The sequence below is a fragment of the Kitasatospora xanthocidica genome (assembly GCF_014656195.1).
GTDB lineage: Bacteria > Actinomycetota > Actinomycetes > Streptomycetales > Streptomycetaceae > Kitasatospora > Kitasatospora xanthocidica.
On record NZ_BNBY01000001.1, the window covers coordinates 726,766 to 769,452 of the forward strand.

A 42,687-nucleotide genomic window follows, 5' to 3' on the forward strand; every position below is an offset into this window, starting at 1 on the left:
CGCCCTTGCTGGCGGCGTACGCGGCGATGCCGGGGACGGGCCGGACGGTGTTCGCGGTCGAGATGTTGACGATCCGTCCGCCGTCGCGCATCCGGCGGGCGGCGTAGCGGACGGTGGTGAAGACGGAGCGGGTGTTGACCGCGAGGACGCCGTCGAGGGCCGCGTCGTCGAGCTCGGCGAGCGGGGTGGGGACGAAGGACTTGGCGGCGTTGTTCACCAGGACGTCCAGCCCGCCGAGCCGTTCCTCCGCCTCGGCCATCAGCCGTTCGGCGGCGCCCGGTTCGCCGAGGTCGGCCCGCAGGGCCCAGGCGCGGCCGCCCTCGGCCGCCACGGCGCGGACCGTCTCCTCGGCGGCCTCCTCGTCGCGGGCGTAGGCGAGGACGACGTCCGCGCCGTCGCGCGCCAGTCGGCGGACGACGGCCCGCCCGATGCCCCGCGAGCCGCCGGTGACGACCGCCGCCTTCCCCTCCAGCGGCCTCGACCCGTTCGACCCGTTCGGCGGGCTCGACGGATACGACGGGTTCGACGCTTCCACCATGTTTCCTCCACGTGTTGTTCGCCGTAGTTTCCCGGGCCGCTGTCGGACCCGCACGCTACGGTGCCGCCCATGGCGAACTTTGTACTGGTGGCGGGCGCGTGGCTCGGCTCCTGGGCTTGGGACGAGGTCGTGTCGGAGCTGCGCGCGGCCGGGCACGGAGCGTACCCGCTGACGCTCTCCGGGCTCGCGGAGAAGGGCTCGGCACCCGCCGGGCAGCAGACGCACGTCGCGGACGTGGTGGCCGAGGTGGTGGAGCGCGACCTGCGGGACGTCGTGCTGGTGGGGCACAGCTACTCGGGCATCCCGGTCGGCCAGGCCGCCGAGCGGATCGGCGACCGGCTGGCCGGGCTGGTCCTGGTGGACGCCAACGTGCCGGTGGCGGGGGAGTCCTTCGCCGACCAGATACCGGAGCCGGCCGGGCTGCGGGCGGACCTCGCCGCCCACGGGGGCTGGTGGCAGCCGCTGCCGCCCGCCGACTTCGCCGGGCAGGGGCTGTCGGCCGGGCAGATCGCCCGGATCGCCGAGCGGGCCACCCCGCACCCGGGCGCCTCGCTGACCGAACCGGCTGTCCTGGCGGGCCCGTTGAGCGCGCTCCCGACGGTGTACGTGAAGTGCCTGCTGGACTGGCCGGAGCCGCCGCCCGGGGTCGCCCGGCTGGTCGCGGACGGGCACTGGCGGCTGGTGGAGCTGGACACCGGGCACTGGCCGATGTTCTCCCGTCCGGCCGAACTCGCCCGCGTCCTGAGCGAGTTCCAGGGCGCCGTGCCGGCCCGGACCGACAGGGCCGAGACCGACGAGGCTCAGACCGACGAGGCTCAGACCGACAGGTAGACCGCGCTGCCGACGCCGGCCAGGAAGCAGTAGACCGCGAACGGCGTCAGGCTGCGGGTCTCGAAGTACTTGGTGAGGAACCGCACCGAGACGTACCCGGCGGCGAAGGCGGCGACGCTGCCCGCGGCCACCGGGCCGAGCACGGCGGAGTTCTCCGGCTTGAACAGCTCGGGGACCTTCAGCGCCGAGGCGGCCAGGATGACCGGGGTGGCGAGCAGGAAGGAGAACCGGGCGGCGTCCTCGTGGTGGAGTCCGCGCAGGATGCCGGCGCTCATGGTGACGCCGGAGCGGCTGATGCCCGGGAACAGGGCGAGGATCTGCGCGGCGCCGATCCAGGCGCCCTGGACGAAGCTCAGCCTGGTGAGCCGCTGGTCGGAGGCGATCGCCGGGTCCAGGCCCGGCTCGTCGACGGGCGCGGCGTGTCCGTGCCCGGCCCGGCGGCGGCCGCTGCCGCCGCGCTTGAGCCGTTCGGCGCCGAGCAGCACCAGCCCGTTGAGGGCGAGGAAGACGGCGGCGGGGACGGGCTTGCCGAGCGCGTTGCGCAGGGCCTTCTCCAGGACCAGGCCGGCCACGCCGACCGGGATGGTGGAGAGGATGAGCAGCCAGGTGAGCCGCTCGTTGCGGGTCTCCACCCGGCGGTGGCGGATCGAGCTGACCAGGCCCTCGGCGACCCGGACCCAGTCCTTCCGGAAGTAGACGACCAGCGCGAGCGCGGTGGCCAGGTGCAGGGCGACCAGGGCGGCGAGGTAGGAGGAGCCCTCGGCGGTCATGTCGAGGTCGTGCTGGATCTTCCCGCCGATCAGGGCGGGCAGCAGGATGCTGTGGCCGAGGCTGGAGACCGGGAAGAGTTCCGTCACTCCCTGCAGCAGGCCGACGCCTATCGCTTCCGGGTAGGTCAGGGTGGACATCGCGCACCTTCGCTCGGGGGTCGCCGGCCGGTCCGATCCGGGGGCCCTCGCGAAGCTACTACGGGCATGTAGACGCCCGGCAGCCCCGCCGCCAGAAGTTCACCGACCGTACGTCCGGCCGACATCGAGGCCGAGGTGGTGGACCAGCGCCCCGGCCACGGCGGCCGGCACGGTGACGGACGGGACGGCCCGGTGCGCGGCGTCGCCGAGCAGGACGGCGGCGGTCACCGCGAGCGGGGTGCCCACCAGCGGCAGGGCGACGGTCAGGACGGCGGGCAGACGGTGCACGGTGGCTCCCGGGGCTCGGGTTCGGGTTCGGCGGGGACTTCTGGTCCGGCGCACGCCACGATGCCGCCTCCCGCAGCGTCAGGCTCAAGTCCTTTTCCGCCGCCCGGTTCCGTGGCGCCCAGCGCCCGAGCCCGGCTCAGCCCGTCGCCACCCGCCGCCAGCCCGATCCGTCCGCCGCCACCGGAGCGGCCGCGAAGTCGTACCGCAGCCGGTCCGGCCCGAGCGCGAGCAGCGAGATCGAGGAGGAGCCCCAGATCCGTCCGTCGCCGAAGTCCCGCCGCTGGACCAGCGCCGCGTCCGCGTCCGGCGCCAGCCCGTCCCCGGCGACGATCGGCAGCCAGGCGCCCCAGGCCCGGGCGGTCGGGGCGTCGCCGGTCGGTTCGGGCCGGGGCGCGGCGGTGAAGCGGGCCCGGAAGTGGTCGGCGCGGGCGGCCATCAGCGCGCTGACCCGCTCGGAGGCGGAGCGGTTGGCGGCCTGGCCCTCCAGCCCGTCGTTGAGCACCACGCTGAGGCCGGCGGGCAGTTCGCGCCGCTCCAGGCGCCCGCCGTCCCAGCTGCTGACGGTGGCGCCGTCCGGCCGGGCCAGGACGAGGTGGAAGGGGTCGTACGGGGTGAGGTCGAGGTGGTCGATCCCGCCCGCGGTGACGGCGGTGAGCGGCAGGTGGCCGCGGGTGCGCCGGGTGCCGGCGGGGGCGGGCGGGCCGAAGCCGTTCAGCAGGCAGGCGGCGGTGCGCCGGGCGGGGTCGACGGCCAGCCAGGTGCCGCCGGCCGCGAGGTCCAGTCCGCCGAGCAGCCCGGGCCGGTCCGGCCAGTGGTGGTCCGGCGGCAGCCAGGCGCGTCCGAGGTACTCGTCCCGGACGGACAGCAGCAGCACCGGTACCGCCGCCCCGGGTTCGATGCTGACGAACGCCGTGCACACGACCTGGGCCCCCTGACCTCGTCCTCCCGGTGATCCTCGCACGGCTGTTCGCACACCGGAAGTGGCCCAAGGAACCCGGTGCCGAATGCACCAGGACGGCGGGCCACCGCCCTCCTAGGCTGGCGCTCATGACGACGAACGAGACCGTGCCGGCCACCGACGCGGCGAACCGCGCGCCCGTACCCGCCCCGGCCCAGCGCATCGTGCTGCCGAAGCTCGCCCCGGCCTTCTACCGGGCGATGGCCGCCACCGACGAGGCCGCCAGGAACGGCCTCGACCCGGTGGTCGTCGAGCTGGTCAAGCTGCACGCCTCGATGATCAACGGCTGCGCCTACTGCATCGACATGCACTCCACCGACGCGATCGCGCAGGGCGAGCGGGAGCACCGGCTGCTCTCCCTCCCGGCCTGGCGCGAGACCTCCTGGTTCACCGCCCGGGAGCGCGCCGCGCTCGCCCTCACCGAGTCGGTGACCCTGCTGACCCAGGGCCACGTGCCGGACGCGGTGTGGGCGGAGGCCGCCGAGCAGTTCGACGAGACCGAGCTGGCCCAGCTGGTGGCGCTGATCGCCACCATCAACGCCTGGAACCGGATCGGTGTCAGCACCCGCATGAGCCCGGCCGCGAAGTGAGGGCCGCGGACGTGACCTCGCTGCGGGAGAAGGCCCTGCTGCTCCGGGAACTGCACCGCCCGGGCGATCCGCTGGTGCTCGCCAACGTGTGGGACGCGGCGAGCGCCCGTCTGGTGGCGGCCGCCGGGGCGCGGGCGGTGGCCACGGCCAGCGCGAGCGTCTGCTGGTCGCTCGGCAGTCCGGACGGCGGCGGCGTCGACCGCGAGGAGGTGCTGGCCCGGACCGCCGGGGTGGTCCGGTCGGTGGACCTGCCGGTCACCGCCGATCTGGAGGACGGCTACGCGGCGACCGCGGCCGGGGTCGGCGAGACCGTCACCGCGCTGCTCGCCACCGGTGCCGTCGGGGTGAACCTGGAGGACGGCGGACGCCCCGTGGCGGAGGCCGCCGAGCGGATCGCGGCGGCGCGGTCGGCGGCGGACGCGGCCGGTGTCCCGCTCTTCGTCAACGGGCGCACCGACGTGTTCCTGCTGGGCACCGGCGCCCCGGAGGGCCGACTGGACGACGCGGTCGAGCGGCTGCGGGCGTACGTCGAGGCGGGTGCGGACGGCGTGTTCGTCCCCGGCGTGGCCGACCCGGAGACCGTCGCCGCCCTGGTCGCGGCCGTCCCGGCGCCGCTGAACGTGCTGGCCGGCCCGGGCTCGCTGTCGGTCGCCGAACTGGCGAAGCTCGGCGTGGGCCGGATCAGCCTCGGCCCCGGCCTGGCCAAGGCCGCGTACGCGGCGGTCCGCCGGGCCGCCGAGGAGGTCTACGCGAGCGGCACGTACACCGCCCTCGACGGCGGGCTGACCTACCCGGAGCTCAACGGGCTCTTCACGGACTGAGCGGCACCGGCGCACCGGCGCACGGGCGGCCGGCCGTACGGGGGTCGGCCGGCCGCCCGGGCGCTCAGCCGAGGGCGCGGTCGATGGCGTTGGTCCTGCCGCAGTCGTCCACGTGGTCGCCGAGCGAGCCGCCGAGCACCGGCACCACCGCCACCTCCTGGAAGCAGACGGCGGCGGCGGTGAGGCCCCAGCCGCGGGCCGGGGCGGTCCCGTCGGCGACCGCGGGCGCGGCCGACGCGGCCGACGCCACCAGGGCCAGGGCGAGGGCGAGCGGCGTGCGCATCCCGGTCAGCCGATCTGCCCGCTGAGCCCCGGGTGGCTCATCTGGTTGGTGCCGACGGCCTCGATCTCGTTGGCGGTGTGCCCGACCACCGGGAGCTTGCCCGCGGTCTGCAGGGCGAGGTCGGCGGGGGAGAGGTTGAGCCCGTCGGTCAGGCCGCCGGTGGCGTCCGGCGAGGCCGCCGTCTGGGTGGTGGCGGAGGCGGCCGGGGCGGCGAGGGCGAGGCCCGCCATGGTGAGGGCGGCCAGGGTGGCGAGCTTCTTCATGCCGTGGTTCTTCATGCCGTGGCTCCTCGCGCCTTCGTTCGTGCGGTGCGTGCCGTGCGTGCCACGCGTGCCGTGGTTCGTCATGCACTGCCGAACGACCCGGCCGCCCTCAGGTCACCGGCCGGGTCCTACGGTCACCCTCAGGTCACCGGCCGGGTCCGACGGCCGCCCTCAGGTCACCGGCCGGGCCCGACGGTCACCCACAGGGTCCGCACGCTGTTGCTGACGAAGGACGCGATCGGCTCGTTCGTCCGCCCCTCGGCGAGGGCCAGCCCTGGGAAGCGCGTGAACAGGTGCCGCAGCGCCGTCTCGGCCTCCAGCCGGGCGAGCCCGGAGCCGAGGCAGAAGTGCGGGCCGTGGCCGAGCGACAGGTGCCGGTTGGGCTGCCGGGTGAGGTTGAAGCGGTCGGCGTCGGGGTGGTGTCCGCCGTCGCGGCCGGCCGCCGCGTACGAGGCCAGCAGGGCCTCGCCGCGCCGGATCACCACGTCGCCGACCTCGATGTCCTCGATCGCGTAGCGCAGCGGGAACTGGCCGACCGGTGAGTCGTAGCGCAGCGTCTCCTCGACCACCGCCGACCACGGCTGCGCGCCGTCCAGGACGAGCCGCAGCTGGTCCGGGTGGGCGAGCAGGGCGCGGACGGCGTTGGTGATCAGGTTGAGCGTGGTCTCGTGGCCGGCGACCAGCATCAGCAGCAGGGTGCCGACCAGCTCGGCGTCGCTGAGCCGCTGCTGGCCGGGGTCGTGGCCGGACTCCTGGGCGGCGATCAGCGCGGTGGTCAGGTCGTCGCCGGGCCGGGCCCGCTTGGCGGCCACCACCGAGGCCAGCAGCGCGTTCAGGTCCCGCTGCGCGGCGACGGCCGCGGCCGGGGTGGCCGAACTGGAGACCAGGGTGTCGGAGAGCGCGTGCAGCTCGTCCTGCTGTTCCAGGGCGAGGCCGAGCAGTTCGCCGATCACCTGCATCGGCAGCGGGTAGGCGAAGTGCTCGCGGAGGTCGAACTCGCCGTCGAGCTCGGCGACCTCGTCGAGCAGCGCGACGGCCCTGGCCTCGATCGCGGGGGCCAGGTCGGCGATCCGGCGCGGGGTGAAGGCCTGGGAGACCAGTCCGCGCAGCCGCCGGTGGTCCTCGCCGTCGGCGGTGACCATGCCGGGGACGGCGATGAAGTTGGTCAGCGGCCAGCCCTCCGGGAGCCGCCCCTCCCGGAAGGTCGTCCACAGCCGGGCGTTCTTGCCGACGCGGGGGTCGGCCAGCAGCGCCTGGAGGGTGTCGTGGTGGGTTATCGCCCAGACCACCACCCCGCCAGGGAGCTCCACCAGGACCGCGGGGCCGGCCGCTCGGAGCCGGGCGTTCTCTCCGTGCTGGTCGCCTCCGAAGGGGTCGAGTCTGACGGGTTCGGGGCGGGCTCCTGCGGAGTCGACGGCGGTGTCCATGCGGGCCTCTCGGGGGCTGGCGGGCGGGGCGGGGTGAAGGCGCTGTAGAGCACCGGCAGGGCGGTCAGGGCCCGTGACCACGGGGACGGCCGCCAGGTCAGTTCGCCCGGCGGGACGGCGAGTTGGAGGTCCGGCAGGCGGTGCAGCAGGGTCTCGACGGCGGTCTCGACGATGATCCGGGCCGGCTGCTGGGCCGGGCAGACGTGCCGGCCCGCGCCCCAGGCGAGGTGGGCCCGGTTGCCGCCGAGCGAGCCCTGGGCGGCGGCCGAGACGCCCTGGGCGGCCGGGTCGGCGTTGGCCGCGGCCAGGCCGAGGACCAGCATGTCGCCGGCGCTGATGTACTGGCCGCCGAGCACGGTGTCGCCGGTGGCCCAGCGGCCGGGGAAGTTCTGCGTCGGCGGGTCGCGCCAGAGCACTTCCTCCAGCGCGTCCGAGACGGTGAGCCGGCCGCCGGTGAGGGTGGCCCGGAAGCGCCGGTCGGTGAGCAGCAGCCGCAGGGTGTTGCCGGTCCAGTTGATCGAGGTCTCGTTGCCCGCGACCAGCAGCACCACCAGGTGGTGCACCGCCTCCTCGTCGGTCAGCCCGGCCGGGTGGGCGAGCAGCCAGGAGGTGAGGTCGGCGCTGGGCGCGGTCCGGCGGCGCCGGACCAGGTCGACCAGGATCCCCTGGAACTCGGCGCCGGCCCGCTGGGACTCCGCGCTGCTGTCCACGAAGTGGCTGATCAGCTGGACCAGCCGGGGCCCGGCCTCGACGGGGAGGCCGACCAGCTGGGTGAAGACCAGCAGGGGCAGCTGCCGGGCGTACCGGGCGATCAGGTCGGCGGTGCCGTCCGGCCCCCAGCTGTCGATCAGGCCGTTGGCGGCGGCCTCGGTGGTCTCGCGCAGCTGGTGGTGGTCGATCTGGGCGAGGGTGTCCGAGACGGCGGAGCGCAGCCGCTGGTGCTCGGCCCCGTCCAGGTTGAGCAGGGTCGGCCGCCAGGAGGTCATCGTGAGCAGCCGGGACTCGGCGGACAGCCGGCCCTCGGCGGGCACCCGCCAGCGGCGCGAGTCCTTGGAGAACAGGGCCTCGTTGCGGGTGAGTTCGAGCATCTCGGCGTAGCCGAGGACGAGCCAGGCCTCGACCCCGGGCTCCAGCTCGATCGGCGCGACCGGGCCGTGGCGTTCGCGCAGCCGGGCGTACAGGCCGTGCGGGTCCTCGGCGACGGCCGGTCCGTACAGCGGGGTCAGCGGTACGCCCACGGGCAGGCCGCCCGGCAGGCCGCCCGGCAGGCCGCCGGTCAGGCCGGCGCCGTGCGCGACCGGGCAGCCGGGGGCGGCGCCGGGTTCGGGGGCGGTCATCCCTGCAGCTCCAGGATCGAGTTGCGGTGCAGGTGGTCGACGAAGTCGATCAGCAGGTCGTACGACTGCCGCCGGTCGCGCGCGTCGCAGAACAGGATCGGTACGTCCGGCAGCAGGTCCAGCGCCGAGCGCAACTCCTCCTCCGGGTAACTCGGGGTGTCCGGGAAGGTGTTGACCGCCACCGCGAACGGGATGCGCTGCTCCTCCAGGCGGCCGAGGACGTCGAAGCTCTCGTCCGGGCGGCGCAGGTCGACCATGGCGATGGCGCCGAGCGCGCCGCGCGACAGGTCGTCCCAGAGCGGCCAGAACCGCTGCTGCCCGGGCGTGCCGAACAGGTACAGCGCGAGCCGGGAGTTGAGCGTGATCCGGCCGAAGTCCAGCGCGACCGTGGTGGTCGTCTTGTCGCCGCGCCCGGTGAGGTCGTCGACGCCGCTGCTCGCGGCCGTCATGGTCTCCTCGGTGCGCAGCGGGGTGATCTCGCTCAACGACCCGACCAGGGTGGTCTTGCCGACCCCGAACGGTCCGGTGACCAGGATCTTGACCGCGCCCTGCACCGAGGACGGCAGGTACTGCGGCCCGGCGGCGGAACCGGCGGCCCCGGGGGCCTCGGCGGGGGCTTCAGCGGAGTTGGCGGAGGCCAACGAGCACCTCTTCCAGGAGGGTTGCGGGCAGGCGTTCGGCCTGCGGGACGGGCGGGAGCACCTGCACGGCGCCGAGGTCCCACAGGTCCCCGACCAGCACCTTGACGACGCCGAGCGGCAGCCCCAGGTGGGCCGCCACCTCGGCGATGGACAGCAGGCTGTGGCAGAGCCCGAGGATGCGCCGGTGTTCCCGGTTCAGCAGGTCGTGCTCGGGCAGCTGCGGCGGGCCGGGTAACGCGCTGACCAGGCTCTCGACGGCCAGCTCGGTCCGGGTGGAGCGGCTGCGGCCACCCGTGATGACGTACGGCCGGACCGGCCCGCTCACCGGTGGCCCCCCGCCGCGTGATCGACGCGCGGCGGGCTGGTGAGGTGGGTTCCGATCCGCTCGACGAGGACCTGCATCTGGTAGGCGACCAGGCCGGCGTCCACCGCCTCGCCGGTCACCACCGCCAGGTGCGCCCCGGCGCCGGCGGCGACGATGAAGAGGTAGCCGCCGCCGTACTCGATGATGATCTGGCGGGTGGCACTGCCCGGTCCGCCGAAGCCCGTCGCGACGCCGCGGGCCAGCGACTGCAGACCGGAGCAGGCGGCGGCGAGCCGTTCGGCGTCCTCGCGCGGGATGCCGGTGCTGCGGCCGATCTCCAGGCCGTCGTTGGAGACGACGACGGCGTGCTGCACCTGCGGGACGGCGATGATGTCGGCGAGCAGCCAGCCGAGATCAGGGGTGGTGGTCATGGAACTCTCCGGAGCGCTGGGGAAGTCGGGGGAGACGGGGGAGGCGAGGGGGAGGCGTCAAGGGGTGCCGGGCGGCGTCTGGGTGCGGGCCCGGGCGGCCGACCGGCCACTGGCGGTCCCGGCCTGGAACATCGCCATGAACGCCTGCGCGTCCTGGGCCGAGCGGTACGGCGGGACGGGCTGCGGCGGGGGAGCGGCGTGCTGGGCGGGGCGGTCGGCGCGGTCGCGCCGGTGGCTGCGGCGGGGCAGCGGCGGCGGGGTGGTGCCGCTGACCGGGGCCGGGCCGGGTGGCGGGGTCTCCACCAGGGGGTGACCGGCGGGGGAGACCGGCCGGGGATCGGGGGTGAACGCCCGGTCGTCGGGCCCGAGGCCGGGGACGGTGGGCGGCAGCGGCTCGGTGAGCAGCGCGTTCGGCAGCAGGACGACCACGCGCACACCGCCGTACGGTGAGGGCGCCGAGCTGAGGGTGACCCGGAAGCCGTACTGCTCGGCGAGCCGGCCGACGGCGGCCAGGCCCAGCTGCGGGACCTCGCCCAGCCGGGAGACCTCCAGGCTGCTGCCGCCGGCGAGTGCGGAGGCGGCCTTGGCGACGGCCTGCTCGGGCATGCCGACGCCGCCGTCGTCGATCTCGATGACGGCGCCGTTGTGCACCGGCATCAGGGTGACGAAGACCTGGGTGCTGGGCGGGGAGTAGCGGGTGGCGTTGTCCAGCAGTTCGGCGATCGCGTGGATCAGCGCCTCGGCGGCGGCGCCGACCACCGCGGTCTCGATCCGGCTGCGGACGACCACCCGCTGGAACGGCAGGATGCGCGACTGGGCGCCGCGGACGACGTCCTCCAGGGTGACCGGCTCCGGCCAGTGCCTCCCGGCCCGCGCGCCGCACAGCACGGCCAGGGTCTGGGCCAGCCGGGCCTGTTGGGCCGCCGCGTGGTCGGCCTTGAGCAGGCCTTCCAGCAGCGCCGGGTCGTCGTGGGTGCGTTCCATCTCGTCCAGCAGCGCCTGCTGGTCGTGGGCCATCACCAGGATCCGGCGGGCGACGCTGAGGAAGGCCCGCTGGGTGGAGGCGGTGAGCTCCTGTTCCTGCTGGACGGCGGCGAGTTCGGCGCCGCGGCGGCTCTGTTCGTGCAGGATCCGCTCGCCCGCGAGGTGCAGCTCGCGCTGGAGGCCGTCGGCCCGGCGGCGTTGGGTGACGGACACGGCGCGGTACCGCGCGGCGGCCACGAGGGCGAGGACGGCGAGTACGCCGGTTGCCGTTACGGACCACTGAGTCATCGTCACGCCGCGAATTCTAGGGTGATGATCCTACGAAGGTGTGAACGGATCTCGCCAGGTGACCGGATCTCGTCAATATCCAGTCAATCCGGCCTCAATCCGGACTCGTTCGCCCTCGATCACCGCACCTGGCAGGGGTTCGGATCGCCGTCGCCCGGCCGGTGGTTCCAGGGTTCGGGCACACCTGATGGCCGGATCCCACCTCGACATGTGTGAGACGTGTGCGCAAGGTGTTACGGAAGTGGCGACATCCGGTGCAGGAGCAGCAGCGCCACGTCGTCCGGCCGCGACCGCCGCTCGGTCACGTTCAGGGTCAGCAGGTCCGCCAGCCGCTCCAGCGCGGGCGCCGGCCCGATCTGCCCCGGCCCGGTCTGCCGGGCCCACAGCTCCAGCCCGCCGAGCATCCGCTGCACCGACTCGTCGTAGTCCTCCTCGCGGTCCTCGACCAGCCCGTCGGTGTAGGCCAGCAGCGTCTCGTCGACCGCCAGCCGGTCCACCGCCAGCGGGTACGGCTGCTCCGGGTCCACGCCCAGCGGCGGCCCGCCCGGCAGGTCCAGCTCCACCGCCCGGGCGCCCGCCGTGATCCGCACCGGCGCCGGGTGCCCCGCCCGGGCCGCCGTCAGCACGCCCTCGGCCGGGTCCAGGGTCAGGTAGAGGCAGGTCGCGAACAGCTCGGTGTCCAGCTCGGCCAGCAGCCGGCTGGTGCGGGTCAGCGTCGCGGCCGGGTCGTGCCCGTCCGTCGCGTACGCCCGCAGCCCGCTGCGCAGCTGGCCCATCACCGCGGTCGCCTCGGCGTTGTGGCCCTGGACGTCACCGATCACCAGCCCGATCCGGCCGTCCGGCAGCCGCAGCAGGTCGTACCAGTCACCGCCGATCTGCATGCCCTCGGTGCTCGGCAGGTAGCGGGCCGCGCTCGCGATCCCCGGCAGCCGCGGCAGGGTGCGCGGCAGCATCGCCCGCTGCAGCTCCGTCGCCCGGTGGTGGTGGGTGTCGTACAGCCGGGCCCGCTCCAGGGACTGCGCCAGGATCCCGGCGAACGCCGAGTACAGGGTGCGGTCCTCACGGCTGAACGCCCGCTCGGCCGTGAAGGTGATCAGGCAGGAGCCGACCTGCTGCCCGGAGGCGACCAGCGGCAGCACCGCCCAGGCCGCCGGGGCGAGCGGATCGCGCCGGGCCCGGGCGGCGGACGGCTCGCTGAACAGCGGGGCCGAACGCGTCAGCGACCGCTGCATCACGTCCTCGGACAGGTCCGCCAGCCGGGTGAGCTCGGTGCGGCGCGGCCCCCCGTACACGGTGTGCGAGACGGGCAGCAGCCGGCCCTCCTCCACCAGGTCCAGGACGATGCCGGCCGCGCCGAGGGCCGGGCGGACGACATCGGTGACCGCGGTCGTGACGTCCCGGACGGTCACCGCCCGCGACAGCGCCCGGGTGAGCGCCAGCAGCAGCGCCGTCCGGGCGGTGGCGGGCGTACGACCCCCGTCCCCCGGCGGGCTCCCCGCACCGTCCGGCCGCCGCGCCCGGTGGCCGGCGTCCGCGAGCAGCCCCGCGATCCGCACCGGCCGCCCGTGCACGTCCAGCATCACCTCGCCGGACTCCTCCACCCGCGCGACCCCGCCGCCGTGGCGCAGCACCCGGTAGCCGATCCGGTAGCGCCCGCCGGCGGCCAGCGCCTCGGCCAGCGCCGCCTGCACGTCCGGCAGGTCCTCGGGGTGGACCAGCCGGTCCAGCTCGGGGGCGGCGCCGTCCGGGGCGACCGGCCGCCCGGCCACCCGGAACGCCTCGGCGTCCCAGTAGCTCTCCCCGGTGACCAGGTCCCGCTCGAAGGCCCCGTGCCCGGCGGCCCGCACCGCGAGCGAGAGCAGCGGGTGCGCCAGCCCGGCGGGCCGGCCGTCCACGCCCTCCGACGCCGGGCCACCGGCCGTCCGGACGCCGTACGGCGACCGGGCGTCCCGCGGCAGCCGGGCGTCCGCGTGGTCCAGCAGGTGGGCGAGCCGGTGCGCGCAGGCGTCGGCGACCGTCTCCAGGACGTCCAGGTCCCGCCGCGGCACGGTCCCCCGGTGGGCCAGCGCCAGCGCGAGCACCCCCACCGGCCGCCCGTCCACGACCATCGGCAGGGTGATCACGGCGACCATCCCGGTGCCCATGCCGGCGTTCCGGTTCGGGTAGTCGAGGCTGGTGTGCTCCGGGCTCAGCAGGTACGGGCGGCGCAGCCGCAGCGCCATCGCGGCGGGCAGCTCACCGGCCGGATCGACCACGCCGTAGCGCTCGTGCGCCCAGTCCGGCAGCCCGTGCGAGGCGGTCAGCCGGAGCATCCCGGCGGAATCCAGCAGGTAGAGCGCCGAACCCTCGCCGGTGATCCAGCTCGGCCCCTCGGCCAGGACGGTGCCCAGCAGCTCGGCGGCGCTGGTGCAGCCGAGCAGCAGGCGCACGCAGCGCATCGCACCGCGGGTGGTCGGACTGCTGAGCGGTGTCCGGCTCTGGTCCGGTGTCCGGTCGTGGTCCGGTGTCCGGTTCTCGTCCTCGGAGGGGGGCACTGATTCTTAATACCCCATTTCCCCGGACGGTGACTGCGGACCGAACCGCCCCACCGGCACCACCGTCACCCCCGGCCGCACCCCGCGGCGGGGCCGGCTCCCGCTGCCGGGCCCGTCAGACGGGCCAGCTGCGGAGGCCGGTGGTGAGGGTGGTGATGAGGCGGTCCTGGGTGGTGGTGAGGTCCTCGGCGAGCTGGAAGGCGCCGGCGGTGGTGAGGGAGGCGAAGCCGTGCGCGAGGGAGCGGACCAGGCGGGCGGCGTGGACGGCCTCGGAGCCGTCGAGTCCGTACTCCCGCAGGACGGCGATGATCACGCCGACGAGCCGGGTGGCGGCCCGGGCCAGGTCGTCGTCGGGCTGCGGGGCCTGGGGGAGGGCGTTGTAGCGGTGCGGGCGTTCGGTGGCGTACGCGTGGTAGCCGCGCAGCACGGCGGCGACGGCGTCGTCCCCGCTGCGGCCGACCGCGGCGTCCGCGAGGCGGTCGGCGAGCTCCTCGGTGACCCGGACGGCGATGAGCCGCCGCAGTTCGGCGAGGCCGCCGCTGACGTGCTTGTAGAGGGAGGGGGTGGCGACTCCGGCCCGGGCGGCGACGGCGGCCAGGGTGAGGGCTTCGGCGCCCTGTTCGTCGATGAGGGCGAGGGCGTGGTCGACGACCTGGTCGGGGGTCAGTCCTACGCGGGGCATGGTTCGGTCTCCGTACGGAAGCGGGCGGGGCCGGGCGCGCGGCGCGGGGCCGGGCGGCGGTCAGGCGAGTTCGGCGAGGAAGGGCAGCAGGGCGTCCGCGGTGGCCTGCGGGTTGTCGGCCATCGGGTAGTGCCCGGACCCTTCGATCATCGCCTTCCGCGCGCCCAGTGCCGCGACCTGCCGGTCGGCGACGAGTTCGGGCTTCGGGAAGTCGGGGTCCTTGCTGCCCATGACGACGAGCGCCGGGCAGCGGACGGCGGCGGTCCAGCCGGCGGGCGAGGAGTCCCCGGTGGCGTAGCCGCGGGTGGCGGTCTTGCGGCCGGGGGTGCGCAGGGCGGCGACGAGCCCGTTCACGTACGCGTCGAAGTCGGCGGGCTTGGCGCCGGGGAAGGCCATCCGGCGCAGGTAGAAGCCCCAGAAGGCGGGCCAGTGGACGAGTGCCACGCCCATCAGGCCGAGCACGCCGCGCATCAGGGCGCCGGGCGGCGGGTTCTCGACGAAGGCGTCGATGAGGACGATCCCGGCGACCCGGTCGGGTGCGTCCCCGGCGACCTTGACGACGGTGGCGCCGGTGTACGAGTTCCCGGCGAGGACGGCGCGCCGGATGCCGAGGTGGTCGAGCAGGGCGAGGACGTCGTCGGCGAGGGCGGCGGGGCCGTAGTCGTCCCAGGCGATGGAGGACTCGCCGAAGCCGCGCAGGTCCATGGTGATGACGCGGTGGCCGGCGGCGACGAGCAGCGGGCGCAGGTGCCGGTACGCGGTGCGGCTGTCGAGCATTCCGGGGAGCAGGACGACGGGGGTGCCGTCGCCGGCGACGTCCTCGCCCTGCCGGGTGTCGTCGTAGGCGATGCGGCCGCCGGGGACGGTCAGGTACTGGGTGTCCGGGGTGCTGGTGGCGTTCATGGTGGGCCTCCTCGGTCCGCCGCTGCGGGGTCTCGGCGGTGCTGCCGATAGCCATAAAGCTAAGGCTAATAGCCTTAGCCGTCAAGGGCCCGGGCGGAGACGGGGTGGAAGCGGGGAGGGGGTTCAGGTGCCCTCGACCCGGAACGGGTCGTGCTCGGCGAGCAGCTTCTCCAGCCGGGCCTGGTCGACCCGGCTGACGATCTCGTTCGACTCGTGCCGGTCCCGGATCACCTTCGCCAGGGTGAACGCGGAGGTGACGGTGTAGAGGAGGCCGATCCCGAGGAACGCCCGGGTCCACCCGCCGACCGGCAGGTAGGCGATCCCGACGGCGAGGGAGACGCCCGACAGGGCGAAGGAGAGGACGGCCTGGATGTAGTAGGCGGCCGTCGTGCGGTTCTGCATCGGTGCGCTCATGGCGTCAGGATGCGGCCGCCGGGTCGGGCCGCACATGAGTAGGAGTACTCAGATGGGGTGCTCGGATGAGGGGTCGTTCGTTGACGTCCGATCACCTGCTCCGGGGTGGTCGAGGACGGATGGCTTGGAATCGGAGCGTCCTAGGATTAACGTTTGATAACGCAGCGCGGTCGTCAACGCCGTACCCAGACGGCACCGTGCGCCGTCGCCTAATCCCGCCGGCCGGCCTCCGGGCAGGTCAGGGAGCCGGGGAACCACGTTCCTTGGGGTGAATCGGCGGGGCTCCGGCCCGGCCGTAGGAGACCTTCCTGCTCCGAACCCGTCAGCTAACCCGGTAGGCGCGAAGGAAGGAAAGGAGCGCGCCTCCGTGGCGTCGACGCACACCCCGGCACACCCGGCCGGCCCCGCAGCCGGTACCCGGCTCCTCGACCACCCCGGTGCGGACGGGCTTGAGGCCTTCGGCCCCGAGGCCGACACCAACCGCCACCGGATGCCGCGTCAGACGCGCGGAGCCTCCCCGCTGCTCGGCGTCACCGCCGTCGCCGCCACCCTGGGCGCCACCGGTTTCGCCTCGGCCACCCCGGCCGCCGCCCCCGCCATCGAGGCCCCGGACGACGCTCCGGTCGCCCTCGCCGCCGACCCCGGCCTCGCGCTCGCCGCCCGCATCCAGCAGCAGGCCGACAGCCAGCGCACCGCCGCCGAGGAGGGCGCCCGGGTGCAGGCCGCGCAGGAGGCCGAGGCCAAGGCCGCCGCCAAGGAGGCGGAGGCCAAGCGCGCCGCCGAGGAGGCCGAGGCCAAGCGCGCCGCCGCGCTCACCCTCCCGGTGCAGGACTACCGGCTCTCCGCCCACTACGGCCAGAGCGCCCGCTACTGGGCCAACCTGCACACCGGCCTGGACTTCGCCGCCGACACCGGCACCCCGGTGCTCGCGCTCGGCCAGGGCACCATCACCTCGGCCGGCTGGTCCGGCTCGTACGGCTACCGGATCGTCGAGACCCTGCCCGACGGCACCGAGATCTGGTACTGCCACCTCTCCTCGATCATCAAGGGCTCCGGCAAGGTCACCTCCGGCCAGCAGATCGGCAAGGTCGGGGCGACCGGCAACGTCACCGGCCCGCACCTGCACCTGGAGGTCCGCCCCGGCGGCGGCGCCCCGGTCGACCCGGAGCCCTGGCTCCAGCAGCGCGGCCTCAACCCGTAACGGACACCCGAGAACCCGTAACGGACACCCGAAGAGCCCCCGGCCACCGCGAGCCAGTCGATGCGGCGGCCGGGGGCTCTTCGCGGTCGTCCTCAGCCCTCCGCGGGCGGTTCCGTCCCGTCGTCCTCCGCGGCCGGCGCCGTCCCGTCGTCCTCCGCGGGCAGCTGCGCCAGGTACGCCTCGATCTCCTCCGGGCCCGGCTCCGGCGCCAGCCCCGGGAACTCCTCGACCAGCAGCCGCGGCAGCCCCGGCACCGTCCACTCGCCGAACAGGTCGAGCGCCGCGTCGACCGCCGCCTCCTCGAACTGCCCGAAGTCCCCGGCCAGTTCGTCCGGCATCGGCCGCCCGAGCGCGGTCAGCTCGGCCAGGTTGCGGTAGCTGCGCCGCATCAGCCCCTGCTCCAGCAGCCGGCGCGCGCCGTCCGTGGCCATGCCGACCGACAGCACCCGGCCGGGGCCCCAGCCCAGCTCGTCGGGCTCGTCCAGCCAGCCGGCCGGTGCCAGCGCCTCGAAGGCGGCCAGCCGGTCCTCCTCGGCGAGTCCGGCGAAGCCGGCCAGCCAGTCCCGCACCGCCGCCGCGTCCGCGACGTCCACCCCGTGCGCGTGCAGCAGCACCGCGTAAAGCCGGGGCCAGGTGATCAGGTCGGCGCGGCGCAGCAGCCCGGCCGCGAGCTCGCCCTGCCACTCGGCCTCCGCGTGCAGCCGCTCCTGGCGCTTGGCGTTGAGCCGGCGGGCCGCCCGCTGGTGGTCGACCAGCAGCCGGACGGCGTCGCCGTACGCGAGCGGGTCCTCTTCGGGCGCGGGTTGGACGTACAGGTGGAGCCGTTCGTACAGCAGGTGCTCCACCGCGCCGGAGGTCAGTTCGGGCCAGCCGTCGTGCATCCTGCCCTCGCCCAGCTCCAGCAGCGCCAGCACCGCGCGCAGCGGCTCCTGGGCCACCGGCGTGCGGCCCTGCTCGGCCGCCCAGGCGAGCAGGTCGGCGGCCCTGGTGCGCGGGGCGAGCCGCAGGTCTTCGTCGTTCATGGTCCGAACGGTAGTCGCCAGGGGCCGGTAGGGTCGGCAGCCATGGTCCCCGTACGACTCACCGGCCCCCGGCTGGCCATGCGCGAGTACCACCACACCGAGGGCGACGTGGACGCGCTGCACGCGCTGTTCGGCGACCCGGAGGTCACCCGCTACCTGCCGTTCGGGCCGCGCGACCGCGAGTCCTGCGCCGACCAGATCGAGCTCTACCTGGAGCAGGCGATGGCCGAGGAGCGGGACACCTACCGGCTCGCCGTGACCAGGCTCGACGACGCGCGGGACCCGCAGGACGCGCCGCCGATCGGGCTCGCCTCGCTCACCCTCGGCACGCACCGAGCCGCCGACCTCGGCTACGTCCTCGCCCGCGACCACTGGGGCCACGGCTACGCGGGCGAGATCACCGCCCTGCTCTGCGACTTCGCCTTCCGCACCCTGGACCTGCACCGGCTGGCGGCCCGGGTCGACGTGGACAACGCCGCCTCCGCCAGGGTGCTGGCCAAGCTGGGGTTCCGGCTGGAGGGGCGGGCGCGGCACGACCAGTTCAAGGACGGCGTCTGGTCCGACTCGTACCACTACGCGCTGCTCGCCGACGAGTGGCCGGGCCCGGACGGCCGGTGGCACGGGAACGGGCACGGGGACGGCGGCCGAGGGCGGGAGCCGGGGAGCGGGGGTTAACCCCACCCCCGATCCGCCAGGCCTCCGGATCCCCCGCAACCTGCGGTTCGACCAGACTGGACGTCGTCAGGGAACGCGCACGACAGTCGGAACGAAGGGCCGGGGGCCGGGACATGAGCAGCAGCCGAAGCACGCTGGACCAGGAGTGGGACGTCCTGGGCGGTCACGGCGACGACCCGCACCGCGACCGGGCGCACCGCACCGAGCAGCCGCCGGCCTTCTGGCGGGCACCGTTCTCCGCGCACTACTACCGCGAGATCGGCTACGTGCTCAGCGGCCTGCCGGTGGCGATCGCCGGCTTCACCGTGGCGATCACCCTGTTCTGCCTGGGCCTCGGCACCTTCGTCACCGTCCTGGGCCTGCCCGTGCTGGCCGGCCTGACCACCGCCGGCCGCGGCTTCGGCCGGCTGGAGCGGGCCCGGGCGCGCGGCATGCTGGCCCTGGACGTCCCCGGCCCGAAGCCGGTGCGCCAGGTCCGTCCGGGCAGCTGGGGCGCGATCACCGCGCGGCTGGCGGACGGGGCGGGCTGGAAGGCCGCGCTGCACCAGGTGGTGATGTTCCCCTGGGCGATCTTCAGCTTCACCATGACGCTGGTGTTCCTGGTGCTCGGCTGGGCGATGGTGTTCTACCCGGCCTACCACTGGGTCTTCCCGACCTACACCGACTGGCACGGGTACCGGGTGTTCGACTACACCGACAGCCACCACGTCCGGCACGTCTACGACATCGAGGGCGCGTGGCAGATCGCCGGGTTCTCGCTGCTCGGGGTGGTGCTGGTGTTCGTCAGCGCGCAGCTGGTCCGGGGCCTGACCAACGTCAACCGGGCCGCCGCCCAGGGCCTGCTCGGCCGCTGAACCGACCCCACCGGCCCGACCGACTCCGCCGGTCCCACCGGCACTCCCATCGGCCCCGTCCGCGCTCCGAGTGCGGACGGGGCCGACCCGTGTTCGGATGACCGGGTGGCCGCCACCGGCATTCCCCCCGATCCCCCGGACGTCCTGGTCACCTCCCGTCCGCTGGACGAGTACTGCGCCCTGTTCGACCTCACCCGGGCCCGGCTCGCCGCCCTGCCCGGACCGCTGCTGGACTGCCCCGGCGGCGCGGCCGGCCTGGCCGCCGAGGCGCGGGAGCTGGGCTGCCGGGTGGTCGCCGCCGACCCGGCGTACGCGCTGCCGTTGCCGGTGGTCGCGGACCGCGCCCGGGCCGCCCGGGCGGCGATGGCCGCCGCGATGGCCGCCCGCCCGCACCTCTACCCCGCCCCCCGCGTCGACCGGCCCGACCGGCCCGGGCGCTACCTGCGCAGCTGGGACCGCGCCCGCGAGCTGTTCGCCGCCGACTCGGCCGCGCACCCGCAGCGGTACGTGGCGGCGGCGCTGCCCCGGCTGCCCTTCGCGGACGGCGCCTTCGCCCTCACCCTGAGCGGCTACCTGCTCTTCGCCTACCCAGAACTCTTCGGCCCGGAGCACCAGTTGGCCGCCCTGGCCGAGCTGGTCCGGGTCACCGCCCCGGACGGGGAGGTCCGCGTCCAGCCGCTGTGCGACGGCTGGGGGCGCCGCTGCGACCACCTCGACCGGCTGCGGTACGCGCTCGGCGAGCGCCGGATAGCCAGCGAGGTCCACCGCTTCCACCGGGCCGGGGACGGCCGCACCCGCCGGGTCCTGGTACTGCGGGCCGCCGACCGCCGCCGACGGGCGGAGGCTCATTTTATGTAATGGTCAGTATCGGGTTTCACTCCTATACTCACCGCATGACCGAGACGACGATCCGGCGTGCCGAAGCGGCCGACGCCGACCGGCTCACCGAGCTGATCCAGGCCTCCGGCGCCTACCGCGGCGCGTACTCCGCGATGATCGACGGCTACCGGGTGAGACCCGACTACCTCGCGCGGCACGAGGTCCGGATGGCCGTGGCCGAGGCCGACGACCGTCTGCTCGGCTTCTACGCGCTGATCCGCGAACCGGCCGAGCTGGACCTGATGTTCGTCGCCGACGATGCCCAGGGGCTGGGCATCGGACGGCGGTTGATCGACGACATGCTCGACCGCGCCCGGGCGGCCGGGATCGCCTCGGTCAAGGTCGTGTCGCACCCGCCCGCCGAGCGCTTCTACCTGCGGGTGGGCGCCGAACGCACCGGAACCCGGCCACCGCAGCCCAAGACCCCCTGGGAGCAGCCCGAACTGCGCTTCACCGTCTAGGAGTCACCGTCGGCCGTGGACGGAGTGCTCGCGGCCGGTGCGGCCGGTGCGGCCGGAGAGCCAGCCGCGGCGGACTGCGCCGGCACGAAGGCCGTCACCTGCAGCCGGGACAGGATCTTCTCGGCCAGCCAGGCGCGGTCCGACCCGTACGGGATGCCGCGCGGATCGACCAGCTGGGTCGCCACCGCGTCCCGCAGCCGCTGCGCCCCGGCGGCCGGCAGCCGGGAGAGCAGCCCCCGGGCGGCCAGCAGCGCGTGGTACTGCTCGAAGCCCGAGCGCGGCTGCGTGATCGCGTCCAGCACGCTGTCCAGGTCCGCCAGCGACGGGTCGCCCTGCATCAGCGCGAGCGCCTGGATCCGCCGGCCCTCGGAGCCGTCCGCGAAGAGGTCCCGCACCTGGTCGGCGGTCAGTGCCGAGCGCCGCGCGGTCGAGCGGACCTCGGCCACCACGCCCTCCGGCCCGGCCGGGGAGCCCGAGGCGGGCGGCAGCTGCCCGGCCAGCGCGGCGGGGTGCTCGGCGCTGCCGCCCAGCAGGCCGAGTTGCTGCATGGCGCGGACCCGCAGGTCGTCGGCGCCCACCTTGTCGCCGTGCCGGTCGCGGTCCTGCCCGGCGAGGAACAGGTCCAGGGCCCGGTCGGCGTCGTTCAGCGCCCGGGGCAGCGCGAGCCTGGTCACCAGCCAGCCGGCCAGGAAGCCGAGGACCAGGAAGTAGAGGACCAGGGCCGCCGCGAACGGCACCGCCGCGTCGCCCCCGCCGAGCACGGGCGCGAGCGCCGCCCCGAGGTCGTGCAGCCGTGTGCCGAGTGAGCCGAGCTGGGTGAGCCCGACGCCCAGCAGCACCTTGGTGAGCCAGTCCGAGACCTGCTCCAGGTTGGTGTTGGGCGCGTACGAGCCCTGCGGCTCGTCCGAGCCGCCGCGCACCCGGGGCACCCCGAACAGGAAGCCCAGGCCGCCGCCGAGCACCGTCGAGGCCCCGGCCACCACCAGGCCGCCGCCGAGCGCCTGCCAGGTCTCGTCCCGGCCGAGCGCGAACAGCAGCAGTCCGGTCAGTCCCGTCCCGGCCAGTACGCCGGTGGCACCCCACTGCGCCGTCCGCAGCGTCGAACCGCCGCCCGGCCGCCGCGCCTTCGCCATCGCCTACCCCCTGTGCCCGCGCCGCTCCGCTCCGGAACCCGCGCCGACTCTAGCGCCGCGGCCCCGCCTCGGAAACGTTCCGGGCCCGCCCCGGCTACGACACGGGGGCGCCCGTCACAGGAACAGCCCGTCACACGAGCGGCCCGTCACACGAGCGGCCCGTCACGCGAGCGGCCCGTCCCGGAAAACGCAGACGGCCCGCGGGCTGCTCCTCCGCGCCGGCCCGTGCACTGGCCAGGCGCCGAGGCACCGGGGATGATCCGGTGAGCCCGCGGGCCGGGTGACTGCTGTGGATTTCGCCTGCCGGAGGCCAAGGGCCTCACCCTGCGCAGGCAGGGGCGCTCTAGCGAGCAGCCACCTCACACATCCTGATGGAACTCAACTCAGGATCACCTCCTTTCAGTGTGCTGCCACTGTAGGCAGCCCACCGGAGGGAGGGCAACGGATTATTCGCGGCCCCCGTCGGAGGCCGGCGGAGCCGCTCAGGCGGTCTTGAACTGGTCCTTGAACTTGGTGAAGTCGATGACGTTGTCGGCCGAGGGGGCCTGGATGGTCAGCGGCTTGTCGAAGTCGGAGAAGTCGATCTGGCCGTCGCTGCCCTTGGCGCCGGCGTGCTCGATCCGGACCGGGTAGGGCTTGCCCTCGGTGGCGACGTGGATGGTCGACACCTCGCCCTTGGAGTCGGTGGCCTTGAGGCTGAAGGTCTTCACACCGTTGACGTTGCCGGCGGAGCCCTTCTCGACCTTGCCGTCCTTGCCGTCGTCCTCGGTGATCTTCTTGCTGAACTCGGCCAGGTTGCAGACGCTGGAGAGGGACTTCATCTCCGGGTCGCTGTCGAAGCCGGTCAGGTAGCGGCCCTTGAACAGCTCGGCCGCCTTGGCGCCGTTCGGGCCGCCGAGGTTGGTCCAGAAGTCCTTGTCCGGCTTGACGTACGAGGTCTTGCCGTCGCTGATGATCTCGAACTTGCCCATGCCGGGCATCGCCATCGTGCCGGTGCACTGGCTCTTGTTGTCCAGGGCCAGGTTGATCTCCATCTTGCCGTCCTCGTCGGCCATGTTGCCGCTGATCTTGAGGGCGGTGGCGCCGGCCAGGGCGTCCTTGGCCTGCTTCTCGATGTCCTGCGCGCTCAGCTTGTCGGTGTCGAGCTTCTGCGGCGCGGCGGCCTTGGTGGCGCCGCCCTTGGCGTCGCTCTTGTTGTCACCGCAAGCGGCGGTGCCGGCTGCCAGGAGGAGGCAGATCGCGGCGGTGCTGACCAGGCGCTTCGAGAGCATGTGGTGCTTCCTGTCCCGGGGGAGGCCACGGGCCGCCCCCACATGGATGAATTTTTCCTCAGGAAGTATCGGTCAGGCTTCGGACACCGGATCTCCCGATCGGCCGCCGTTACAGCTTCGTGGCAGGACCGTGCTCTCCGCGTTCCCGGAAATGCGAAAGGCCCGGAGGACGAATCCTCCGGGCCTTTCGGCTACTGAGTAGCGGGGACAGGATTTGAACCTGCGACCTCTGGGTTATGAGCCCAGCGAGCTACCGAGCTGCTCCACCCCGCGTCGGTGAACACAACAATACGTGGAAGTCGCCGAGATGGGAAATCGGTTCTCCAGGGGCCCCTGCCGGGCTGCCCTGCCGAGCGCTTTTCCGAGCGTTTCAGGCCGCCCCGGCGGAGTGCCCGGCGGCGCCCCGGCCGCCCCGGACCCGGTGCCGGGCCGAACGGGCTCTCGCCCAGGCCGCGAAGCAGACCAGCGCGACGAAGCAGGGCACCATCAGCACCCCGTACACCACCAGGAAGCCGTCCGTGCCGAGGTCGGCGGCGGCGTTCCAGGTGCCGTGCAGCACCATCGCCAGCAGCAGTCCGGCCGGTGCGGCCAGCCGGGCCAGCCAGCGCCGCCCGGTGGTCAGGGTGACGGCCAGGCCGATGCCGGTGAGCGCGGTGAACAGCGGGTGGGCGAAGGGCGAGAGCAGGGCGCGCAGCACGAAGGTCTGCACGGTGCTGTCGAAGTCGCGCAGGCTGGGCGGGTCGCCGAGGCCGATGCTGTCCAGCCGCTGCCGCTGGTCGCTGGTGAAGGCCCGGCCCAGGTAGAGGGCGTTCTCGGTGAAGGCGAAGCCGCACGCGGTCATCCCGCCCAGCACCACCCCGGCGGCCAGGGTGCGCGGCCGGGAGCGGCGGTGCGGCCCGCCGCCGGACGGCGGGGCCGGGCAGAGGTAGGGCAGCGGCCGCAGGTAGGGGCGCAGCCGCAGCCGGCCCCGGGCGTGCGGCCCGACCGGGCGGCGCTGGTACGGGCGGGGGCGCCGGGGCGCGGGCGCCCGGTGCAGCAGCGGCGCGCAGGGGCGCCCGGTGCGGCGGCCGTGGCAGCGCAGCCGTTGGCCGAACGGCAGCAGCAGCACCAGCAGGGCGGTGGCTTTGGCGAGTTCCTCGATCGCCGGGGTGGCGATCCCGGTGCCCAGCAGGCCGCCGAACGGGCCCCGGTGCCTGGTCAGGTAACTGGTCGTCCAGTTGTTGGCGACGATGGCGATGCTGGTGGCCGCGCAGGCGCCCCAGGTGAGGCAGAACAGGGTGTGCCGCAGCGGCACCCGGGCGGTGAGGTTGAGCCAGGCCAGGGCGCCGAGCACGAACGGCAGCGGCACCATCGCCAGGCCCAGGCCGACCAGCAGCCCGGCGGTGCCGGTCTGCCGCTGGACCAGGTGCAGGATCAGCGTCCCGCAGCCGATCAGGGTCAGGACGACGGTCGCGGTGACCGAGGAGAGCGCCATCGAGCGGCCCCGGCCCCGGCCCGGCGGGGCACCTGCTGGCACCGGGACGGCGGGGGAGCCGGTGGCGGACGGCCGTGACGGACCGCCCGGCCGGGGCAGCAGGCGGTGGATCCGGCGCTTCCGGGGCCCCGGGATGGTCCGGGTGTCGCCGGTGCGCGGGACCGTCTCCGGTGCGTCGGCGGCGGCCTGAGGAACCGTCCGAACAGTCGTCCGAGCGGTCGGCCGGGGCCCGCCGCCGGACGGGCTGCCCATGCGGCACAGGGTAGGCCACAGCGGCCGTCCACCGGGAGGACTCGGGACGAACCGGCCGTTCGGGGCGCACCGGGACGGTCACCGCGCGGCCGCCGTTCGAACGGCGGCCGGTGGGTCAGCGGCGGCGGAACAGCAGGTCGTGGACGACGTGGCCCTTGGCGATCCCGGCCCGTTCGAACTTGGTCACCGGCCGCCAGTCCGGTCGCGGGGCGTAACCGGGGACGCTGCCGTCCGGGTGGTCCGCGGGCTCCAGCCAGCCGGTCCCGTCACCCTCGGGGTGCAGGTTCTCCAGCTCCGGAGCGGCGGACAGCACCTCCAGCATCTGCTCCGCGTACGGCTCCCAGTCGGTGGCGCAGTGCACCAGCGCGCCGGGGGCGAGCCGGGGCAGCACCAGGTCGAGGAAGGAGGACTGGACCAGCCGGCGCTTGTGGTGCTTGGGCTTGGGCCACGGGTCGGCGAAGTAGACCCGCAGTCCGGCCAGCGAGGCGTCCGGCAGCATGTCGCGCAGCAGGATGATCGCGTCACCGGCCGCCGTCCGGACGTTGCCGGAGCCGTCCCGCTCCAGCAGGCCGAGCAGGTTGCCGTGGCCCGGGGTGTGCACGTCGGCGGCGAGGATGCCCATGGCCGGGTCGGCGGCGGCCATCGCGGCGGTGGTCTCGCCCATGCCGAAGCCGATCTCCAGGGTCACCGGCAGCCCGTCGAACAGCTCCCCGAGGTCGAGCGGGGTGCCGTCGATGGGGATCCCGTACGTCTCCCAGCTCCGGTCCAGCGCGCTCGCCTGGGCGTTGGTCATCCGGCCCCGGCGCGGCTGGAAGCTGCGGATCCGGCGCTCCCGGTGCTGGGCCTCGGTGGCCTTGTGCGGGTACATCGGCGCGGGGTAGGCGGCCGGCGCGGCGGACAGCCGGGCGGACGGCGAAGGCTGGGGGATCGGGGCGGTGGCAGTCACAATCACCCGAGTCTACGGGGCCGCGCGGGGCGCCTGCGGGGGTGTGTGACGGGGCTCATCCAGGGCCCCGCGGGCGCGACCGGCCGCGTCCGTCGCCCCACCCGCGCCGCGTCCGTCGCCCCACCCGCGTCGCGTCCTGGGCGGCCGGTCACCCGCCCGCCTCCAGCGCGGCCAGGGCCCGGCGGGCCACCTCCCGGCCGATCGGCAACGAGGCCGTCGCGGCGGGGGAGGGGGCGTTCAGCACGTGCACCGCGCGGCGCGGGGAGCGCGGGTCCTCCGGGTCGAAGCCGGCGAAGGCGAAGTCGTCCAGCAGCGAGCCGTCCCGGGCCACCGCCTGGGCCCGCACCCCGGCGGTGGCCGGCACCAGGTCCTCGGCGGAGACGGCGGGCAGCAGTCGCCGTACGGCCGTGGTGAACGCCCGCTTGGAGAGCGAGCGGTGCAGCTCGCCCAGCTCGTACCGCCAGTGCCGGCGGGCGATCCGCCAGGTGCCGGGGAAGGCCAGCGTCCCGGCCAGGTCGCGCGGGCGCACGGTGCGCCAGTCGTACCCCTCGCGGGCCAGCGCGGGCACCGCGTTCGGGCCGACGTGGACGTCGCCGTGGATGCCCCGGGTGAGGTGCACGCCGAGGAAGGGGAAGGCCGGGTCGGGCACCGGGTAGACCAGGCCGCGCACCAAGTCCCGTCGCTTCTCGGTCAGTTCGTAGTACTCGCCGCGGAACGGCACGATCCGCACCCCGGTCTCGTCCCCGGCCAGCCGGGCGATCCGGTCGCTGTGCAGCCCGGCGCAGTTCACCAGCACCCGGCAGCGCAGCTCGCCGGCGGCGGTGCCCACCGTCACCCCGTCCCGGCGCCGTGCCACCGTCCGTACCTCGCTGCCGGTCCGCAGCTCGGCGCCGGCCTCCCGGGCCAGCCGGGCGTAGGTCGCGGCGACGGCGGGGAAGTCGCAGATGCCGGTGGTGCCGACGTGCAGGCCGGCCAGACCGGTCACCTCCGGCTCGTACTCGGCGATCCCGGCCCGGTTCAGCTCGGTCACCGGGATGCCGTTCGCCCGCCCCCGCTCCGCCAGCGCCGCCAGCCGGGGCAGCTCGGCCGCGCCGGTGGCCACGATCAGCTTGCCGGTCACCTCGTACGGGACGCCGTGCTCGCGGCAGAACTCCACCAGCTCGGCGGCGCCCGCGACGGCGTACCGGGCCTTGTACGAACCGGGGCGGTAGTAGACGCCGCTGTGGATCACCCCGCTGTTGCGCCCGGTCTGGTGCGCCGCGAAGCCGGCCTCCTTCTCCAGCAGCGCGACCCGCACCCCGGGCCGGGCCCGGGTCAGCGCGTACGCCGTGGCCAGCCCGACGATCCCGCCGCCCACCACCAGCACGTCGAACTCGTCCGCCACCGCCCGCTCCTCGCCTCGCCCGGCCGTGCCCGTCCTCGCTCCCGCCGATGCTGCCACGGCCTCCCGGCCGGGTCGAGAGTGCGTGCCGCCGGCCCCGGAACGGCGGAACGGCCGGGAAGGGACCACCCCCGTGGACCCCTTCCCGACCGCTCGCCCGCCCCCGGAGCTCCCTACTCCTCCCAGGGCCAGCGGGCGTCCGCCCCGGCCTCCAGGAGGGGGACGAGGCGGAAGGCCGCGTCGCTCAGGCCGCCGAAGGTGTGGCGGTGGGCACCGCCGCTGGGGCCGTGCGCCGGGGCGTAGCCGGCCAGGTTCCAGGTGTAGACCGGGACCTGGGCCGGGACGGTGGCGAGCGGGTCGCCGCCCCAGCGGTTCGGGCCGGTCTGCTCGTCGGTGACGATCACCACCCGGTCGTGGCCGCGGTAGTGGGTGCGGACCGCGTCGGCGGTGTTGGTGCCGCCGAGGCTGGAGTAGCGCTCCAGCACCCGCAGCACCGACTCGCCCCGGCCGACCTCGATCACCCGGCTGGTGGTGCCGAACTCGACCAGGTCCGCCCGGGCGGCGCGGACCTTCAGCGCGGTGCCGAAGATCGCCGCCGAGTCGGCCCGGTTGAGCTCGGTCGGGCCGCCGGCGCGGTCGAACATCGAGCCGGAGCGGTCCACCAGGATCAGCGTGCGCCCGGGCAGTTCCGGCACGTTGGCCAGCGAGTGGCCGAGCGCGGTCTCCAGGGCGTGGCCCCAGCGCAGCGAGGGCGCGTGCCGGTACGCGGACAGGTAGCGGAACGGGAACTGGCGCGAGCGCCGTACCTCGACCGGGTCGGAGATCCGCCGGGCCACCTCGGCCGCGACCCGGTCGCCGACCCCGGCCCGGTCGAAGTTGCGGAGGTTGCGCACCAGCGCCATCGGCCCCATCGACGGGATGACCGCCTCCCAGACCGGCGCGTCCAGCGGGCCCTGCAGCCAGCCGGCCAGCGCCTCCCAGGTCAGCCCGGCGGCGGCCAGCCGCTCGGCGCCGCCCTCGGCGGTCACGGCCGCCCGGCGGTCCTCGACGGGCAGCGCGAGCAGCTCGCGGTTGGCGGTCAGCAGCCGGTCCGCCGCGGGCGGGACGGCCTCCTCCGGCCGGTGCCGGCGGTCCAGCGCGTACGCGAACAGCGCGCCCTGCCACGGCTTGTCCGGGTCCGGCGAGGGGTGCGTCAGCTCGATCACGTCGCCGAAGCGGTAGCCCTTGCTCGCGGTGTCGTACTTGAGCAGCGAGCGGGCGTCGTAGAGGCGGCGGACGGCATCGGCGACACCCCGCTTGAGCGGCTTGGGCAGCGCCCGGCCGTAGCGCGAGGTCCAGTAGGCGAGGAGCTCGCCGGGCTCGTCGGCGCGCCGCAGCACCGCCGCGACGGCCTGCCGGGAGTGGCCGTGGACCCCCGCGTCCAGCCGGGCGCGGGTGAACTCGGCGGCGCCGACCAGGGCCGCGGTGCGCATCTGGGCGTCGTGGCGCAGCCAGCGCAGCAGACCGAGGGTCCACTCGGGCTCGGTGACGGCGAGTCCGCGCACCAGCGCGGTGTAGCGGTCGTCGCGGTCGCCGCCGCGCTCGTAGAAGGTGTCCTTGCCGACCATGTTGGCCACGGCGAGCAGGAACAGCTCGGACTTGGCGTCCCGGACGTGGCCGACGCCACCGTTGTGGTTGCGGGTGAGCTGCCCGGTCGTGGTCACCGGCGAACTCGGACCCGTCTTGGCCTTGCGGACGTTGAACCTGGACATGCGACAGCCCCCCTCGGCCTGTTGGTGTCAGTGGGAGGGAGGCGTGCCGCGGTGAGGGGTGCCCGAGATCGTGCCGGCCGTGGGACGGCCGACGTCGGCGGAGGTATATGCCTTGTGCTCTACCGGATTGAGCTACCGGCCGCACTCGCGTGCGTCCGTCCGGGATTTGAACCCGGAACCCCAAGATCCGAAGTAACCCCCGCCTGCGCACCGGGCACTCCGAAGCGCACTGCCTCCCGAGATCATGCCGGCGGCGGTGTTTCGCGGGCTCGAACCGCTACGCCGGAGAACCGGCGTCTACCAGAAGTAACCGCTGCCGTCGCACCGGGAGGTGCGGAAAAACTATTCAGGTATGGGTGTCCAGAGGTCGAAGGCGGCTGAGGTGACGAAGCTGCTCTGGCCACTGAGCTACACCGGTCCGAAACCGGTGACGGGATTCGAACCCGCGACCTGCCCATTGGAAGTGGAAGTAACCTCTGCCTGCGCACCTGGACGAGAGAGACCATAGCCAGGCCGCTCTCGCGGGTGCACCTCATTTACCGTCAGGCCGCGTCGGCCCCGCCGCTCACGCCGGGGCGACGATCACCGCCCGGGCCCGTTCGGCCAGTTCCCGGACCCGGCGCTCGCCCTGGAAGGGCTCCAGGCGCCGCAGCATCTCGACCACGTACTCCCGGCTGCGCTGCGAGGAGATCCGGCCGGCCACCTCGACGGCGCGTTCGCCGGCGGCGACCGCGGCGTCCAGGTTGCCCGCCTCCGCCTCGGCCATCGCCGAGACCACCAGCCGCAGGCCGTGCGAGCGGACGAAGCCCTCGGTGGGCTTGGCGAGCGCCTCGCGGGTGAACTGCCGGACCTTGGAGGGCACTCCGAGGTCGCGGAAGCACTCGGCGGCGTCGGCGGCGAGCCGGTCGTAGGCGTAGAAGTCGATCCACGCCGGATCGGGGTCCCCGGCGCGCGCTCGTTCGAGTGCGCTCTCCGCCGCGCCGAGCGCCGTCGCGCACGCCGCCGCGTTGCGGGCCTTGGCCTGGGCCCGGGCCTCCACGAGGTGGAAGAAGCTCATGGTGCGGGCGGTGGCCAGGCCCCGGTTGCGCTCCAGGGCGGCCTGCGCGAGGTCGACCGCCTCCTCGGCGAAGCCCCGGTAGCCGGCCTGCAGGCTCATCGACGCCAGCACGTAGCCGCCGAGCGGCACGTCGGCGGCGGCCCGGGCGAGCCGCAGGGCCTGGATGTAGTACCGCTGGGCGGCCTCGTGCTGCCCGGTGTCGAAGGCCATCCACCCGGCCAGACGGGTCAGTTCGGCCGTCGCGCCGAACAGCGCCCGGCCGACGGCGTCGCTGTACGAGGCCAGCAGCAGCGGCGCCGCCTCGACCCGAAGGCACTCCGGCACCATCGACGAACGCCAGTCCCCGCCACCGTACTTGGAGTCCCAGCGGCGGGCCTCCTGGGCGGCCTCGCGGAGCTTGGCGGCGTCCGAGTGGCCGACCCGGTAGGAGGACGTGTCGGTGGGGGAGAGCGGCACCTCGCGGGCCACCGAGCCGTCCGCCGGGGCGATCAGCCAGCGGGAGACCGGCGTCGCGTAGGCGGCGACCGAGAAGGTGCCGGCCAGGCTGTCGCTCCACCGGCCGCCACCGGGGCCGCGGCGCAGGTCGAGGTCGACCCGCCACAGGTCGGTGGCGGAGCGGACGGCCTCGGAGACGTCGCGCGGGAAGGCCAGGCCGAGTTCGGGCGCCGGGTCGGTGTCGCCCAGGCCGATCTCCTCCAGCGGGACGGGCCGGCCGAGCTTGCCGCCGATCGCGGTGGCGATCAGGTGCGGGACGGGCCCCTGCGGGACCATGCCCTTGCTGACCCAACGGGCCACCGAGGTCTTGTCGTACCGCAGGGTCAGCCCGCGTTGGGCGCCGAGGTCGTTGACCCGGCGGGCCAGTCCGGCGTTGCTGATCTGGGCGAGGGTCAGGAGCGTGCCGAGCCGTTCGTTCGGTCCGCGTGGGCTGACGGTCATGGTGGCGGCGGCACCTCCTGCGGCCTTGTGCGCGGGGCCCGGGCGGCACCGGGCCGTAGCTGCTGTACCTAGAGTAGTCGGACGCGTTCCGACGGTTAAGAGGTCGCATTCCGGATGGCGGGATCGCGCACTCGGCTGCGCCGCACCGGAGTTGGTCCGGACCGCTCGGATCCGGCCGATCATGCCGCGCGCCGGAGCGTCGTGCTCCGGTCCCGTGTTCACGTGCGCCCGGCCGTGCCCCCTGGCCCGACCGGCTGGTCGGCGATTCGCTGGTGGTCGTGGGTCGGCCCGCCGTCGAGGACCCGGCGGGCCGGGGGAAGCCGCCGCCTCAATCCCCGCGGGCGACGGTGAAGTCCGGGAGGGCATGCGGATGCCCTCCCGGGCTGGGCGACGCCTTTCGGCCATCTCGCGATGCCCATGCCAAAGGCGGCCCGCGGGCGGTCCGGGCCGGGGAGGGGAAGGCCCGGCCCGCCCGGTCCACCCCGCTCCCCGGCCCGGCCCGCCCGGCCTTGTCGGGCACCGGTCGGCACCGTCCGGCTCCGGCAGGTACTCGGGGGGTCGCCCACTCACTCGCGGGTCGCCCGCCGAAGCGGAACCCGCAACACCGGCCACAGCGGCGCCCAGCGGTGGCACGATGTCTCCTGACGGCGCGTCGAGCTGCGGGGGCACGTCCGGACGCGCGCGCGGGCCGCCACGGCACACCCCGCCTCGCCGCCCGCCCGGCGGCGAACGTGCCGCCCGGGTGCAGGTCCTCGTCCGGTGGAGGCGCGATGCGGTGGCTGACGGGCTGGTGCACGGGCGCCTCCAGGACGGGCGCGGGCGCGTCCAGGGCGGGCACCCCCGCCCACGAGCCGCCCGCCACCGTCGCACCGATCGCCGCCCGCGCCCTCTGGACCGGCCCCGACCCGCTCTGGGCCGTCGGCGACTGGCGCCCCGAGGAGATCCGCCTGGTCACCCTCCGTCCCGGCGCCCCCGCCGCGGTCAGCACCGGCCCCACCACGCCCGACCCGGTCGAGGACACCCCCGCCACCACCCGGCTCGCCGTCCTCGGCCACTGCGGGGCCACCGACGCCGAGCTCGCCGCCGGCCTCGCCGCCGCCCGCGGCGGCGCCGTCCGCCACCTGACCGCCTGGCCCGGCAGCTACACCGTCGTGCTGCGCTCCGGCACCCGCTCCACCCTGCTGCTCACCGACCTCGCCGGCGCCCTGCCCGTCTTCCACACCCCTTGGGGCGGCGGCACCGCGTACGCCACCGCGGCCCTCCCACTGGCCGACCTGGTCGGCGCCGCCCTGGACACCGGCCACCTCGCCGCCCGCCTCGCCTGCCCCGAGTCCCCCGAGGCGCTCGGCACCGGCACCCCGTACCTGGGCGTCCAGCAGGTCCCGCCCGGCCAGGTGCTCGGCATCCGCGGCGGCCGCCCCTACCTGTCCTCCTACGACGACCCGGCCGGCGCCGAACAGCCCCGCGACGAGGCGCCCGCCGTCCGCGAACTCACCCGCGCCCTGCTGGAGTCCGTCCGCTCCCGGGTCCGCACCACCACGCCGGCCCCCGGCCCCGCCGGGCGGGCCCGGCTCGGCGTCGACCTCTCGTACGGCACGGCCTCCGCCACCGTCGCCCTGCTCGCCGCCGCCGTACCGCTGCCGCCGGTGTCCGCGGCCGCCACCACCGCCCCCGGGGCCGCGGTCACCGGCACCGCCGGGGCCAGGAACGGCGCGGTCAAGGGCTCCTGGGCCCGCACGGCCGTCCAGGAGCCCGCCGCCCCCGAGCAACTGGCCGCCGTCACGCTCGGCGAGACCGAGCCCCCGGCCACCCTCGCGCTCACCCCCGACACCCCGCGGCTGCGGCACACCGTGCTCGACCCCGGCCCCGACACCCTCCCGTACGCCGGCCTGCGCACCGACCCGCAGGCCGGCCGGCTCACCGACGAGCCCGGGCCCGAACTCGTCGCCGCCGCCCGCGCCGAGGCCCGCTTCGACGCCGGCGGCACCGACCACCTCACCGGCTACGGCGCCCGCCAGGTCCTGGACGGCCACCCGGCGCGGCTCGCCGACCTCATCCGGGCCGGCCGCCCGCGCGAACTCCTGCCCCCGGTCGCCGCGCTGGCCGGGGCCGACCGGGCCGTCGCCGGGGTCCTGGCCGGCGCGCTGCGCACCCCGATCACCGTGGTCCGGGCCGCCCACCGGCTCTCCCGGGTCCGCTACGCCGAGGCGCTGGACGACGCCGCGGCCAAACTGACCGCCCGCCACGTCCCGGACGGCGGCGGAACGGCCGGCAGCCGCTCCGCCCTCGACCTCGCCTGGTGCGTGCCCGGCCCGGCCGCCCGCTGGCTCTCCGACGAGGCGCTCTCCTCGGTCGCCCTGCGGCTCCGCCTGGCGGCGCGCAAACCGGCGCCCGAGGAACACCCCGGCGCCCGCCGCGCCCGGCACGCCCTCTACCGCCAGGCGCGCTCCTTCCGCACGCTCGTCCACGCCGCCGAACTGCCCGGCCAACGGCTGCACGCGCCCTTCCTCGACAACCAGGTCGTCCGCGCCGCCCGGCTGCTCCCCGACGACGTCCGCCTCCAGCCCGGCGCCCGGCACGCCCTCCTGCACGCCGTCCTCACCGGCGCCGGCCGCACCGACCTGCCCCCCGACTGGGGCCGCGGCCCCCGCCCCGACCGCACCGCCCCCGCCCGTGCCGGCCTGCGCCTCGCTGCCGACGGCCTCGCCGAACTCTTCGACGCCCCCCTCCTCGCCGAAGCCGGCCTCATCGACCTCCCCACCCTCCGCGCCGACCTCGCCCACGCCTCCGACCCCGCTACCCCGCTCTCCCCCGCCGCCCTCGCCGGCCTCGCCGACCTCGTCTCCACCGAACTCTGGCTCCGCCGCATCCGCGCCCGCCGCCACGGCGCCTGCTGGACCGGCCTCCCCCACCGCCAACCCCCAGCCCTCACCCCCTGACCCACCCATCCGCCGGGCGCGCTCCGGCCTCGGCCTCCCCCCGGCCCGGCGCCTGCTGGACCGGCCCGCCCCACCGTCAACCCCGGGCCCTCACCCCCTGACCGCCCGTCCGCCGGCCCACGCCCGCCGCCGCGCTGCCAGGGCCACCACCCCCGGCCCTCACCCCTGGCCCACCAGCACCCGGCTCGACCCGCCCGTCCGCCGGGCGCCCTCCGGCCTCGGCCTCCCCCCTGCCCGGCGCGTCCTCTCGGCGCGGTTGCGGGGTCGGTGTCGTCCGGGCGGGCCATGATGGCGGGGGTGCGGGTCGGTGGTGAGGAGGGTGTGCGGTGGCCGGTGGGAGCGCGGGGCGGGAGGTGCCCGTGGTGCTGTCGGTGCTCGGGCGGCCGCCGACGGGGCGGCCGGCGGGGGTGCTGGCGGCGTGCGACGGGTCGGACGGGTCGTTGTGGGCGCTGGACCGGGCGATGACGGAGGCGGAGCTGTTCGGCCTGCCGCTGTACGTGCTGGCCGTGGTGAACCCGGCGCCGGCCGGCTATCCGCCGGGGATGGCGGAGCTGGTGCAGGAGAGCGTGGAGACGCTGGTCGAGAGCACGGCGGACGGGCTGCGCCGGTCGGTGACGGCCGTGCAGCGGCAGCGTCCGGTGCCGTACGCGGGTGAGCTGTCGTTGCACGTGGTGCTGGGCAATGTGATCGAGGTGCTGCTGGAGGCGGCGACCCGGCAGCACACGCTGGTGGTCGGCACCCGGGGCAACGGCGGGTTCGCCCGGTTGTTGCTGGGGTCGGTGAGTTCGGCGGTGGTGCACCACGCGGCCTGCCCGGTGCTGGTGGTGCCGGCGCCGGTGGCGGGCTGAACGGGCAGGTCAGAGGGTTGTCGGGAATGTACCGAGTTGGTTCATCGTTCACCCATCTCGTCCACACCCGACAAACGCCCCCTGGAGTTCCCCGCATGAAGGTCGAGATCTGGTCCGACATCGCCTGCCCCTGGTGCTACATCGGCAAGCGCCGTTTCGAGCAGGCCCTCGCGGACTTCCCGGGCAAGGAGCAGGTCGAGGTCGTCTACCGCCCGTACCAGCTGGTCCCGGACGCCCCGGAGACGGCGAGCCCGCACCGCGCCTGGCTGGCCGAGCGGTACGGTCCGCAGTCCGTGGCGATGGACGCCCGGGTGGCCGAGCTGGGCCTGGCCGAGGGCATCACGTACGACTTCGACGAGGCGCTGCACGCCAACACCTTCCTGGGGCACCGGCTGCTGCACCTCGCCGAGAGCGAGTACGGCGCGGCCGCGCAGGGGCGGCTGAAGGAGGCGCTGCTGAAGGCGCACTTCACCGACGGCGTCGACGTCGGCGACCGCGCCGCGCTGACGGACGTCGCCGTTTCGGCGGGCCTGGACCGGGCGCGGGTGACCGCCTACCTGGCGGGCGACGAGGGCACCGCCGAGGTCAACGCCCAGCTGGCCGAGGGCCGGGAGCTGGGCATCAGCGCGGTGCCGACCTTCGTGTTCGAGGGCAAGTGGGCGGTCCAGGGCGGTCAGGACGCCGGGACGTTCCGCAAGGTGCTGGACCAGGTCGCCGCCGAGATCGGCGAGCGCCGGCCGGTCCCGGTGCAGGTCGCCCCGGCCGGGGAGGCCTGCGCGGACGGCTCCTGCGCCATCTGAGCCCGCCCCACCCCCCCAGGTCCGGACGCACCCCCGTCCGGGCGCCCGAGGCCCGTTTCAGGAGCACCTGAAGCGGGCCTCGGCCCAGTCCGCGACGTTCAGCGCCGACCAGATCCCGTTCGCCGGGGTGACCACCAGCCGGATCGACTTCTCCCCGGCCAGCGGCACGTGCACCGGTACCGCGTCGTCGCCGACGGCGAGCGCCCGGGAGTGCCACAGGGTGCGGCCGTCGCCGCCCTCGACGGAGAAGACCACCCCGCCCGGGGAGAGCGTGGCGTCGTCCACCCCGGCCACCGCGTCGAAGGACGTGCAGCTGCGGTTGAGGTCGATCAGGGTGGTCGCGGGGGCGTGCACGGTGAGGGCGTGCGGGTGGTAGTCGCCGCCGATCCAGCCGCCGTCGCGCTGCCAGAAGTTGTCGCTGCCCTTCTGCCGGATGCTCGGCCCGTCCGGCGGCACCCGGTTGTTGCCGGGCTTGACCACGGGCAGCGCGTCGGCCCAGAAGTCGGTGGGCGCGGGCGGCGTGGGCCGGGTGACGGTGGGTGTCGGCACCGGCGGCAGGGTCGGCGTCGGGATGACGGGGACCTCGGGGGTGGGCACCGGCGGCAGGGTCGGCCGGGGCACGACCGGGGGAGTGAAGGCCGGCTCGGGGGCCGGCGGGCTGCTGGGTGCGGGCGGGCCCGGCTTGGGCGCCGTGGTGGTGGGCGGGGCCTGCGTGGGCTTGGCGGACGGCTTCGCGCTGGGGCTCGGCGCGGGCGGCTCCGGGGCCGGCGCGGCGGGTACCGGCGCCGGGGCCGGCGTGGGGACGGGCGCGGGTGCCGGGGGTGCGGGCGGTTCCGGGGCCGGTGCGGCCGGGGCGCTGACGGCCGGAGGCGCGGCCACCGGGGGCTTCGGTTCGGGCGAGCCGGTCAGCGCGTACGCGGCGACGGCGGCCGCGGCCACCGCGACGGCGGCGGCGATCCCGGCCTTGGCGGCGGTGCCCAGGCCCTCGCCGGCCAGGGCGGCGGCTCCGCCCCCGCTGCCACCGGACGCCGCACCGGCCGCCCCGGCACCGGCGGCCGCCGAGCCCGCCGTCGAACCGGCCACGGCGCCCGAGGAGCCGGCGGTGGCCGCCACCGTCCCCGCGGCCGCGCCGCCGACCGCGGCGACACCGCCGACGGCGGCCGCGGCGGCACTGAAGCCGCCGACCCCGACCCAGACGAGCACTCCGCCGGGCAGCAGGGCGCGCAGCCCGGTGTTGATCTCGGTCAGTTCGAGGCAGGCCGCGGTGCAGCGGTCGCACTCCTTGAGGTGCCGTCCGACCTCCGCCGAGGCCCGCTTGCGCAGCGAGCCGCGGGCGTACGCCCCGAGCCGGTTGGCGTAGGACTCGCAGGTGCTCTCCTGGCTGCCGGAGACGTGTGCCTGCAGGAACGCGGCGGCGAGCCGGTCGCGGGCCCGGTGGGCCTGGACGGCGGTGGCGTTGGCGGTCTTGCCGAGCATCACGGCGACGGTCTTGGGGGATTCCCGCTCGACCTCGGTGTGCCAGAGCACGACCCGGTCGTCCTCGGGCAGTTCGGCGTAGGCCTGCATGACCATCCGCTGGTCGGCCATCGCCATCGCCCAGGCGTCGGCGCCCGGGTCGGCGAGGTCGAGGTCGACGACGGCGGCCGAGGTCTGCGCGAAGACGGCGAAGTCGTCGACGAGTTGTTCGCGTCGCTCGCTGCGGTGCCAGGCGGCGGCGACGTTGCGCACGGCGGTCAGCAGGTACGCGCGGACGGCGAACTCGGGGCCCTTGCCGGCGCGCAGCGCTTGCAGGGTGCGGGCGAAGACCTCGCCCGCGAGGTCCTCGGCGGTGAAGTTGTCCCGGCAGCAGGTGCGGGCGTAGCGGCGGACCGAGTCGGCGTGCCGGCGGTAGATCTCCTCGTACGCGGTGTCGTCGCCGGCCCGGACCCGGGCGGTCAACTCGGCGTCCGAGGGCGGGCGCTCGCCGTCCATCGGGTCGGCGGGAGCGGGTACGGTCGGGCGCGCGGTCCGGCCGTCGCCGCCGTACGGCTCTCCGACGAAGGCCTCGGGGGCGACGCCGCCCCGGCCCGCCGGGGCCTGGCCGGGCACCCGGCCGGTGGGCAGCGCGGCGGCGGAGGCGGAGAGCGTCTCGCGGCTGGGCATCCCGGCCTGGTCGGGGACGTGTCCGGCGGCCGGGCCCGGTGCGGCGCCCGGCACTTGGGCCGCCCCGCCGAGGCCACCCGTACTGCCGCCGACGCCACCCGTGCCGCCACCCGTACTGCCGCCCGTACCGCCACCGATGCCGCCGGGGCCCGCGGCGGACCCTTCGGCGGTGCTACCGGAGAGCCCCCCGAAGTCGAGGCCGTACCCGTAGTCGTTCTGTTCCTCGGCGCTCACAACGGACCCCAGATTCCACGACAGCCCCCGTAGTGTGGCAGGGCGCGCGGAGGTGCGTAGGCGCACGGTTCCCCGGCGTACGGCGCCGACGGCGCGCGAAGGGCGCGCATCGGGACATTGGCTCCAACCACGGGCAAAGGATGGCATAGCGCAGGGACGGGCGGTAGCCGGACCGGCCGTTCCCCACTCTTCCGTGGGGCCGTCGCGGATGTGTTCGCCCGGCGTGCGGCGGCGGGTCGCGCGACGCCCGCACCCGGCGCGCGTTCCCGTTCCGCGCGCCGGCGTTCCGTCCAACTGCCGCGCCCGCCCGGCGAGGCGGCCGCGCCCCTCCCCGGGGTCAGCGGGCCCGCAGGCCGTCCAGCAGTATCTGCAGCAGCCGTTCCGAGGGCCCGGGAGCCGCCTGGCCGCCCGTCTGCGGGGAGACCGGTGAGAAACCGCTCGCCGCCGGCGTCGAGACCGACGGCCGGGCCGCGTGCACCGGCACCGACGCGGTCAGCACCAGCACCACGTCCGACACCGTGACGCCCGGCCGCAGTTCGCCCGCCGCACCGGCCCGCGCCACCAGCGCGGCCAGCAGCTGCAGCAGCAACCGGGGATCGGCGTCGGCGGCCGACGGTTCCACCGCCCCGCCGGAGCGGGCCTCCTCACCGCGCAGGTCGAAGCGGACCGCGGCGGGCGGTTCCGGCATCCGCTGTTCGGGCACCCGGCCCAGTTCCTCCGCGTACCGGAACGCCTCCGGCGGCAGCAGCCGCCCGGCGCCGCTGCTCACGGCCCGGGCCAGGTAGCCGGCCAGTGCCTCCCAGGCGCCGTCACCGCCGTACAGCGATTCGCGCGCCTGCGCCGTCAGCCACGCCACCTCCTCGGCGGCGATCCGCTGGACCAGCACCTCCTTGCTCGGGAAGCGCCGGTAGACGGTGCCGACGCCGACCCCCGCCCGGCGCGCGACCTCCTCCATCGGCGCGCCGTAGCCGAACTCGCCGAAGACCTCGCGGGCCGCCCGCAGCACGCTCTCCAGGTTCCGCCGCGCGTCCACCCGCAGCCGGGCCCCGGGCACCGGCACGGTGGCCGACACCGGCTCGGCCCGGTACGGGACGGCGGTCTGAACCATGCCCACCTGCGCCATTCCGGTCTGTGCCGTCCCGACCTGCGCCATCCCGGTCTGGGCCGGCAGGTCCACCGGGCCGCGTTGCTCGGGCACCATGCCCGACCCGGCCTGCGGTGCACCCGCCCGGCCCCACACCTGCTCCTGTTCCATCATCCCAACTCTCCCCCGCAGGCGTCCGAATCCGGACCCTGTCGTCGCCCGCCCCTGCACCCCCCGGTGCAGCTCAGCCCGTCAGAAATGACCCGATGAACCATCGCTCGTGCCGCCCGTCCCGATCCGGTGACCACGGTTCGTGCCGCCGGGCCGGGTCCACATCCGGCTCGGCGCGTCGGCACCGTCCGGGGCCCTGTCCGGGAACTACCCTTCCCCGGATGACTGTCCCCCAGTCGGGTTCTCACGCCAACGCTGGAACTGGCCGTAGTGGCCGCTCCACGGTGCGTCGCCGCCGATTGTCATGGCGACGGCCGCCCCGGTACACAATCCGACCATAGTTCACGGCTCTTCGCGGCCGAAAGTGCGTCAGAAAGTCGCCCAGCAAGCACAACTGGCCCCGGCGGCCCCTCGTGTCGCAACCAGCCCCGTACGGACTGTGGACAAGACCACCTCCGCCGGTCCTTCATAGGGGGGCGTGATGGCGGGGACACCCCCGGCCGCGGGGCCGGGACGAAACGTCACATCGGCAGGAGGTGCACCATCAGGATCCTGATTGCCGGCGGGGGTTGCGCCGGTACGGCCACCGCACTCCACCTCCAGCGCGGCCTGCGGGAGCGGCTGCGGCGGGGCGAGGTCGAGATCACGGTCGTCGAACCCCAGGCCTACTTCACCTACCACCCGCTGCTGGCCGAGGTCGCGGCCGGCTCGATCGACCCGAGACACGTGGTCGTCCCGCTCCGCCGGGTCCTGCCGGACTGCCGGGTGGTCACCGCCAGGATCACCCGGATCGAACACGCGGCCCGGCGCGCCCTGGCCGACGCCGCGGTCCCCGGCGAGCCCCCCGCGCCGATCGAACTGCCCTACGACCTCCTGGTGGTGGCCCCCGGCTCGGTCTCCCGGACGGCTCCGGTGCCGGGGCTCGCCGAACACGGCCTGGGCTTCTCCACGGTCGGCGAGGCCGTGGGCCTGCGCAACCACGTCCTGGAGCAGCTCGACCTGGCCTCCGCCACCCGGGACCCCGCACTGCGGCAGGCCGCGCTCACCTTCGTCTTCGTCGGCGCCGGCTACGCGGGCGTCGGCGCGCTCGCCGAGCTGGAGGACATGGCCCGCGCCGCCGTCCGCGGCTACCACAACGTCCGCGCGGAGGACCTGCGCTGGGTGCTGGTCGAGGCGACCGACCGGATCCTCGCCGAGGAGTCGCCCGAACTCGCCGGGCACACCCTCGGCGAGCTGCGCGAACGCGGCGTCGACATCCGGCTGCGCACCACCCTGGAGTCCGCCGTCGACCGGGTCGTCGCACTCTCCGACGGCACCCGCTTCGGCGCCCGCACCCTGGTCTGGACGGCGGGCACCCGGCCGTCCCCGCTGCTGCGCGACACCGACCTGCCGCTGGACACCCTCGGCCGGGTCCGCTGCCTCGCCACCCTGCAGGCGGTCGGACCGGACGGACGCGCCCTCCCCGGTGTCTGGGCGGCCGGCGACTGCGCCGCCGTCCCGGACCCGAACGCGGACGGCGCCCCCTGCGCGCCCAACGCCCAGCACGCCTTCGCCGAGGCCGAGCTGCTCGCCCGCAACATCGCGGTGGCCCTGGACGGCGGCCCGCACGCGCCGGACCTGGCCGAGTACCGGCCCGGCCCCGCGGCCTGTTCGACCTCGCTCGGTCCGGGCCGGGCGGTCGCGCACACCCGGCGCGGCCGCAAGCTGACCGGCCGGCGGGCCTGGTGGCTGCACCGGGCGCGGCACCTGCGGCGGCTGCCGAGCGCGGAACGGCGGGTGCGGGTGCTGGTGGACTGGGTGCTGGGCGGGGTGTTCTCCCGGGAGGTGGTCTCGCTGGGCGCGATGGAGCACCCGCGTTCGATCTTCGAGGGCGGGTTCGAGCCGAAGCCGGGACGGCCGTCCGACGCCGGACCGGATGCGCCCCGCTGACCGCCCCGCCGAACCGGGCCGGAGGCCGATCCGACGGCCACGCCGGGCGTGCGACTTCCGGAATCGGGCCTCCGCCTGACAGGATCAGCCCGACCCGGTCATTACCCCGTGTGCTGATGTGTACACAAAAAGTGATGATATGCCTGGAAAACGAGGAAGCGGCCGTCGTTTGAACCTGATGCGCTGGAGCGCCCGGCTCACCGGAGCCCCCTGGCGTGCCGCCCCGACCAACGGGGCCGGCACCGACGAGGGCGTGCCCTCCGCCGACGGCGTCGTGGTGCCCGGCCCCCGCGACCCGACCAGCCCCACCACCACCGCCGAGCTCCTCGACCCGCACAAGCCCCAGAACCTGCGCGAGGTCCTCAACCGCATCCCCGCGCCGGTCGCCGTCACCTACGGCCCGCTGCACCAGCTCGGCTACGCCAACCGCGCCTACCGCGAACTCTTCGGCGACCGCCCCACCGGCCTGCCCGCCGCCGAGGCCCTCCCGGAACTCGGCACCATGGGCGTCCTGCCCCTGATGGACCAGGTCATCCGCGGCGGCCGCCCGCGCAGCGTCAAGGCCCGCTGCATCCTCGGCCTCACCGGCAACCGCTACTACAACGTCTCCTGCGTCCCGCTCGGCCCCGGCGACACCACCGACACACCCCCCGAGGGCCCGCCCGCCGGCGTACTGATCTTCGCCGCCGAGGTCACCGACCAGGTCCTCGCCGCCGCCCGCCTGCGCGAAGCCGAACGCCGCCAGCGCGAGGCCGCCGTCACCCTCCAGCGCAGCCTCCTCCCGCAGAAGCTCGACCAGCCGGCCGACCTGCGGGTCGCCGCCACCTACCAGCCCGGCGGCGCCGAGGCCGCCGTCGGCGGCGACTGGTACGACGTCATCGCCATCGACGGCGGACGCACCGCACTCGTGATCGGCGATGTCATGGGCCGCGGCCTGCGGGCGGCAGCCGTGATGGGCCAGCTGCGCACCGCGGTCCGCGCCTACGCCCGCCTCGACCTGCCCCCGCACGAGGTGATGCGCCTGCTCGACGGCCTCGCCATGGAGATCGACGCCAACCAGATCGCCACCTGCACCTACGCCGTCTGGGACCCGAGCCGCCGCACCCTCACCTACGCCTCGGCCGGCCACCTCCCGATGCTGCTGCGCTGCCCCGACGGAACCATCCTGCGCAGCGAGGAACAGAACGGCCCCCCGCTCGGCACCGGCGACGGCCTGCACATCTCCCACACCCTGCGCCTGCTCCCCGGCACGACCGGCGTCCTCTATACGGACGGCCTGGTCGAGCGCCGCGACGAGGACATCGACCAGGGACTCGACCTCCTGGCCCGCACCCTGACCGGCGCGATCGGCGCCCCCGAGGTGATCTGCGCCCGGCTGCTGCGGGCGATGGGGGTGACCTCGGAGCACGACGACGACGTCGCCGTCCTGGCCTTCCAGCTGCCGGCGGAGGAGGCCGCCGAGAATCCGCTTGCGGAGCTTGACTCGGCCGTCCCAGAGGTCTAGTGTTCTTCGAGCTGCCTGGCAGGGAGCACCGGACACGCATCTGCGCGGACGGTCCCGGGGCAGCCAATCCTCTGAAACACCACTTCCCAGGTTCGGGCTGGGTCGCGTTCGCGTTTTCGCGTCGTGGCTCGGTTCTTATTCGGCGTGCTCGTTTTAATGGGTTGCGGTCGATTCGCTTTTCGGAGCGGGGATCGGCTAGAGTTTGAAACGTCGGACGGGGCGTCAAGCCGCAGAAGACACCGGCGAGTTGGATGAGGGAAGCCCGGAAACGGCGCGGAAAACATCTGATAAGCTGGAAACACGAAAGAACGAAGCCCG

At 75.2% G+C, this 42,687-nt stretch carries 38 protein-coding genes, 1 tRNA gene, 1 pseudogene and 1 riboswitch (1 of these 41 only partly in view); of the genes and pseudogenes, 13 read left to right on the forward strand and 27 right to left on the reverse strand.

The window, feature by feature from the left end:
* A protein-coding gene (locus IE332_RS03215) for a glucose 1-dehydrogenase (protein WP_373313670.1) crosses the window boundary here: on the reverse strand, positions 1 to 535 show its 5' portion. It extends 263 nt beyond the left edge of the window; 535 of the gene's 798 nt are visible here — the first part of the coding sequence; its start codon is at positions 533 to 535; its stop codon lies beyond the left edge, outside the window.
* A gap of 72 nt (positions 536 to 607) precedes the next feature.
* Between IE332_RS03215 and IE332_RS03220 the strand changes: the two genes are divergently transcribed.
* On the forward strand, positions 608 to 1,369 hold the full coding sequence (locus IE332_RS03220; RefSeq protein ID WP_189913478.1) for an alpha/beta fold hydrolase: 762 nt from the start codon (positions 608 to 610) through the stop codon (positions 1,367 to 1,369).
* On the opposite strand, the gene IE332_RS03225 is transcribed toward IE332_RS03220, so the two are convergent.
* The 3 genes from IE332_RS03225 to IE332_RS03235 form a co-directional block, all read right to left on the reverse strand.
* The gene (locus tag IE332_RS03225) at positions 1,354 to 2,277 is read right to left on the reverse strand and encodes an undecaprenyl-diphosphate phosphatase (RefSeq protein WP_189913479.1); all 924 of its coding nucleotides are present in this window, start codon (positions 2,275 to 2,277) and stop codon (positions 1,354 to 1,356) included. The genes IE332_RS03220 and IE332_RS03225 overlap by 16 nt on opposite strands.
* A gap of 99 nt (positions 2,278 to 2,376) precedes the next feature.
* The gene (locus IE332_RS03230; RefSeq protein WP_189913480.1) at positions 2,377 to 2,565 is read right to left on the reverse strand and encodes a hypothetical protein; all 189 of its coding nucleotides are present in this window, start codon (positions 2,563 to 2,565) and stop codon (positions 2,377 to 2,379) included.
* Between the two features lie 136 nt (positions 2,566 to 2,701).
* A complete protein-coding gene (locus IE332_RS03235; protein WP_189913481.1) occupies positions 2,702 to 3,484 on the reverse strand; it encodes an NRDE family protein in 783 nt (260 codons plus the stop codon).
* A 128-nt stretch (positions 3,485 to 3,612) separates the two neighbouring features.
* Here IE332_RS03235 and IE332_RS03240 point away from each other — a divergent pair, with 128 nt between their 5' ends.
* The gene (locus tag IE332_RS03240) at positions 3,613 to 4,113 is read left to right on the forward strand and encodes a carboxymuconolactone decarboxylase family protein (protein WP_189913482.1); all 501 of its coding nucleotides are present in this window, start codon (positions 3,613 to 3,615) and stop codon (positions 4,111 to 4,113) included.
* 11 nt (positions 4,114 to 4,124) lie between these two features.
* Positions 4,125 to 4,934: an isocitrate lyase/PEP mutase family protein gene (locus tag IE332_RS03245; protein ID WP_189913483.1), complete on the forward strand. Its 810-nt coding sequence runs from the start codon at positions 4,125 to 4,127 to the stop codon at positions 4,932 to 4,934.
* 64 nt (positions 4,935 to 4,998) lie between these two features.
* Here the strand turns inward: IE332_RS03245 and IE332_RS03250 are convergent, their stop codons facing one another.
* From IE332_RS03250 to IE332_RS03300, 12 genes are all read right to left on the reverse strand, one after another.
* Positions 4,999 to 5,217: a hypothetical protein gene (locus IE332_RS03250; protein WP_189913484.1), complete on the reverse strand. Its 219-nt coding sequence runs from the start codon at positions 5,215 to 5,217 to the stop codon at positions 4,999 to 5,001.
* Positions 5,218 to 5,222: 5 nt separating this feature from the next.
* A complete protein-coding gene (locus IE332_RS03255) occupies positions 5,223 to 5,495 on the reverse strand; it encodes a hypothetical protein (protein WP_189913485.1) in 273 nt (90 codons plus the stop codon).
* 161 nt (positions 5,496 to 5,656) lie between these two features.
* On the reverse strand, positions 5,657 to 6,790 hold the full coding sequence (locus IE332_RS03260; protein ID WP_229928242.1) for a cytochrome P450 family protein: 1,134 nt from the start codon (positions 6,788 to 6,790) through the stop codon (positions 5,657 to 5,659).
* The gene (locus tag IE332_RS40590; protein WP_229928243.1) at positions 6,754 to 8,244 is read right to left on the reverse strand and encodes a cytochrome P450; all 1,491 of its coding nucleotides are present in this window, start codon (positions 8,242 to 8,244) and stop codon (positions 6,754 to 6,756) included. Before IE332_RS40590 ends, IE332_RS03260 begins: the two co-directional genes overlap by 37 nt.
* Positions 8,241 to 8,885, reverse strand: a complete 645-nt coding sequence (locus tag IE332_RS03265) for a GTP-binding protein (protein WP_189913487.1) — start codon at positions 8,883 to 8,885, stop codon at positions 8,241 to 8,243. The genes IE332_RS40590 and IE332_RS03265 overlap by 4 nt, the downstream gene beginning before the upstream one ends.
* Positions 8,863 to 9,210, reverse strand: a complete 348-nt coding sequence (locus IE332_RS03270; RefSeq protein ID WP_189913488.1) for a DUF742 domain-containing protein — start codon at positions 9,208 to 9,210, stop codon at positions 8,863 to 8,865. The genes IE332_RS03265 and IE332_RS03270 overlap by 23 nt, the downstream gene beginning before the upstream one ends.
* Complete coding sequence (locus tag IE332_RS03275; protein WP_189913489.1) at positions 9,207 to 9,620, reverse strand: roadblock/LC7 domain-containing protein; 414 nt, start codon at positions 9,618 to 9,620, stop codon at positions 9,207 to 9,209. Before IE332_RS03275 ends, IE332_RS03270 begins: the two co-directional genes overlap by 4 nt.
* Positions 9,621 to 9,677: 57 nt before the next feature.
* Positions 9,678 to 10,892: an ATP-binding protein gene (locus IE332_RS03280; protein WP_229928268.1), complete on the reverse strand. Its 1,215-nt coding sequence runs from the start codon at positions 10,890 to 10,892 to the stop codon at positions 9,678 to 9,680.
* A 233-nt stretch (positions 10,893 to 11,125) separates the two neighbouring features.
* A complete protein-coding gene (locus tag IE332_RS03285) occupies positions 11,126 to 13,426 on the reverse strand; it encodes a SpoIIE family protein phosphatase (protein ID WP_189913491.1) in 2,301 nt (766 codons plus the stop codon).
* A gap of 115 nt (positions 13,427 to 13,541) precedes the next feature.
* Entirely contained in the window at positions 13,542 to 14,108 is a 567-nt protein-coding gene (locus tag IE332_RS03290) for a TetR/AcrR family transcriptional regulator (protein WP_189913492.1), read from the reverse strand.
* 60 nt (positions 14,109 to 14,168) lie between these two features.
* Positions 14,169 to 15,011 (reverse strand): alpha/beta fold hydrolase, encoded by an 843-nt coding sequence (locus IE332_RS03295; RefSeq protein WP_189913493.1) that lies wholly within the window; start codon positions 15,009 to 15,011, stop codon positions 14,169 to 14,171.
* Positions 15,012 to 15,134: 123 nt separating this feature from the next.
* On the reverse strand, positions 15,135 to 15,425 hold the full coding sequence (locus IE332_RS03300) for a YiaA/YiaB family inner membrane protein (protein WP_189913494.1): 291 nt from the start codon (positions 15,423 to 15,425) through the stop codon (positions 15,135 to 15,137).
* A gap of 196 nt (positions 15,426 to 15,621) precedes the next feature.
* Positions 15,622 to 15,780: riboswitch (cyclic di-AMP (ydaO/yuaA leader) on the forward strand.
* 12 nt (positions 15,781 to 15,792) lie between these two features.
* On the opposite strand from IE332_RS03300, the gene IE332_RS03305 reads away from it, so the two are divergent.
* A complete protein-coding gene (locus tag IE332_RS03305) occupies positions 15,793 to 16,626 on the forward strand; it encodes a M23 family metallopeptidase (RefSeq protein WP_308437516.1) in 834 nt (277 codons plus the stop codon).
* A 92-nt stretch (positions 16,627 to 16,718) separates the two neighbouring features.
* On the opposite strand, the gene IE332_RS03310 is transcribed toward IE332_RS03305, so the two are convergent.
* Entirely contained in the window at positions 16,719 to 17,648 is a 930-nt protein-coding gene (locus tag IE332_RS03310) for a hypothetical protein (RefSeq protein ID WP_189913495.1), read from the reverse strand.
* 42 nt (positions 17,649 to 17,690) lie between these two features.
* Here IE332_RS03310 and IE332_RS03315 point away from each other — a divergent pair, with 42 nt between their 5' ends.
* From IE332_RS03315 to IE332_RS03330, 4 genes are all read left to right on the forward strand, one after another.
* Complete coding sequence (locus tag IE332_RS03315) at positions 17,691 to 18,323, forward strand: GNAT family N-acetyltransferase (protein ID WP_189913496.1); 633 nt, start codon at positions 17,691 to 17,693, stop codon at positions 18,321 to 18,323.
* A gap of 113 nt (positions 18,324 to 18,436) precedes the next feature.
* Entirely contained in the window at positions 18,437 to 19,177 is a 741-nt protein-coding gene (locus tag IE332_RS03320; RefSeq protein WP_189913497.1) for a sensor domain-containing protein, read from the forward strand.
* 105 nt (positions 19,178 to 19,282) lie between these two features.
* Positions 19,283 to 20,035 (forward strand): class I SAM-dependent methyltransferase, encoded by a 753-nt coding sequence (locus IE332_RS03325; RefSeq protein WP_189913498.1) that lies wholly within the window; start codon positions 19,283 to 19,285, stop codon positions 20,033 to 20,035.
* Positions 20,036 to 20,070: 35 nt separating this feature from the next.
* Complete coding sequence (locus tag IE332_RS03330) at positions 20,071 to 20,517, forward strand: GNAT family N-acetyltransferase (RefSeq protein ID WP_189913499.1); 447 nt, start codon at positions 20,071 to 20,073, stop codon at positions 20,515 to 20,517.
* Here IE332_RS03330 and IE332_RS03335 read toward each other — a convergent pair.
* The 8 genes from IE332_RS03335 to IE332_RS03370 form a co-directional block, all read right to left on the reverse strand.
* A complete protein-coding gene (locus IE332_RS03335) occupies positions 20,514 to 21,650 on the reverse strand; it encodes a hypothetical protein (protein WP_189913500.1) in 1,137 nt (378 codons plus the stop codon). The genes IE332_RS03330 and IE332_RS03335 overlap by 4 nt on opposite strands.
* A gap of 482 nt (positions 21,651 to 22,132) precedes the next feature.
* Positions 22,133 to 22,921, reverse strand: coding sequence for a hypothetical protein (locus IE332_RS03340; RefSeq protein WP_189913501.1), 789 nt, complete (start codon positions 22,919 to 22,921; stop codon positions 22,133 to 22,135).
* Positions 22,922 to 23,120: 199 nt separating this feature from the next.
* Positions 23,121 to 23,194, reverse strand: a tRNA-Met gene (locus IE332_RS03345).
* Positions 23,195 to 23,291: 97 nt separating this feature from the next.
* Positions 23,292 to 24,647: a PrsW family intramembrane metalloprotease gene (locus tag IE332_RS03350; protein ID WP_189913502.1), complete on the reverse strand. Its 1,356-nt coding sequence runs from the start codon at positions 24,645 to 24,647 to the stop codon at positions 23,292 to 23,294.
* A 115-nt stretch (positions 24,648 to 24,762) separates the two neighbouring features.
* Positions 24,763 to 25,593, reverse strand: a complete 831-nt coding sequence (gene trmB, locus IE332_RS03355; protein ID WP_229928244.1) for a tRNA (guanosine(46)-N7)-methyltransferase TrmB — start codon at positions 25,591 to 25,593, stop codon at positions 24,763 to 24,765.
* A 148-nt stretch (positions 25,594 to 25,741) separates the two neighbouring features.
* On the reverse strand, positions 25,742 to 26,977 hold the full coding sequence (gene lhgD / locus IE332_RS03360; RefSeq protein ID WP_189913503.1) for an L-2-hydroxyglutarate dehydrogenase: 1,236 nt from the start codon (positions 26,975 to 26,977) through the stop codon (positions 25,742 to 25,744).
* Between the two features lie 170 nt (positions 26,978 to 27,147).
* A complete protein-coding gene (locus IE332_RS03365) occupies positions 27,148 to 28,725 on the reverse strand; it encodes a TROVE domain-containing protein (protein WP_189913504.1) in 1,578 nt (525 codons plus the stop codon).
* 565 nt (positions 28,726 to 29,290) lie between these two features.
* Positions 29,291 to 30,718 carry an NsdA family TPR-like regulatory protein gene (locus IE332_RS03370; RefSeq protein ID WP_189913505.1) on the reverse strand — a complete coding sequence of 476 codons (1,428 nt, stop codon included), beginning with the start codon at positions 30,716 to 30,718 and terminating at the stop codon, positions 29,291 to 29,293.
* Between the two features lie 770 nt (positions 30,719 to 31,488).
* On the opposite strand from IE332_RS03370, the gene IE332_RS41750 reads away from it, so the two are divergent.
* The 3 genes from IE332_RS41750 (at position 31,489) to IE332_RS03385 (ending at position 35,305) form a co-directional block, all read left to right on the forward strand.
* Entirely contained in the window at positions 31,489 to 33,657 is a 2,169-nt protein-coding gene (locus IE332_RS41750) for an asparagine synthase-related protein (RefSeq protein WP_268256518.1), read from the forward strand.
* A 326-nt stretch (positions 33,658 to 33,983) separates the two neighbouring features.
* Positions 33,984 to 34,505 carry a universal stress protein gene (locus tag IE332_RS03380; protein ID WP_189913506.1) on the forward strand — a complete coding sequence of 174 codons (522 nt, stop codon included), beginning with the start codon at positions 33,984 to 33,986 and terminating at the stop codon, positions 34,503 to 34,505.
* Positions 34,506 to 34,600: 95 nt separating this feature from the next.
* On the forward strand, positions 34,601 to 35,305 hold the full coding sequence (locus tag IE332_RS03385) for a DsbA family oxidoreductase (protein ID WP_189913507.1): 705 nt from the start codon (positions 34,601 to 34,603) through the stop codon (positions 35,303 to 35,305).
* Between the two features lie 57 nt (positions 35,306 to 35,362).
* Here IE332_RS03385 and IE332_RS03390 read toward each other — a convergent pair whose 3' ends face one another.
* Positions 35,363 to 37,681: a sigma-70 family RNA polymerase sigma factor gene (locus IE332_RS03390; RefSeq protein WP_229928245.1), complete on the reverse strand. Its 2,319-nt coding sequence runs from the start codon at positions 37,679 to 37,681 to the stop codon at positions 35,363 to 35,365.
* Positions 37,682 to 38,018: 337 nt separating this feature from the next.
* The gene (locus IE332_RS03395) at positions 38,019 to 38,789 is read right to left on the reverse strand and encodes a TetR/AcrR family transcriptional regulator (RefSeq protein ID WP_189913575.1); all 771 of its coding nucleotides are present in this window, start codon (positions 38,787 to 38,789) and stop codon (positions 38,019 to 38,021) included.
* A gap of 702 nt (positions 38,790 to 39,491) precedes the next feature.
* On the opposite strand from IE332_RS03395, the gene IE332_RS03400 reads away from it, so the two are divergent.
* Positions 39,492 to 40,865: an NAD(P)/FAD-dependent oxidoreductase gene (locus IE332_RS03400; protein ID WP_229928270.1), complete on the forward strand. Its 1,374-nt coding sequence runs from the start codon at positions 39,492 to 39,494 to the stop codon at positions 40,863 to 40,865.
* Positions 40,866 to 41,034: 169 nt separating this feature from the next.
* Positions 41,035 to 42,336, forward strand: a pseudogene (locus IE332_RS03405) (SpoIIE family protein phosphatase); the annotation flags it as partial.
* Positions 42,337 to 42,687 lie beyond the last annotated feature (351 nt).

Coding starts and splice junctions, on each gene's coding strand:
- IE332_RS03255 (WP_189913485.1), bottom strand. CDS start 5,495: ATGAAGAACCACGGCATGAAGAAGCTCGCCACCCTGGCCGCCCTCACC.
- IE332_RS03395 (WP_189913575.1), bottom strand. CDS start 38,789: ATGGTTCAGACCGCCGTCCCGTACCGGGCCGAGCCGGTGTCGGCCACC.
- IE332_RS03315 (WP_189913496.1), top strand. CDS start 17,691: ATGGTCCCCGTACGACTCACCGGCCCCCGGCTGGCCATGCGCGAGTAC.
- IE332_RS03225 (WP_189913479.1), bottom strand. CDS start 2,277: ATGTCCACCCTGACCTACCCGGAAGCGATAGGCGTCGGCCTGCTGCAG.
- IE332_RS03365 (WP_189913504.1), bottom strand. CDS start 28,725: ATGTCCAGGTTCAACGTCCGCAAGGCCAAGACGGGTCCGAGTTCGCCG.
- IE332_RS03300 (WP_189913494.1), bottom strand. CDS start 15,425: ATGAGCGCACCGATGCAGAACCGCACGACGGCCGCCTACTACATCCAG.
- IE332_RS03310 (WP_189913495.1), bottom strand. CDS start 17,648: ATGAACGACGAAGACCTGCGGCTCGCCCCGCGCACCAGGGCCGCCGAC.
- IE332_RS03290 (WP_189913492.1), bottom strand. CDS start 14,108: ATGCCCCGCGTAGGACTGACCCCCGACCAGGTCGTCGACCACGCCCTC.
- IE332_RS41750 (WP_268256518.1), top strand. CDS start 31,489: ATGCGGTGGCTGACGGGCTGGTGCACGGGCGCCTCCAGGACGGGCGCG.
- IE332_RS03340 (WP_189913501.1), bottom strand. CDS start 22,921: ATGCTCTCGAAGCGCCTGGTCAGCACCGCCGCGATCTGCCTCCTCCTG.
- IE332_RS03295 (WP_189913493.1), bottom strand. CDS start 15,011: ATGAACGCCACCAGCACCCCGGACACCCAGTACCTGACCGTCCCCGGC.
- IE332_RS03335 (WP_189913500.1), bottom strand. CDS start 21,650: ATGGCGAAGGCGCGGCGGCCGGGCGGCGGTTCGACGCTGCGGACGGCG.
- IE332_RS03350 (WP_189913502.1), bottom strand. CDS start 24,647: ATGGGCAGCCCGTCCGGCGGCGGGCCCCGGCCGACCGCTCGGACGACT.
- IE332_RS03250 (WP_189913484.1), bottom strand. CDS start 5,217: ATGCGCACGCCGCTCGCCCTCGCCCTGGCCCTGGTGGCGTCGGCCGCG.
- IE332_RS03275 (WP_189913489.1), bottom strand. CDS start 9,620: ATGACCACCACCCCTGATCTCGGCTGGCTGCTCGCCGACATCATCGCC.
- IE332_RS03240 (WP_189913482.1), top strand. CDS start 3,613: ATGACGACGAACGAGACCGTGCCGGCCACCGACGCGGCGAACCGCGCG.
- IE332_RS03385 (WP_189913507.1), top strand. CDS start 34,601: ATGAAGGTCGAGATCTGGTCCGACATCGCCTGCCCCTGGTGCTACATC.
- IE332_RS03330 (WP_189913499.1), top strand. CDS start 20,071: ATGACCGAGACGACGATCCGGCGTGCCGAAGCGGCCGACGCCGACCGG.
- IE332_RS40590 (WP_229928243.1), bottom strand. CDS start 8,244: ATGACCGCCCCCGAACCCGGCGCCGCCCCCGGCTGCCCGGTCGCGCAC.
- IE332_RS03280 (WP_229928268.1), bottom strand. CDS start 10,892: ATGACTCAGTGGTCCGTAACGGCAACCGGCGTACTCGCCGTCCTCGCC.
- IE332_RS03320 (WP_189913497.1), top strand. CDS start 18,437: ATGAGCAGCAGCCGAAGCACGCTGGACCAGGAGTGGGACGTCCTGGGC.
- IE332_RS03370 (WP_189913505.1), bottom strand. CDS start 30,718: ATGACCGTCAGCCCACGCGGACCGAACGAACGGCTCGGCACGCTCCTG.
- IE332_RS03220 (WP_189913478.1), top strand. CDS start 608: ATGGCGAACTTTGTACTGGTGGCGGGCGCGTGGCTCGGCTCCTGGGCT.